The following is a 55,735-nucleotide window of genomic DNA, read 5'->3' on the forward strand; positions in this document are numbered from 1 at the left end:
ATGACGTAGGGCTGGGATGACGTAGGGCCGGGATGACGTAGGGCCGGGATGACGTGAGAGGGCGGCCGCCCAGGCGACCGCCCCCAGCCACAGCCCGCAGTGGGAGACCCCGGCTCAGCCCCCCGGCGCGTCAGGCCACCGCGACCGCCCCCACCGCCGGAGTCCGCAGCACCCGCCGTGCCGTCATCAGGCTCGTGCCCAGTGTCGCCGTCGCCGCGATCGCGATCATCCCGGTGCCGATGCCGAACACCTCGCCCGGCAGCACCTCGTCGGAGCGGACCATGGTGAAGGGGACGATGCCCGCAAGGGCCGCCACCACGCCGAACGCCACCCCGGTCAGCGTGAGGATCAGGCCCTCGGCGCCCACCACACCCAGCACCTGACCGGGCGTCGCCCCCGCCAGCCGCTGCTGGCCGAACTCCCGGACCCGGTAAGTCGTGGCCGCGAACAGCGAGTTGACCAGCATCACGCAGACGAACACCACGATGATGCCGACCACGGTGAAGTTGAGCGTCTCCAGGTTCTTCGCGTCGACCGACTTCACCGCACCCGAGGCCTCCAAGGCGCCGCTCTCCACTGCCTGCATGGTGAGCGTGGCCGTCGACACGGCCGTGAACAGGATCAGCGACATCATGATCCCGGCCATGTCACCGACCCGCTGCCGCAGGTTCCGCACCGCCAGCCAGCCGCTCGCGTTGTCGAGCGCCAGCCGGTCCAGCACGCCCCCGAGCAGCCGCGGCGCCATCAGCGCGAACCCCACGGACAGCAGGATCGCCCCGTACGCCGGCGGCGCCATCAGCGCCTCGTCCGTAGCCGAGAAGGCGAAGGTCGAGCAGACCGACAGACCGCCGACCGCGAGCGCCCCGTACGTGAGCCACGTCCGCCCTCGCCCGTGCCGCCGCGTCCCGCGCGTCGCCCGCCGTACGGCGAGGAAGGCGGCGCCCGCCGACGCGAGCAGCGTGATGGCGACGCCCGTCATCAGCGCGACCGGGCCGAAGGAGTGGCCGACGGAGTCCGCCACCTGGCCGCTGTCCTGGAAGACGTCCAGCAGCGCCCGCCCGCCGAGCATCGCCGGGCCGATCGCCAGCGCCGCGCCCACCAGGGCCACCGCCACCGCCTCACCCACGACCATCCGCCTGAGCTGCGCCGGGGTCGCCCCCGAGCAGCGCAGGAGCTCCAGCTCGGCCGCCCGCTGCCGGACGTTGACCGTGAGCGTGGAGGCCACGGCGAAGAACACCAGCAGGGTGCCGTAGCCGCCGACGACGCTCGCGGCCGTGGTCAGCGTCTCCGCGCTGGTGGAGTCGACGCCGTCCTGTGCCGCCGTGTCGTGCAGCGAGTTGAACGTCATGATGATCGCCGCGCCCAGGAACGCGGCCAGCGAAGTCGCAAGGAACCGCCCGGGCCGTTGCCGGATCGACCGCATCGCCAGCAGGAACATCGCTCAGACCTCCGTCGCCACGGCGTCGCCCAGGTGCGCGAGGCGCTCGGCCACCGCGTCCGGGGTCGGCGCGTCCATCCGGCCCGCGAGCCGGCCGTCCGCCAGGAAGAGCACGGAGTCGGCGTAGGAGGCGGCGACCGGGTCGTGCGTCACCATCACCACGGTCCGGCCGTGGACCCGCACCGCCTGCTGGAGCAGCCGCAGCACCTCACGGGCGCTGCGCGTGTCCAGCGCCCCGGTCGGCTCGTCCGCGAAGATCACCCGGGGCTCGGTCACCAGCGCCCGGGCGATGGCCACACGCTGGCGCTGACCGCCGGAGAGCTGGTGCGGACGGTGCCCGAGCCGGTCGCCGAGCCCGACCGAGGTCAGCACCTCCCGGGCCCGCCCTCGGTCGACCCGGCGCCCGGCGAGCTTGAGCGGCAGCACCGTGTTCTGCGCGACGGTCAGCGTCTCCAGCAGGTTGTACTGCTGGAACACGAACCCGATCCGGCCGCGCCGGAACTTCGTCAGCGCCGTCTCGTCGCCGTCCGTCAGCTCGGTGCCGTCCACCCGTACGATCCCGCTGTCGGGCCGGTCCAGACCCGCCGCGCAGTGCAGCAGCGTGGTCTTGCCGGAGCCCGAAGGACCCATCACCGCGGTGAAGGTGCCGCTGCCGAGCCCCAGCGTGACCTCGCGCAGAGCCGCCACCGCGCTGTCGCCCGTGCCGTAGGACTTGGTGACCTTGACCAGCCGCAGCGCCTCGGCGGCGGGTCCCGTGTCGTGCGTGCGTGAGCCTGTGCGAAACATCGTCATCACTCCCCGGTGCCATCGGATTTCCGCTGACCACGAAGCTACGGAGACGGCGAGCGCGGCACATTGGGCGCAGAGCCCGTATCGAGAGGTGTACTCAGTGACACCCCGGACGGGTCACCACAACGAGCACGGCCGGGGGCCCACCCGATGCAATGGAGCGGTGACCGCGCCTCCCGACGACTGCCTCGCGCGCAACGAGTGGATCTGCGGCGAGTACCTGAGCACCCGCCGCGACATCCTCTGGGACGCGGTGCTCCAGCATCTGCAGCTGGCCGCGCTCTCCGTGCTCCTCGGCCTCGTCCTCGCCCTGCCGCTGGCCGTGCTGGCGCGCCGCTGGGGCTGGGCCGCGCCACCCGTCCTCGCCGTCACCACGATCCTCTACACGATCCCGTCGCTGGCGATGTTCTCGCTCCTGCTGCCCGTCTACGGCCTCTCCGAGAGCCTGGTCGTCGCGGGGCTGGTGCTGTACTCGCTCACCCTGCTGGTGCGCAACATCCTGGCCGGGCTGCGCGCCGTCCCCGAGGAGACCCGGCAGGCCGCGCGCGGCATGGGCTACGGCCCGATCCGGCTGCTCGTCACCGTCGAACTGCCGCTCGCCCTGCCCGCCGCGATGGCCGGGCTGCGCATCGCCACGGTCTCGGCGGTCTCCCTGGTCGCGGTCGGCGCGATCGTCGGCTTCGGCGGGCTCGGCAACCTCATCTACGCGGGCATGAACACCTATTTCAAGGCACAGGTGCTCACGGCGTCCGTGCTGTGCGTGGTGATCGCGATCGTCGCCGACGTGCTGCTCCTCGGGGTGCAGCGGCTGATCACCCCCTGGACGCGGGCGGTGCGCGCGTGAACACCGTCACGGGCGCCTGGGACTGGCTCACCGACTCCGCGCACTGGTCCGGGACGGACGGTGTGTGGCACCGGCTGCTGGAGCACCTCGTCCTCACCGTGGTCTGTCTGCTGATCAGCTGCCTGATCGCGCTGCCGGTCGCCGTCGTCCTGGGCCACCTGGGCAAGGGCGGCGCGCTCGCCGTCAACATCTCCAACATCGGGCGGGCGGTGCCCACCTTCGCCGTACTGGTGCTCCTGCTGCTGACCCCGGTGGGGCGGTGGGGCGAGGGGCCCACCGTCGTCGCGCTGGTGCTGTTCGCCGTGCCGCCGCTGCTCACCAACGCCTATGTCGGCATGCGCGAGGTCGACCGCAGTGTCGTCCGGGCCGCGCGGGGCATGGGGATGACCGGCCGGCAGGTCATGTTCCGCGTGGAACTGCCCCTCGCACTGCCCCTGCTCCTCACCGGGGTCCGGATCGCGGCGGTCCAGCTCGTCGCGACCGCCACCATCGCGGCCCTGGCCGGTGGGGGAGGGCTCGGGCGGATCATCACGGCGGGGTTCAATCTGGCCAGTACGGCGCAGGTGGTGGCCGGGGCGGTGCTGGTGGCCGCCTTCGCACTGGTCGTCGAGGGCGTGTTCGAGGTCGCCGAGCGACTGTCGCCGCGGTGGGCGAGGGGGGCGTCGTGAGGGGGCTGCGACGGTCGCGGTGGGGCGTCCTGCGACGGAGTCACCTCCTGGCGGCCCTGCTGCTCCTCACCGGCTGTTCCACCGGCCCCTCCCTGGAGACCCAGGACGAGGTCACCGCGCCGCCCGGCGACAGCCGCGGCCTGACCATCGGCTCCGCCGGCTTCACCGAGAGCGATCTGCTCGCCCAGATGTACGCCCTGCTGCTGAACGAGGCCGGCTACCGGACCTCGATGCTCACCGTCGCCAACCGCGAACTCTACGAACCGGCCCTGGAGTCCGGTCAGATCGACGTCGTGCCCGAGTACGCGGCCACCTTCGCCGACTGGCTCAACGCCAAGGCCAACGGCGCCGACGCGGATCCGGTCGGCTCACCCGACCTCGGTGAGACGATGACCGCCCTACGTGGACTGGCCGCCCCCCGCGGCCTCACCGTCCTGGAGCCCGGCCGGGCCGTCGACCAGAACGCCTTCGCGGTGAGCACCGACTACGCCCGCGAGCACGACCTCAAGACGCTCAGCGACCTCGGCGCCTCGGGCCTGGAGGTGCGTCTCGCGGCGGGCGACGAGTGCGTGCAACGGCCTTACTGCGCACCGGGGTTGAGGGAGACCTACGGCATCGACGTCACGGGCGTCGACCCCAAGGGCGTCGGCACCACGCAGGCCAAGCGGGCGGTGCAGAGCGGCCGGAACCAGATGATGCTGACCACCACGACCGACGCCACCCTCGAGGAATTCGGGCTCGTCCTGCTCGCCGACGACAAGAAGCTCCAGAACGCCGACTACGTGGTCCCCGTCGTCAATCGCGCCCGCGCCGGGAGCGACCGGGTGGCGAAGGCCCTCGGCCGCCTCAACGACGTCCTCACGACGGCCGACCTCGCCTCGCTGAACCAACAGGTCGACAGCTGGCGGAGGCTGGCCACCGACGTCGCCCGGAGCTACCTCCAGGACAAGGGCCTGCTGAAGTGACACGCCCGTGACAACGGTCACCGTACTGGTGCGGCGCGCCGTCTTTCCGGCCGTCGCGCGCGAGGGTAGAGGTACCTCATGACGGTCGACGGGGGACGCCTCCACACTTCGTGGTGGCAGGGACTGCGCGAGTCGGTCGAGGGGGCGGACACCGATCTGCGTCCCGAGGGACTGACCCACATCGTGCCGACCGGACTCGGTCCGGTCTACCGCAAGTTCGGGGACGCCTATCCCGAACAGCAGCTACAGCTGCAGCTCTTGTACGGCGCCTCGCAGCGCGCCTTCGAGCGCAGTACCCGAGTCGCGGCGCGCGTCACCGTGCGGCGCGTCCTTCTCAACGCGTTGAGCGATCCCCGGATCGACGACGTGAAACCGAGCGAGCACCTCATGGAGTACCTCGACGAGGAGATAGCCGACCTGCGCGGACGGCTCGCGCAGGACAGCGCGACCGCCGTCAGCAGGGGCCTGAACGCGGGCCTGTTGCTGGGCTCCGCCGCCAGCCTGGTGCTGCTGGTGGTGCCGCTGCTGTGGGGTGCCGGTCTGCTCCAGGCGCTGGGCGTCACGCTCAACTGCACCAACCGCTGGCATCTGCTGGGCGCGTTCGTGTGCGGCGGGGTCGGCGCGTTCGGCGCGGTGCTCAGTGTGCTGGTCCGACTGCGGGGCAACACCGAGCAGTTGACGAAGCGGCAGAACAGCGCGTGGGACGGTCTGATCGTGCCCGGGCAGATGGCCCGCAGCATGCGCCACGAGGGCGTGTACCGAGTGTTCGTCGGGTGGATCCTCGCGCTGGCGGTGTACTTCCTGCTCAGCGGCGGCCTCGTGCCCGTCTTCGAGGTACCGGCCACCGCCGCGGAGATCTGCCCCTCCGCCGCCGGCCCCGGATCGTCCGTCAAGGGCACGGACTTCTGGGGGTTCTGGTGCGCCATCGGGTTCGTCGCCGGCTTCAACGAGCGGTGGGCCTTCGGCATCCTGGGGCGCGAGTCGACGCGTAAGCCCAAGGCCGCGTAACCCGGAGACACCGGCCACCGCGTCGCCCGCTCACGCGTCCGCCACCGCGTCCCCCGCTCACGCGTCCGCCACCGAGTCGAACCGCACCTGCCCCCGGGACACGCCGAGCGCGTCCGCGTCCACCGAGCGGCGCAGCGCCTCGTGCAGCTTCGCCGGGGTCAGGACGCCCAGGAAACGCGCGCCCTCCAGCACGGCGACCCATCCGGCGTCGTGCTGGAGCATCACGCCGAACGCCTGCTTCAGCGGGGCGCCCACCGGCACCCAGGCGTTCATCCGGTGGGCGTGGTCACCGACGAGCCCGCCCGAGGCGAGGTCGTCCAGCCCGGCCCAGCCGTGGAGTTCGCCCTCGTCGTCGAGGACCACGACCCACCGGCCGCCCTCCGCGCGCAGCCGTTCGGCCACGGCGGGCGCGAGTTCGTCCGGACGGGCGACCGGCGGCTGTTCCAGGTCGTCGGCCTCGATCTCGGTCACCGACAACCGCTTCAACCCCCGGTCCGCCCCCACGAACTCCGCGACGTACGGCGTCGCCGGCGTCCCGAGCACCGCCCCGGGCGTGTCGTACTGCTCGATGCGCCCCTGTCCGTACACCGCGATCCGGTCACCGAGGCGTACGGCCTCCTCGATGTCGTGCGTGACCATCAGCACCGTCTTGCGCACGGCGGCCTGCATCCGCAGGAACTCGTCCTGCAGTTGCTCGCGCACCACCGGGTCCACCGCCCCGAACGGCTCGTCCATCAGCAGCACCGGCGGATCCGCGGCCAGGGCCCGCGCCACCCCGACCCGTTGCCGCTGTCCGCCGGAGAGCTGGTCGGGGTAGCGCGGTCCGTACGTCTTCGGATCCAGCCCCACGAGATCGAGCAGTTCCTCCGCGCGGGCCCGGGCCTTGGCGCGCTTCCAGCCCACCAGCGTCGGCACGGTCGCGGTGTTGTCGAGGATCGTGCGGTGCGGGAAGAGCCCGACCTGCTGGATGACGTACCCGATCCGCCGCCGCAGCCGTACCGGGTCGACCGTCATGACGTCCTCGCCGTCCACGAAGATCTGTCCGGAGGTCGGCTCGATCAGCCGGTTGACCATCATCATGGTCGTGGTCTTGCCGCAGCCGGACGGCCCCACGAGGGTCACGAGCTCCCCCTCGCGGACCTCGAAACTGAGCCCGTCCACGGCCGTCGTCCCGTCCGGATACCGCTTGCTGACCTGCTCGAACCGGATCATGCCCACACGCTAACGGCGCCGCCCGCAGGGGACCCGCCAGCGCTGCCGAATGGTGGACTCCGTTTTTGAACGGTTTCAATCATACCTCGTCACTCGATCGGTTCTGTGGGAATCTGCGGGATTCTCGCACTGCTCAAGCTGTGGACATGGTGCACCACTGCTACTAGCTTCAACCGCCGAACGAGCTGAATCGATACAACTCGGAGCGAGCCGAAGGGACAACGGCATGACCGACGGAGTCGACAGCACGAGCGGCGGCAACGGCAGCACGGTGCGCCGCAGAACAGTTCTCACCACCGCCCTGGGCGCCGTGCCCGTCGCCCTGGCGGGCGGAATCGGGACGGCGGCGCCCGCTGTGGCCGGTCCCGCGCCCGCGGCACCCACCGCACGGCGTACCGGCGTCACCGGCCTGACGGTCGAGCACCGGACCGACCCGCTGGGCGTGGACGCGCCGCACCCCAGATTCGGCTGGCGCACGGAATCCCCGGTGCGCGGCCGGCGGCAGACGGCGTACCGGATCCTGGTCGCCTCCACCCCCGCGCGGCTGGCGAGCGGCCGCGCCGACGTCTGGGACAGCGGACACGTCACCTCTGCCGACTCGGTCGCCGTCCGCTACGACGGCCGGCCGCTGCGACCCTCCACCCGCTACCACTGGACGGTCCGCGTCCGGGACGAGAACGGCCGTACGATCACCGGCCCCACCGCCCACTTCGAGACCGGCCTGCTCAGCACCGACGGAGTCGCCGGCTGGGACGGTGCCCGCTGGATCGCCATGGCGGGCAAGGAGCCGAACACCCCCGGCGCACCCCTGCTGCGGCGGCAGACGGCGCTCAAGGGCCGGAACGTCAGCGAGGCCCGCCTCTACATCTCCGCCCTCGGCGTGTACGACGCTTTCGTCAACGGCCGGCGCGTGACCGTGCCGCACGGCGACGGCAGCACGCCCGAACTGCTCACCCCGGGCTGGACCAACTACGACCGCACCGTCAGCTACCTCACCTACGACGTGACGCGGCTGGTCGCCGGGGAGCGGCACGTCACCCTCGCGGCGGTGCTGGGCAACGGCTGGTACAACGGCCGGATCTCCGACAACAGCGCCTACTACGCCGAGGACGGCAACCGCCTCGCCCTCAAGGCCAAACTCCTCGTCCGCTACGCCGACGGCTCCACCCAGACCGTCGTCACCACCCCCGGCGACGACTGGCGGGCCACGGACACCGGCCCCTACCGCGCCGACGACATCTACGACGGGCAGACCTACGACGCCCGCAAGGACCTCCCGGGCTGGACGGCGAACGGCTTCGACGTCTCCGCCTGGGCGGCCGTCGAGGAGCACGACTTCGCCACCCGCTTCCCCGGCTCCCGGCTGGTCGCCTACCCCGGCGAGAGCGCCCGCCTGACCCCGGAGTGGGACCGCCGCCCCCGCTCGGTCGCCGTCCACACGGGAGTCACCGGCGAGGCGACCAGCGCGCACGGCAAGGGCCGCGTCGTCGTGGACTCCGGGCGCACCACCGTCGACGACGTCACCCTGCGCCCCGGCGAGACCGCGGTGTTCGACCTCGGCCAGAACATGGTCGGCGTACCCCGCTACACCCTGCGCGGACCCGAGGGCGCCGAAGTCACCTTCCGCTTCGGCGAGATGCTCAACGACGACAGCGAGGGCGCCGACGGCCCCGCGGGCTCCGTCTACCGCGCCAACCTGCGCAGCGCCAAGGCCACCAGCACGTACGTCCTCAAGGGCGACCCCGACGGTGAGACCCACCAGGACTCGCTGACCTTCTACGGCTTCCGCTACGCCTCCGTCACCACGACGGCCACCGTCACCCTCACCGAACTCACCGGCCGGGTGGCCACCTCCGCGCTCACGGACATCGGCGCCGTCGACACCGACGACGCGGACGTCAACCAGCTGATCAGCAACGTCCGTTGGGGCCAGCGCGGCAACTACCTCTGGATACCGACCGACTGCCCCCAGCGCGACGAACGCTGCGGCTGGACCGGCGACACCCAGCTCTTCTCCAACACCGGCCTCTACAACGCCGACGCGGTCAACTTCCTCAGCCACTTCCAGGACATGCTGATCGACTCGCAGCGCGGCTACGGCGCCGACAAGGCGCAGTTCACCTGGATCGCCCCCGGCGCCCGCTACAACGCTCCGATCCCCGCCAGCGGTTGGGCGGACTGCGGGGTGGTCGTGCCGTGGACGGTGTGGCAGATGTCGGGCGACACCACGGTCGTGGACCGCAATTGGGACGCGATGACGGCCTACATGGACTGGATCCGGGCCCGCACCGGCGACACCTACGCCGGTCAGGGCGCGATCTTCGGCGACTGGCTGGCCTTCCAGGACACCAGTACCCAGCTCATGAGCGACGTCTATTACGGCTACAGCGCCCGCCTCATGGCCGACATGGCCCGTGCCACCGGCCGCACCGCCGAGGGCCGCTCCTACGACGACCTTTTCTCCCGTATCAAGCGGGCGTTCCTCGCCAAGTACGTCGTCACCGACCCGGACACCGGCCGCCTCACCGTCCGCTCCAGCCTCGGCGACCCGCCGCCCACACCCGGTGACAGCCCCCGCAAGACGGAGGACGACAGCCAGACCGCCCTGCTGTGGGTCCTCAAACTCGGCTTCTACGACACCGAGGCCCAGCGCCGCCAGCTGGTCACCATGCTCGCCGAGAACATCGGCAACGATGCCGCCTACAAGGCCGCCCACCCCGACAGCACCCGCGTGCACTACGCCGAGAACACCCTCGCCGTCGGCTTCCTCGGCGTGAACGTCATCGCCCCGGTCCTCACCGACGAGGGCCGCGCGGACCTGGCGTACGAGCTGCTCCACCAGGACGCGATGCCCTCCTGGCTGTACTCCGTGCGCAACGGCGCCACCACCATCTGGGAGCGCTGGAACTCCTACTCCAAGGAGGACGGCTTCGGTCCGGTCGACATGAACTCGTTCAACCACTACTCCTACGGCGCGATCATGGAGTGGATGTACGAGAGCATGGCCGGCATCGCCAAGGACCCGGCCCACCCCGGCTTCCGGCACTTCTTCCTGCGGCCGCACCTCGACCCGACCGGCAAGGTCACGCGGGTGGCCGGCTCGCACCGTTCGCCGTACGGCGAGATCGTCAGCGAGTGGCGGGCGGACGGCCGCAAGTTGACCTACCGCGCCGCGGTCCCCGCGAACACGACCGCGACCCTCCGCATCCCCACCACCGATCCGTCGACCGTCCGCGAAGGCCGCACCCCGCTCGCCAGGGTCGAGGGCGTCGAGTACCTCGGCTTCGAGGACGGCACCGCGTCCTACCGACTGCCCTCCGGGCGCTACGAGTTGACGTCCGCGCTCGCCTGACCGCTCACCAGCACCACCTCCAGGGTGCGCGGACCGTGCACCCCCTCGACCCGGTCCAGCTCGATGTCGCTGGTCGCCGAAGGGCCGGAGATCCAGGTCAACGGCCGGACCGGGTCGAGGCGTTCGAGCGCTTGCGGTACGGAGGAGACGACCTGGTCGGGGACGCGTACGACGCAGATGTGGTGGTCGGGCACAAGGGTGATCCGGCGCCTGCCCTGGTCGGGGGAGCCGTCCAGGACGATGGTGCCGGTCTCGGCGATGGCGACGGCACAGGCGGTGATCACGCTGTCCACGCGGTCGAGTTCATGCGGGGTGCTGTCCGCGCGGTCGGGCACACGGGTCGCGTCCACGGCCCCGAGCCACTCGGAGGGCAGCTCCGCAGGCACGACCACGCTCTCGGAACCCCGCTCCGCCAGCAGTCGCGTCAGCAGCTCGGGAAGCTCCTCCTGCGCGCACCGGTGCACCACCGCCCGGTAGTCCGCGAGGTTCTCCGCCAGCAGATCCACGGTCTGCTCGACACTCCGCTCGCCGTGCTCCCGCAGATACGCGCGCTCGATCGGCGCTTCCTCACCGGGTACGTCGGCCAGCGCGCGCCGCACCCGGCCCAGGATCCGTTCCCTGCTGCTCACTTGGCGCCGTCCTTTCCACCGTGCGTGCGCTTCCACCAGTCCCGGAACGGCTCGGGCGGCACCGCCGGGAGTTCCCGGGTCCCGCTCCACGCCTTGCCGGGGCCGGGCAGACTGCGCGGATGCAGCCGGCGCGTCCGGGAGGCCAGCCGCTGCCCGGTGCGCAGGGCGGCCGGACGGCCGAACGCCCAGCCTGCCGCTCGCATGGCCGCACGCTCGGCCGCGTGGCCCTTCGCGGGCTTGAGCACGACCTTGTTCCCGCCCTGGACGACCGGCCCGCCCTGGACGACCCGCTCCCGCAGGTGCACCAGCACCTCGGGGATGTCGATGGCGACGGGACAGACCTCGTAACAGGCGCCGCACAGGGAGGAGGCGTACGGCAGTGAGGCGTCGATGTCGCTTCCGGTGCCGCGCAGTTGGGGGCTGAGGATCGCGCCGATCGGGCCCGGGTAGACCGAGCCGTAGGCGTGGCCGCCCGCCCGTTCGTACACCGGGCAGACGTTGAGGCAGGCCGAGCAGCGGATGCAGCGCAGGGCCTGGCGGCCGACCTCGTCGGCGAGCGTGTCGGTGCGGCCGTTGTCGAGGAGGACCAGATGGAAGTTCTGGGGCCCGTCCTCGTCCGTCGTACCGGTCCACGTGCTGGTGTACGGGTTCATGCGCTCGGCGGTGGAGGAGCGGGGCAGGGTCTGCAGGAAGACTTCCAGGTCCTGCCAGGTCGGCACCACCTTCTCGATGCCGACGACCGAGATCAGCGTCTCGGGCAGGGTCAGGCACATCCGGCCGTTGCCCTCGGACTCCACGACGACCAGGGTGCCGGTCTCGGCGACCATGAAGTTGGCGCCGGAGACACCGACCTTGGCGCGCAGGAACTTCTCCCGCAGGTGGAGCCGGGCCGCCTCGGCCAGTTCGGCGGGCGTGTCCGTCAGACCGTCCGGGGCCGGACGGCCCCACTCGCTCATCTCGCGGGCGAAGATGTCCCGGATCTCGCCCCGGTTGCGGTGGATGGCGGGGACGAGGATGTGCGAGGGCCGGTCCTTGCCCAACTGCACGATGAGCTCGGCGAGATCCGTCTCGTAGGCCCGGATTCCCTCGGCCTCCAGTGCCTCGTTCAGCCCGATCTCCTGCGTGGCCATGGACTTGACCTTGACGACCTCCGACTCCCCGGTCGCCTTGACCAGGTCGGCGACGATCCGGTTGGCCTCGTCGGCGTCGACCGCCCAGTGGACGGTGCCGCCCGCCGCGGTCACCGACTCCTCCAACTGGACCAGGTAGCGGTCGAGGTGGAGGAGCGTCCGGTCCTTGATACGGGCCCCCGCGTCCCGCAGTGCGTCCCAGTCCGACATCTCCGCGACGGCCTTGGCCCGCTTGCCGCGGATGGTGTGCGTCGCGTGGCGCAGATTGCCGCGCAGGGTCTGGTCGTGCACGGCCTCGTGCGCGGCCTTGGGGAAGGCCGGCATCCCTACGAACGTCCCGCTCATGCGGCCGGTTCCTCCTCCGTGCTCGCCAGGATCTCCGCGATGTGCACCGGCCGCATCCCGGTCCTGAGCCGGGCCATCGTCCCACCGATGTGCATCAGACAGGAGTTGTCGGCCGAGCACAGCACCTCCGCGCCCGTCGACTCGGCGTTGCGCACCTTGTCGGCGCCCATCGCAGCCGAGACATCGGAGTTCTTCACCGCGAAGGTGCCACCGAAGCCGCAGCACTCGTCCGCACCGGGCAGCTCGACCAGCTCGATCCCCTTCACCGCGTGGAGCAGCCGCTGCGGCCGGTCGGCGAGCCCCAGCCCGCGCAGGCCGTGACAGGCCGGGTGGTAGGTCACCCTGTGCGGGTAGTACGCCCCGACGTCCGTCACACCCAGCACGTCCACCAGGAACTCGGTCAGCTCGTACGTCTTCGGCACCACGGGCGCCAGGGTGGCCGCGAGGGAGTCCCCGCGGCCCTCCGCCCGCGCCCGCTCGCCCATCCGCGGATACAGCTCCCGCACCATCGCCCCGCACGACCCCGAGGGGGTGACGATCGCCTCGTACTCCCCGAAGACATCGGAGAAATGCCGGGCCAGTGGCTCCGCCCCATGCCGGTATCCGGTGTTGTAGTGCGCCTGCCCGCAGCAGGTCTGCGCCATCGGGAAGTCGACCTCGACACCCAGCCTGGTCAGCAGCTTCACCACGGCGCGCCCGGTGTCCGGATAGAGCGTGTCGTTGACACAGGTCAGGAACAGAGCGACACGCATCGCGGCTCCTTGTCGTCGATCATCGGATGAGTGCAGGGTAGTGCCGGGTCACGGGCCGGGGGAGACCCTCTCAGGCCCGGCGAGCCGGTCCTCGGCCGCCTGCCAGCGGGCGGCCTCGCCGCGCGGCTCGTAGCGGGTGAGCGGCTGGGTTCGGGTGAGCAGTCGACGCCCGTCGGCGAGGTCTCGGACCAGTCCGTGCGAGCGCGCCTGGACCAGGACGTTGCCGAGCGCGGCGGCCTCCGTCGGGCCCGCCACCACCGGCAGCCCGCAGGCGTCGGCGGTGAGCTGGCACAGCAGCGCGTTACGGGTGCCGCCGCCGACGATGTACACCACCTCGACGGGCCGGTCGGCCAGCCGCTGGGCCTGCGCGACGGCCTTGCGGTGGGCCAGGGCGAGCGAGTCGAGGATGCACCGCGTGATCTCGGCGGGCGACTTGGGCACCGGCTGCCCCGAGGCCCGGCAGGCCTCGGCGATCCGCTCCGGCATCCGGCCGGGCGCGAGGAAGGCGGCGTCCCCCGCGTCCACGACCGACCGCAGCGCCGGCGCCTTGGCCGCCTGGAGCAGCAGCCCGCCCAGATCCGGCTCGCCCCAGGCGCGCAGGCACTCCTGGAGCAGCCACAAGCCCATGATGTTGCGCAGATAGCGGACCGTGCCGTCGAGACCCAGCTCATTGGTGAAGTTGGCGGCCCGGCTCTCCTCGGTCAGCACCGGCGCGTCCAGTTCGAGCCCCACCAGCGACCAGGTGCCGGTACAGATGTACGCGAACCGCTCACGGGCCCCGGCCGGAACCGCGGCGACGGCGGAGGCGGTGTCGTGCGAACCGACGGCGGTCACCGGCACGGGCCCGGTCAGTCCCGTCTCCTCCAGCACCTCGCTCCGGAGGAGCCCCGCGGGATCCCCTGGGTGCCGCAGGGACGCGAACAACTCCAGGTCGACACCGACCCGTTGGGCGATGTCGTACGACCATGTCCGCGTCCGCGGGTCGATCAGCTGGGTGGTCGAGGCGTTGGTCAGCTCGGTGCCCTGCTCGCCGGTGAGCCAGTACGTCAGCAGGTCGGGGACCAGCAACAGCCGTCGTGCACCTGTGAGTTGCTCGGCCTTGAGCTGGTACAGCGTGTTGAAGGGGGCGTACTGCAAGCCGGTCGCGGCGTACAGCTCCTCGGCGGGCACGGTCGCCCACACCTTCTCCGCGACTCCGTCCGTACGGGAGTCCCGGTAGTGCACGGGATTGCCGAGCAGCCTCCCGTCGGCGTCCAGCAGGCCGTAGTCCACGGCCCAGCTGTCGATGCCGACGGAGTCGACCTGTCCCGCCGCCCGCAGCCCGTCCAGCACCCCCGCGTACAGCCCGAGGATGTCCCACCGCAGCCCCTCCGGCAGGCGCACCGGCCGGTTCACGAACCGGTGCGCCTCGGCCAGTTCCAGACTGTCCGGGCCGACGCGGCCGACCATGACGCGCCCGCTGGACGCGCCGAGGTCGACCGCCGCGTACGACTTCACGGAGCCGCTCACCGCAGGAAGGCGGCGGCGACGCCGGCGTCGACCGGGACGTGCAGGCCCGTCGTGTGCGTCAGCTCCCCGCCGGTCAGCGCGAAGACGGCGTTCGCGACATGCTCGGGCAGCACCTCCCGCTTGAGGATGGTCCGCTGCGCGTAGAACTCGCCCAGCTTCTCCTCCTCGACCCCGTACACCGCGGCCCGCTGGGCACCCCATCCAGCGGCGAAGATCCCGGAGCCGCGCACGACGCCGTCGGGGTTGACGCCGTTGACGCGGATGCCGTGCTCGCCCAACTCGGCTGCCAGCAGCCGCACTTGATGTGCCTGGTCGGCCTTGGTGGCGGAGTACGCGATGTTGTTGGGGCCCGCGAAGACGGCGTTCTTGGAGGCGATGTACACGATGTCACCGCCGAGTCCCTGCGCGATCATCACCCGGGCGGCCTCCCTCGACACGAGGAAGGAACCGCGGGCCATGATGTCGTGCTGGAGGTCCCAGTCCCGGGCCGAAGTCTCCAGCAGCGGCTTGGAGATGGAGATCCCGGCGTTGTTCACGACCAGGTCGACCCCGCCGAAGGCGAGCGCGCCGGCCTGGAACGCGGCGGCGATCTGCTCCTCGTCCGTCACGTCGACCGTGACGGCGACGGCCTTGTCCGGCCCGCCCAGCTCTTCGGCCACGGCGGAGGCGTTGTCGCCGTTGAGATCGGCGACGACGACACACGCCCCCTCGGCCACGAGCCGACGCGCGATCGCCTTGCCGATCCCGCTGCCGGCCCCGGTCACCAGAGCGACCCGCGTGGCCAGCGGCTTCGGCTTGGGCATCCGCTGGAGCTTGGCCTCCTCAAGAGCCCAGTACTCGATGCGGAACTTCTCGGACTCCTCGATCGGCGCGTACGTGGACACGGCCTCCGCGCCCCGCATGACATTGATGGCGTTGACGTAGAACTCGCCCGCGACCCGGGCGGTCTGCTTGTCCTTGCCGAAGGAGAACATGCCCACGCCGGGGATCAGCACGATCGCCGGGTCCGCTCCGCGCATCGCGGGGGAGTCGGGCAGGGCGTGCCGCTCGTAGTAGGCGGCGTACTCCGCGCGGTACTCGGCGTGCAGCTCCTTCAACCGCGCCACGACTTCGTCCAGCGGAGCGGTCGGCGGCAGATCGAGGACGAGCGGCCGCACCTTGGTGCGCAGGAAGTGGTCCGGGCAGGAGGTGCCGAGCGCGGCGAGCCGGGGGTGCTCGGCGCGGGCGAGGAAGTCGAGGACGACGTCGGAATCGGTGAAGTGTCCGACCTGAGCCCTGTCCTGGGAGGCGACGGCACGGACGTACGGCGCCAGAGCCGCCGCCCGCTCCCCGCGCTCACCCTCACCGAGAGCCTCGTACCCCTCGATGACGGGACCGAAGGGCTCGGCCTTGCCCTTCTCCTCCAGGAAGGCCTCGGCGGTCCGGATGATGTGCAGCGAGTTCCGCTCGCACTCCTCGGAGGTGTCCCCCCAGGCGGTGATCCCGTGCCCGCCGAGCACACACCCGATGGCCTGCGGGTTCGCGGCCTTCACGGCGGCGATGTCGAGCCCGAGCTGGAACCCCGGCCGCCGCCAGGGCACCCACACGACGCTGTCCCCGAAGCACTCGGCGGTCAGCTTCTCGCCGTCGGCGGCACAGGCGAGCGCGATACCGGAGTCCGGATGCAGGTGATCGACATGAGCGGCCTCGACCAGACCGTGCATGGCGGTGTCGATGGAGGGAGCGGCACCCCCCTTGCCGTGCAGGCAGTAGTCGAAGGCGGCGACCATCTCGTCCTCGCGCTCGACACCGGGATAGACCTCGACGAGCGCGCGCATACGGTCCAGCCGCAACACGGCGAGCCCACCCTCGGTGAGCGTCCCGAGGTCCCCACCGGACCCCTTGACCCACATCAGCTCCACATCACCCCCCGTCACGGGATCGGTGTCGATGCCCTTGGCGGAGGCATTGCCCCCGGCGTAGTTGGTGTTACGGGGATCGGAGCCCAGCCGGTGGGAACGAGCGAGGAGGGCAGCGGCTTCGGGATGGGTAGCCATGACTTTCGGGTCCTATCTGAAAGAGGGTCGGAGGGTTTCCTAGGGGCGCGGGGAACTGCGCGACCGGCCACATACGGCCCGCAGTCCGAAGATCACAGATCCCGGCAGACGCTTACGCGCCCCATCCGGCCTGCTCCCCTCCGACCCGCTCGGCCACGATCCTCGAAGCCCACCCGGACCGCGCATACGCCCCCATGGGATCCGCGTCCAACCCCATCTCCCCCCGAACCTCCGCGAGCAGCGGCCGCACGTCCGTGTTGTACGCATCCATCAGCACCGCGTTCGCCGCGAGCACATCCCCACCGGCCTGCGCCGAAGCCAGCGCCTCCCGGTCGACGAGGAGCGCCTTCGCCGTCGCTTCCTGCACGTTCATCACGGACCGGATGATCGCCGGGATCTTGGCCTCGATGTTGTGGCACTGGTCGAGCATGAAGGCGACGTCGGCGGAGAACCCCCCGCCCCGGACCACCTCGAACATGATCCGGAACAACTGGAACGGATCGGCCGCCCCCACCATGAGGTCGTCATCCGCGTAGAACCGGGAGTTGAAGTCGAACCCGCCGAGCTTCCGCTCACGCAGCAGCGTGGCGACGATGAACTCGATATTGGTCCCCGGCGCGTGATGCCCGGTGTCGACGACGACCTGCGCCTTCGGCCCCAGCTTCAGACAGTGGGCGTACGCCGTACCCCAGTCCGGCACATCCGTCGTGTAGAACGCCGGCTCGAAGAACTTGTACTCCAGCAGCATCCGCTGCCCGTCCCCAAGCCGCTCGTACACCTCGGCGAGCCCTTCGGCCAGCCGGTCCTGCCGCCCGCGGATGTCGTCCTGGCCGGGATAGTTCGTTCCGTCGGCGAACCACAGCTTCAGATCCCGGGACCCGGTCGCGTCCATGATGTCGACGCACTCGAGCAGATGATCAACGGCCTTCCGTCGCACGGCGGCGTCCGGATGACAGATGCTCCCCAGCTTGTAGTCGTCGTCCTGGAACGTGTTCGAGTTGATCGCGCCCAACCGCACGCCCCGAGCCTCGGCGAACTTCGCCAGCTCTGCGTAACCATCGGAGCCCTCGACCTTGTCCCACGGGATGTGCAGCGCCACCGTCGGCGCCACTCCCGTGAACGCGTGGACCTGCGCCGCGTCCTCCAGCTTCTCCTGCGGCGTCCGCGGCACCCCCGCTTGGGCGAACACCTTGAACCGGGTCCCCGAGTTCCCGTACGCCCACGACGGCGTCTCGACGGCCTGGGTCTTGAGCGCGGCCTTCACCGCGGCGAGGTCGGTCACTTCGGGCTCCTGTGACATCGGGTCGGAAAGTCTTCAGAAAACGCGGCACGGTGAAACGTCAGAAGTGCAGCGCGGTGAAACGATTCAAGACGGGAAGCTATGAGCCTCCCGAAGGGGTGTCAAGCCCCAGGCCCGAGCCGGTTGCTCGTGACTCCGCCGTGACCTTCATTCATCGAAAGTTTTTCGATACGAACCCATTGACGTGACATGCACGGCGTGCCTAACGTCCCGGCAACCAAGTTGAAACCTTTCACGACGTCGCGAGAGCCGTCCCGCCGACGTCGTCGAGGAGCCCCCATGACCCACCCGTCCACCACGGGTCCGGCCCCGGTCCTGGCGCTGAGGGACGTTTCGAAGTCCTTCGGCGCGGTCCGCGCCCTGCGGGACGTCTCCCTGGAGCTGCTGCCCGGGGAGGTGCACGCCCTCGCCGGAGAGAACGGCGCGGGCAAGTCGACCCTCATCAAGACGCTCGCCGGAGTGCACCGGCCCGACGCCGGCCAGGTACTGCTCGACGGCACGCCCGTCGCCTTCCACGGCCCCGGCGACGCCCGGGACGCGGGCATCGCCGTGATCTACCAGGAGCCGACGCTCTTCCCCGACCTGTCGATCGCCGAGAACATCTTCATGGGCCGCCAGCCGCGCCGCGCCCTCGGCCGCATCGACCACAAGGCCACCCACGCGGCCACCCTGGCCCTGATGCAGCGCCTCGGCGTCGAACTCGACCCCGAGCGCCCCGCGCGCGGCCTGTCCATCGCCGACCAGCAGATCGTGGAGATCGCCAAGGCCCTCTCCTTCGACGCCCGGGTCCTGATCATGGACGAGCCGACCGCCGCCCTCACCGGCAGCGAGGTCGCCCGCCTCTTCGGCGTCGTCCGCACCCTGCGCGAACAGGGCGCGGCCGTGCTGTTCATCTCGCACCGCCTCGAGGAGATCTTCGAGATCTGCCAGCGCGTGACGACCCTGCGCGACGGCGCCTGGATCGCCAGCGAGCCGGTGGCGGGCATGACCGAGGACGATCTCGTACGGCGGATGGTCGGCCGCGACCTGGACGAGCTGTACCCCAAGCAGGACGTCGAGCCCGGCGAGGTCGCGCTCAGCGTGCGCCGGCTGACCCGCGAGGGCGTCTTCACCGACGTCTCCTTCGAGGTCCGGCGCGGCGAGATCGTGGGCCTGGCCGGACTGGTCGGCGCGGGCCGCACCGAGGTCGCCCGGGCCGTCTTCGGCATCGACCGCTGGGACGCCGGCGAGGTCAGCGTCGGGGGTAAGAACCTCGTCAACGGCGCCCCCTCCACCGCCATGGCCTCCGGCCTCGCCCTCGTCCCCGAGGACCGGCGCGCCCAGGGCCTGGTGATGGACATGTCCATCGAGCGCAACATCGGCCTCACCGGACTGCGTACGACCGTGAAGGCCGGCCTGATGGACCGAGGCGCCGAACGCAGCCGCTCGCTGGACTGGGCCGTCAAGCTCCAGGTGAGGTACGCCCGGATCGCCGACGCCGTCTCCACCCTGTCCGGCGGCAACCAGCAGAAGGTCGTCCTCGCCAAGTGGCTGGCCACCGGCCCCAAGGTGCTCATCGTCGACGAACCGACCCGGGGCATCGACGTCGGCACCAAGGCCGAGGTCCACCGGCTGCTCTCCGAACTGGCCGCCGACGGGGTCGCCGTCCTGATGATCTCCTCCGACCTGCCCGAGATCCTCGGCATGGCCGACCGCGTGCTGGTGATGCACGAGGGCCGCCTCACCGCCGAGATCCCCCGCTCCGAAGCCTCCGAGGAAACCGTGATGGCCGCAGCCACGGGGAGGGCCGCCGCATGACGGTGACCACTCCTGAGCAAGCCCCCGTCGCCGAGGTGCCCAAGGCGGGCGCGACCCGGCTGGTCGACCGTGTCTTCAAGATGCGCGAACTGGCCATCCTGGTCGTCTTCCTGGTGATGATCGCCGTCACCCAGGCCGGCAACAGCGAGTTCCTGACCGAGCAGGGCATCAAGGACCTGCTGCTCAACGCGACGATCCTGGTGCTGGTCGCCGTCGGCCAGTCGCTGGTCGTCATCACCCGCAACGTCGACCTCTCCGTCGGCTCCACGCTCGGCATCAGCGCCTTCGCCGCCGGTACGTATCTCCAGGGCGGCGGGAACCCGGTCGTCGCCGTGCTGCTCGCGGTGCTCATGGGCATCGGCTTCGGTCTGCTCAACGGCCTGCTGGTCAGCCTCGGCCAGGTGCCCGCTCTCGTCGTCACCCTCGGCACCCTGTACATCATCCGCGGCATCGACTCGATCTGGGTCGGCTCCCGGCAGATCACGGCGGCCGACCTCCCGGACAGCTTCGTCGACTTCGGCTCCGGCGGCCTCTCCGCCGTGCCGTATCTCGCGCTCATCGCGCTCGCCGTCCTGATCGCCACCGCCTACTACCTCAAGCACTTCGGCAGCGGGCGCGAGCTGTACGCCCTCGGCTCCAACCCGGAGGCCGCGCGCCTCGCCGGAATCCCGGTGCGCAAGCGGATCCTGGCCGCGTACACCTTCTGCGGCGCGCTGGCCGGCCTCGCGGGCGCGATGTACCTCGCCCGGTTCGGCAACGTCGACTCCGGCACCGGCAACGGCTACGAACTCACCGTCGTCAGCGCCGTCGTGGTCGGCGGCGTCGTCTTCACCGGCGGCTCCGGCAGCGTGTACGGCGCCGCCCTCGGCGCGCTGCTGCTGACCTCCATCAACAGCGTGCTGCCCGCGCTCGGTGTCAGCTCCGTCTGGGTGCTCGCCATCAACGGCATCCTGCTCATCCTCGCCATCGCGGTCGACCGGGTCGTCGCGCTGCGCGTGGCCTCGGCCCTGAAGAAGAGGAACGCCCGCCATGCCTGACTCCCTCACGCGCGCGATCCGCTGGGACACGGTGGTCGGCGCACTCCTGATCGTCGTGCTCCTGCTGTCCTTCGGGTTCGTCGACGGGTTCAGCAATTCGCTCAATCTGTCCTTCTTGATCGGGAACACGCTTCCGATCGCTCTGATCGCGCTGCCGATGACCCTGTTGGTCGTCTCCGGTGAGATCGATCTCTCGGTCGCTTCGACGGCGGGGCTGTCGGGGGCGGTCATGGGCGCCCTGTGGAACCAGGGCATGACGATCGAGACGATCATTCCGATCTGCCTGCTGATCGGTGGGGTGTGCGGATTGATCAACGGCCTGCTGGTGACCAGGCTGGGGCTGCCGTCGCTCGCGGTGACCATCGGAACGCTCGCCGCCTACCGGGGTATCGCGCAGATCGTGCTCGGCTCCGACGCGGTCACCGACTTCCCCACGCCGTACCTGGACTTCGCTTCCGGCCGGATCGGCGACACGTTCATCCCGTACGCTCTGCTGCCCTTCCTGGTGTTGCTCGCGATCGCTGTGATCGTCCTGCACGCCATGCCCTTCGGGCGGTCGCTGTTCGCGATCGGGGCGAGCGAGGAGGCGGCCCGGTTCGCCGGGGTCCGGGTCAAGCGGCAGAAGCTCATCCTGTTCACGGTGACCGGGTTCATGGCCTCGCTCACCGGGATCTTCTGGGCGCTGCATTACGCGTCCGCTCGGTATGACAATGCCACCGGGCTCGAGCTGTCCGTGGTTGCTGCCGTGTTGCTCGGCGGGATCGACTTCGACGGGGGCAAGGGCACGTTGGGTGGGGCGATCGCCGGGGTGTTCCTGCTCGGTGCGCTGCAGAACGTGATGAGCCTTCAGGACGTTTCCGCTCAGACGCAGATCCTGGTCACCGGTGTGCTGCTTGTTCTTTCCGTGCTCGGGCCCCGGGTGGCTCGGCAGATCGCCGTCGTGCGTGCGCAATCGTCCGGCTGACACGTCGTTCGTGGCTGGTCGCGCAGTTCCCCGCGCCCCTGACGGGGCGCTCTCGCTCACCTCTTCTCGCAAAGGAACCCTCCATGCGTAAGTCATCCCTCCGGCGTGTCTCCGTCGCCCTCGCCTTCGTGACCAGCCTCTCCCTCGCCGCCACCGCCTGTGGCGGTACGACCAAGGAGGACGTCGCCAACGAGGACGCCTCCGCCGCGACCGCCGGCAAGGCCGATCCGAACGCCGAGCTGAAGAAGGGGCTGACCGTCGGGTTCCTGCCCAAGCAGGTCAACAACCCCTACTTCACCTCCGCGGACAAGGGCGGCGAGGCGGCGCTCAAGGAGCTGGGGAACAGCTACAAGGAGGTCGGACCGTCCAGCGCCACCGACACCGCGGGACAGGTGAGCTACGTCAACACGCTCACCCAGCAGCAGGTCGACGCGATGGCCGTCTCCGCGCAGGACCCCGGCGCCCTGTGCACCGCGCTCAAGCAGGCCATGAAGAACGACATCAAGGTCGTCACCTACGACTCCGACACCAAGGCCGACTGCCGCAACGCCTTCGTCTCGCAGGCCTCCGCGGAGGACCTCGGCCGTACCGAGGTGCAGCTGCTCGCCGAACAGATCGACTACAAGGGCGAGATCGCGATCCTGTCCGCCGCGCAGACCGCGACCAACCAGAACACCTGGATCGAGTTCATGAAGGACGAGCTCAAGGATCCCAAGTACAAGGACATGAAGCTGGTCAAGGTCGCGTACGGCAACGACGACGCGCAGGCGTCCTTCCAGCAGACCCAGGGCCTGCTCCAGGAGTACCCGAACCTGAAGGGGATCATCTCCCCGACCACCGTCGGCATCAAGGCCGCCGCCCAGTACCTGTCGGGCTCGAAGTACAAGGGCAAGGTCAAGCTGACCGGCCTCGGCACCCCGAACGACATGCGCAAGTACGTCAAGAACGGCACCGTCGAGGCGTTCGAGCTGTGGGACCCGGCCAAGCTGGGCGAGCTGGCCGCCCGTACCGCCGTCGCGCTGGTGTCCGGGCAGATCACCGGCAAGGAGGGCGAGACCTTCACCGCCGGTGACATGGGCGAGTACACGATCGGCAAGGACGGCGTGATCAGCCTGGGCAAGCCGACCGTGTTCGACGCCAAGAACATCGACCAGTTCAACTTCTGAGTTCCAAGGGGCTGTTGATGCAACGCGTGTGCTTTCTGCTGAAGGTCCGGGCGGACCGCCTCGACGAGTACCGCGAGCGGCACGCCGCCGTATGGCCGGAGATGCTGGACGCGCTCTCGGCCACCGGCTGGCACAACTACTCGCTCTTCCTGCGCGAAGACGGCCTGCTGGTCGGCTACTTGGAGACCGAGGACTTCGCCGCCGCCCGGGCCGGCATGGAGGCCACCGAGGTCAACGCCCGCTGGCAGGCGGAGATGGCGCCGTTCTTCGAGTCGCTGGACGGCGCCCGACCCGACGAATCGATGAAACCCCTCACCGAAGTCTTCCATCTAGCCTGAGCCGGAGCTGAGTTCATGAGAAGACGTACTGTGCTGGCGACCGCGCTGCTGGCCGCCGTGGCCGCCCCGGGCACGGCGCGGGCCGCCGACCCCGGGCCCTCCGTCACCCTCACCGGCACCACCACGCTCGACTCCCAGGCCATCTTCTTCGTCTCCTACGACGGCCTGGTCAACAACAACGCCTTCCAGAAGAACGGCCTGCTGACCTACAAGGGCCACCAGTACGCGGCCTGGTACACCGCAGACCGCAACGCCGTCGTCGGCCGCCGTGCCCTCGGCGCCACCGCCTGGTCCACGGTCAGGGTCGGGCACACGCTCCGCTACAACGACTCCCACAACGTCATCTCCATGGGCGTCTCGCGGACCGACGGCCGACTGCACCTCAACATGGACTCGCACAGCGACGGCTTCACCTACGTCAAGTCGGTCGCCGGACTGCTGGACAACCCGGCCGGGCTGTCGTGGACCGCGAGCCGCTTCGGCGCGCCCCAGTCCACCCTTGACGGCCTGACCCTGACGAGCCAGTTCACCTACCCCCAGTTCATCGCCACCCCCGAGGGCCGCCTCCAGCTCAGCTACCGGACCGGCGTCTCCGGCAACGGCCGCAACGCCCTCGCGGAGTACGACGGTTCGACGTGGACCGCGCTGGGGGAGTGGACGTCGTCCACCGGGACGTACAGCAGCGAGCACGGCTCCTCGACCGTCCGGAACATGTATCTGCACGGCATCGACTACGACCGCGGCGGCAGGCTGCACTCCTTCTTCACCTGGCGCGAGCAGAACGGCGCCGTGATGTGCAACGGCGGCGGCATCACCAACCACGACACCGGCTACGTCTACTCCGACGACCGCGGCCGGACCTGGCGCAACAACGCGGGCACGGTCGTCGGTACCACCGGCGGCTCCGACAAGGTGGCGGTCACCGACAGCGGCCTGGTGATCGACTCGCTCAATCCGGACCACTCGCTCATGAACCAGGAGAGCCAGTTCACGGACTCGACCGGGCTGCCACACGCGATCATCAGTTACGTACCCGGTCGATTCGGTCAGTGCACGACCGACTACGTCGCCGACCGCACCGCCAACGGCCGCGCGTTCCACGTCCGCAAGAACGCCTCGGGCAACTGGCAGAAGACCGAGATCCCGGTCCCGCTGAACTCCAGCCAGCGCACCAAGCTGGTTCTGGACAAGTACGACAACGCCTACGCGATCTTCCCGTTCGGCCGGATCGCCGGCGCCTCCAAGGCGTCCGGGTACACGGACTGGAGGCTGCTGTACGACGGTGTCGCCGCCGGGCTGAACGCCTTCGGCGAGGTCGTGATCGACGAGACCCGGATCGCGCAGGACCACACCCTGTCGGTGATGTACCAGGTGAAGTCCACCGGTACGACCCCCTCGGCGCTCCGCGTCGCCGATTTCCGGCTGCCCGCCTGATCGCCGCCGTGGCCGTTCGACGGATGCCGTCAAAGGGCGGTCCGACGGTAATGTGAAGACCGTCCCGCCCGCCGCCCCTCGTTCCTCTGGAGGTCCCTGCCCGATGGCCCAGTCGGTGGGTATCAAGGACGTCGCACGCGCCGCCGGAGTCTCCGTCGGCACGGTCTCGAACGTCATCAACCGTCCGGACACGGTCGCCACCGAGACCCGGGCACGGGTGCTGTCGGCGATCGACCGGCTGGGCTATGTCCGCAGCGAGTCCGCGCGCCAACTGCGCGCGGGCCGCAGCCGGATCATGGGGCTGCTCGTCCTCGACATGGGCAACCCCTTCTTCGTCGACGTGGCGCGCGGCGCCGAGCGGGCCGCGCGCGAGGCGGGACTCGGCGTGATGGTCTGCAACAGCGCGCAGAACGCCGCGGAGGAGGCCGACTATCTGTCGCTCTTCGCCGAGCAGCGGGTGCGCGGGGTGCTGCTGACCCCGGCGGACGCCACCGGGCGCAACATCGAGACGTTCCGTCGGCACAACATCCCCTTCGTCCTCGTCGACCGGGTCGCCGAGGGCACCACCGAGTGCTCGGTCTCCGTCGACGACGTCGCCGGCGGCGCGCTCGCCGTGCGCCACCTCGTGGACGCCGGGCACCGCTCCATCGCGTACGTCAGCGGCCCGCCCAGCCTGAACCAGGTCCGCGACCGCCGTACCGGCGCGCTGTCGGCGCTCGCCGAGGCCGGGCTCGGCCCCGAGGTGCTGCGCGAGCTGCCCACCGAGCGGCTCGACGTCGCCGCGGGCCGGGACGCGGGTGCCCGTCTGCTCGGCCTCGCCGACCGTCCCACCGCCGTGTTCTGCGCCAACGACCTGCTCGCCCTCGGTGTCCTCCAGGCGATGTACGCGGCCGGTGTCAGCGTCCCCGACGACCTCGCCATCGTCGGCTACGACGACATCGAGTTCGCCGCCGCCGCGGCCGTCCCCCTGACCTCGGTGCGGCAGCCCGCCGTCACCATGGGCGCCCTCGCCGCCGAGCTGCTCCTGGAGGAGACCGAGGGCGAGGGCGGCGCCCGCGGCCACGAGCACCGGCGGGTCGTGCTCCAGCCGGAACTGGTCGTACGCCGCTCCAGCCTCTCGGCGCGCTGAGCGGCCGTTCAGTAGCTGTTCATGATCCCCGGGCTCGGTCGGCGACGGAACATGTGTTGAACTGGGACGCGCTGCCAGCCGTCCGTCCGAACCGGGAGCCTCGTTGACCGTCAGCTACCGCCAGCCCGGCGTCGTCCTCACCGACCGCCACTTCACCGTGCCCCTCGACCACGACGACCCGGCGGGGGAGAGCATCGAGCTCTACGCCCGTGAGGTCGTCGCCGGTGACCGGGTGCACCAGAACCTGCCGTGGCTGGTCTACCTCCAGGGCGGGCCCGGATTCGGGGCGAACCGGTTCGTCGGCAAGCAGGCCTGGCTCGGCCGCGCCCTGAAGGAGTACCGGGTCCTCCTCCTCGACCAGCGCGGCACCGGCCACTCCACGCCGGCCAACCGCCAGACGCTCCCGCTGCGCGGCGGCCCGGCCGCACAGGCCGACTACCTCACGCACTTCCGCGCCGACGCGATCGTCCGGGACTGCGAGGCGATCCGCCCGGCCGTCACCGGCGGCGCCCCGTGGACCGTCCTCGGCCAGAGCTTCGGCGGCTTCTGCACGGTCAACTACCTCTCCACCGCCCCCGAGGGCCTGTCCGCCGCGATCGTCACCGGCGGCCTGCCCTCGCTCGACGCGCACGCGGACGACGTCTACCGCGCGGCCTACCCGCGCATCGAGCGCAAGGTCACCGCGCACTACGCCCGCTATCCGCAGGACGTCGAGCGGGCCCGCCGTATCGCCGACCACCTGCTCGGCCACGACGTCGTGCTCCCCAACGGCTACCGCCTCACGGCGGAGGCCTTCCAGTCCCTCGGCATCCTCCTCGGCGGCGGCGAGGGCAGCCACCGCCTGCACTACCTCCTGGAGCACGCCTTCGTCCGCACCGCCCAGGGCGCGACCCTCTCCGACGCCTTCCAGGAAGAGGTCCAGGGCCTGCTGTCATACGCGGGTCACCCGCTCTACGCCCTCGTCCACGAGGCGATCTACGGCCAGGACGCCCGCCCCACGGCCTGGTCGGCCGAGCGGGTCCGCGCCGAGTTCCCGCAGTTCGACGCGGCCAAGGCCCTGGCGGGCGACGGCCCGCTGCTGTTCACCGGCGAGACCATCCACCCCTGGATGTTCGACTGCGACCCGGCCCTGCGCCCCCTGCGCGAGACGGCCGAACTCCTCGCCACCCGCACCGACTGGACACCGCTGTACGACCCCACGCGCCTCGCCGCCAACGAGGTCCCGGCCGCCGCCGCGATCTACCACGACGACATGTACGTCGACACGACCCACTCCCTCGCCACGGCCCGCACGATCCGCGGCCTGCGCACCTGGGTCACCGACGAGTTCGAACACGACGGCGTACGCGCGGGCGGGCCGCGGGTGCTGGACCGGCTGCTGGCCCTGACGCGCGACGAATTGTGAGGTCTGCGCGGTGTGCCGCGGGCTAGTCTGCGGGCATGACCGAGCCGATGATCACTCAGCTCCGGCCCATGCCCGAGGACTGGCAGCGGGCCCTCGCCGTCGTGGCGCACCCGGACGACCTGGAGTACGGCTGCTCGGCGGCCGTCGCCGCGTGGACCGATCAGGGCCGGGAGGTCGCCTATGTGCTGGCCACCCGGGGCGAGGCCGGGATCGACACGATGGAGCCCGCGGTGTGCGGTCCGCTGCGGGAGCGTGAGCAGCGGGCCAGCGCGGCGGTGGTCGGGGTGTCGGCGGTGGAGTTCCTCGACCACCAGGACGGTGTGATCGAGTACGGCACCGGCCTGCGCCGGGACATCGCCGCCGAGATCCGCCGCCACCGTCCCGAGCTGGTGATCACCCTCAACCACCGGGACACCTGGGGCGGAGTCGCCTGGAACACCCCGGACCATGTGGCCGTGGGCCGGGCCACCCTCGACGCGGCCGGTGACGCCGGCAACCGGTGGATCTTCCCCGAACTCGTCGAGCAGGGGCTCGAACCCTGGAACGGCGTGCGCTGGGTCGCCGTCGCCGGGTCCAGCACGCCCACGCACGCCGTGGACGCCACACCCGGTCTGGAGCGGGCGGTGCGGTCGCTGCTCGAACACCGCGCCTACATCGAGGCGTTGACGGACGAGGATCCCGAGACGTACGTCCGGGGCTTCCTCACCCAGCACGCCACGGCGACGGGCGAGCGGTTCGGCGGCAAGCCCGCGGTGGCCTTCGAGGTGTTCGCCCGGTGACGGCCGGAACGGGGGCCGAGGCGCAGGCCGAGCGGTTCGAGGAACACCGGGACCATCTCAACGCCGTCGCCTACCGGATGCTGGGATCGCTCACCGAGGCCGAGGACGCGGTTCAGGAGGCGTGGCTCAGGCTCAGCCGCAGCGACGGCGAGGACATCCGCAATCTCGGCGGCTGGCTGACCACCGTGGTCGGCCGGATCTGCCTGGACATGCTGCGCTCGCGCACCACGCGCCGCGAGGACCCGCTCGACGACACCTTCGTCCCCGACCCCGTGATCCGGCCGCTGTCCCAGGCCGACCCGGAACAGGAAGTGGTCCGGGCCGACACGGTCGGCCTCGCCCTGCTGGTCGTGCTGGAGACGCTGGAGCCCGCCGAGCGGCTGGCGTTCGTACTGCACGACATGTTCGCCGTGCCCTTCGACGACATCGCGCGGATCGTGGAACGCACCCCGGCCGCCACCCGGCAGCTCGCCAGCCGGGCCCGGCGCCGGGTCCAGGGAGCCACCCCGTCCGCCGAGCCCGACCTCGCCCAACAGCGCAAGGTCCTCGACGCGTTCATGGCTGCCTGCCGCGCCGGGGACTTCGACGCGCTGCTCGAAGTCCTCGACCCCGAGATCGTGCTGCGCGCCGACTCCGGGGCCCTGGTCGGCGGGGTGGCGGCCTCGAAGCTCGTGCGCGGGGCGCGTCCGGTGGCCGAACAGGCCATGCTGTTCAGCGAGTTCGCGCAGCACGCCCGGTTCGTGCTGGTCAACGGCGAACTCGGCATGCTGAACGCGCCCGACGGCAAGCTGATGTCGGTCACCGGCCTCACCGTCGCCGACGGCCGGATCACGGGCATGTACATCCTGGCCGATCCCGCGCGGCTGGACCGGCTGGAGCTGCCTGACCTGCCTGACCTGGGGGAGTGAGCGGCTGACGGGCGCCCGTAGGCTGGTCGGTATGCGAGACCTCTCCCTCGAACCGGCCGGCCTGCGCGGCGACTGCGCGAACTGCTTCGGGCTGTGCTGCGTCGCCCTGCCGTTCGCCGCCTCGGCCGACTTCGCGGTCGACAAGAAGGCCGGGACGCCCTGCCGCAACCTCCAGGACGACCACCGCTGCGGCATCCACGCGCGGCTGCGGCAGCAGGGCTTCACCGGCTGCACGGTCTACGACTGCTTCGGCGCCGGACAGCGGGTCTCGCAGGTCACCTTCGGCGGGCGGGACTGGCGCACCGAGCCCGCCGAGGACGCGCGGCGCATGTTCGACGCGTTCCCGGTCGTGCGCCAGCTGCACGAGCTGCTCTGGTACCTCACCGAGGCGCTGACCCTGCCCGCCGCCCGCCCGGTCCACGCCGATCTGCGCCGGCTGCTGGAGAAGACCGAGGAACTGGCCGGGGGCACCCCCGACGAACTGGCCCGGCTGGACGTGGGCGCGCACCGGCAGGAGGTGGGCGGGCTCCTGACCCGGGCCAGCGAGCTGACGCGGGCGGGTTCGCGCGGCCGGAGGAAGGACCGCCGGGGCGCCGACCTGATGGGTGCCCGCCTGAAGGGCGCCGACCTGCGCGGCATCAGCCTCCGCGGCGCCTACCTCATCGCCGCCGACCTCACCGGCGCCGACCTGCGCGGAGCGGACCTCCTGGGCGCCGACCTACGAGACACCGACCTCACGGACGCCGACCTGACCGACGCCTTCTTCCTGACCCAGCCGCAACTCAACGCGGCACGGGGGAGTACGGAAACGAAGCTGCCGACCTCCCTGACGCGCCCGGCGCATTGGACGGCGGGGGGCTGAGCGTGGCGGGGTGCGGCGGGGGTCAGGCTCACGAGGTCTGGCGCTGGCGCTTCCTGTTGCCCGCCCGCCGCCCGGCTCACCGCCGACGCCCGCCCCGCTCACTGCTCACGCGCCCGCTCCCGGCTCACTCGCCCGGCGTGCCCGCCCCCGCCTCCCTGCCCGCGCGCCCGCCCCGGCTCACTGCGCCTCGCCCGCCCGGCAGTGCTCCTCCGTGTCCGCCCCTGCCGGCACCCGACGCTCCACCCCCATGCGGAGCCCCTCCGGCATGAGGGTCAGGCGTTCTGTGACGCGGAGTCGGTAGGTCGGGTCCGGGTGGAAGTCGTAGCGGCGCAGTAGGAGGCCGAGGATCAGGGTGGCCTCGTGGAGGGCGAACTGGCGGCCGATGCAGGCGCGGGCGCCGGTGCCCCAGGGCTTGAAGGTGTGCGGGGGCCGGGAGCGTACCGCCTTGGGGTCGAAGCGGTCCGGGTCGAAGCGTTCGGCGTCGGCGCCCCACACCTCCGGGTCGCGGTGCAGCATCGGCGTGAGGACCAGGGCCCAGGCGCCCCGGCGCATGGGGTGCTCCCCGGCCAGGACCGTGTCCTCGCGGGCCTCCCGCGCGAAGGCGGGGGCGGTCGGCCACAGCCGTAGCGACTCGTCCAGGACCCGGCGCAGGTACCGCAGCTTGGCCACCTGGTCGTAGCCGGGCAGGTCCGTTTCGCCCCAGACCTGGTCCACCTCCGCGCGGGCGCGGGCGGCGACGTCCGGGAGCCGGGCGAGGTAGTGGAGGGCGAAGGACAGCGCTCCCGAGGTGGTCTCGTGGCCGGCCACCAGGAAGGTGATGACCTGGCGGCGGACGTTCTCGGGCGAGAGCCGCTCGCCGGTCTCGGGGTGGGCCGTCTCCAGCATCCGGTCGAGCAGATCGCCGTCCCCGCTCGTCATGCGGCGGGCCCGGACCAGGTCGTCGACCGTGCGGTTGAGATAGGCGATGTCGGCGTCGTTGCGGCGCGCGGACCGCCGTAGGAGGAAGGCCGCGGGGACGGTGTTCAGACGCTGGGCGTGGGCGAGGGTGCCGATCATCGCCGTCACGAAGGGGTGCGGGCGGGAGCGTTCGAAGGATCCGAAGTCGTGGCCGAATCCGGTGCGCGCGATGGTCTCCAGGGTCAGTTTGGTCATGTCGCCGGGCACGTCCACCGTGCGGCCGGCCAGGGCGGCGCGGTCCCAGTGGCCGGTGAGCCGCCCGGCCACGTCCAGCATCATCGCGTGGTAGCCCTCCATGGCCTCCCGGCTGAAGCCGGGTGCCAGGACGTCGTGCGCGAGCTGCCAGTTGGGTTCGTGGTTGTACGCCGTGAACAGCGCGTCCCCGACGACGGGCCGGAGGTTGGCGATGCCGAGCCCCACATGCTTGGCGAACCGTGTCTCGTCCGCGAGGTCGGCGGCGAGACCGGCGCCCCACACGAACACGAACTCCTTGCCGAACGCCTTGCGCCGGAAGATCGGCCCCAGCCGGCGGGCGTGGCGCATCGAGTCCTGCAACGGCCTGGTCCGGCTCGCGCCGAGGACGTCCCCGAGGAGCGGGACCCGGCCGGGCGGGTGCGGAATGCGGTGCAACTCGGGCCAGCCCTGCTCCGCGCTGCGGAACCCCTTGGGCAGCGCGGACCTGGTCGTCGTCTCCGCCATGACGCGATCTCCCTTGATCCTGCGGCAGGTTGAGCGTGTTGTACGTCGGTTCAATAACGCCGTTTCAGTGTGGTCCGGTTGTTGAACCGGCGTCAAGTAAGGTGCGGGCATGAGCGCGAACCAGGGCGAGCGCACCCGGCGCCGGCTCAGCACCGAGGAGCGCAGGGAGCAACTGCTCGCCGTCGGGGCGCGGTTGTTCTCGGAGAGCCCGTACGACGAGGTGTGGATCGAGCAGGTGGCCGAGATCGCCGGTGTCTCGCGCGGGCTGCTGTACCACTACTTCCCGACCAAGCGGGACTTCTTCGCGGCCGTCGTGGACCGCGAGAGCGCGCGCATGCTGCGCATGACGGCCGCCGACCCCGGCGTCCCGGTGCGCGAGCAGCTGACCGACACCCTCGACACCTACCTGGCGTACGTCGAGGAGCACGCGCACGGCTTCCGGGCCTTCCACCGTGCCGAGGCCTCCGGTGACCGGGCCGTCCGCAAGGTCTACCGGCGGGCCCTGGCCGCCCAGGAGAAGCAGATCCTGGCGGCGATGGCCGCCGACCCCGAGTTCGGTCCGGTCCTCGAACGACGGCCCCACGCCAGGTACGCCGTGCGCGGCTGGCTGGCGTTCACCACGGCCGTCTGCCTGGAGTGGCTGCGGGGCTCGGAGGAGCTGACCCGCGACGAGGTGCGCGACCTGTGCGCCCGCGCCCTGTTGGGCGTCATCGCACCCTGAGGGCGCCTCGAACCGTCCAGTGACTCCGCGCACGATCGCGCGCCATGGTTGGCGTGCGCCTCGATCTTCGATAGGTTAGGCAAGGCTTACCTAAGGAGGTACGGGAATGGGTGACAGCCAGAGCTGGACGGCCACGCCTGCCGCGGCGGAACGCGCCCGGTCGGTGCTGGCCACCGCGTGGTCCTGCGCGGTGACCGCGGAGGGCAGCCGGGAGGAGTTCGTCGGCGCGCACACCGTGGCCGAGGACGGCCGGGTGCTCCTGCACGTGCCCGAGGACAGCGCGCTGGTGACGGCCGCGATCTGCGCGCCGCGCGGAGAGCCGTCCGCCGTGCTGGAGTTCGCGGACGTCTCGCCCGTCCCCGTGCGCAACCGTATCCGGGCTCGGCTGTGGCTCGCGGGCTGGTTCGCGGCGGAGGAGGGTCATCTCGCCTTCCAGCCCACGCGCGTGGTGCTGCGTGAGCCCAGCGGCGCCGTCGTCGTCGACCTCGAGGAGTTCGCCACCGCCGCCCCCGATCCGCTGGCCACCGCCGAGGCCCGGCTGCTGACCCACCTCGCCGACTGCCACTCCGACGCGGTCGAACGGCTCACCCGCCTCGTCGAGCCCGACAGCCTGCACGGCGCGGTCCGTGTGCAGCCCCTCGCCGTAGACCGGCACGGGCTGACCCTGCGCATCGAGCGCACCCGCGCCCACGGCGACGTACGCCTGCCCTTCCACCGGCCCGCCGACGACGTCGCCCAGCTCACCGAGCGCATGCACGTGCTGCTCGGACAGGCGAGCGCGGCCTCCTGCCCGCGGCCCCTACAGCGGCAGCGCACAAACGGCGACGGGTGAGGCGAACGGCTCGCCCGCGAGCCGCAGTTCACCGCTGTCGTCGTCGACGCGGAAGACGCTCACGGTGCTCGACCGCTGGTTCGCCGCGAACAGCAGCCCGCCGTCCGGCGAGAGGGCGATCTGGCGCGGGAAGTCCCCGGCCACCGGCACCGTGCCGAGCAGTCTGAGCCGGGCCCCGTCCGCCTCCACCGCGTACCGGGTGAGGCTGTTGTGGCCCCGGTTGGCGAGGAAGGCGTACCGCCCGTTCGACGTCACCAGGATCTGCGCCGGGTAGCTGGTGCCCGAGCCGGTTCCTGTGGGCTGCGAGTCGCCGATGGTGATACGGCCGCTCGTGGCGTCGTAGGCGCAGACCGCGACGGTGTTGTCGACCTCGTTGGCGAGATAGGCGTACCGCCCGCCCGGATGGAAGGTGAGATGGCGCGGCCCCGCACCGGGCCGGGCCCGGGCGCGGGAGACCTCGGTGAGCGTGCCCTTCCGCTCGTCGAGGCGGTAGGTGTACACCGTGTCCGTGCCCAGGTCGACGGCGAGGACATGGCCGCCGTCGGGGCTGGTCACGATCTGGTGGGCGTGCGGACCGTCCTGGCCGGGGCCCGGCGCCGGGCTGGAGTGCGTGACCAGATCGGTGCGCTCGCCGAGCGCGCCCGAGCCGTCGACGGGGTGCACGGCCACACTGCCGGTGCCGTAGTTCGCGCTCAGCAGCCAGCGCCCGCCCGGATGCACCGACAGATGACACGGCGCGGCACCGCCGGTGCTCCGGCTGCCCAGGACCTTGCGGTCGGCGAGCCGGACGGCGGTCACGGCACCGTCCTCGCGCTCGTTCACGGCGTACAGCGTGCGGCCGTCCGGGTGGAGCGCGAGATACGACGGGTCGGCGACGTCCTTGACCGTGCCCGCGCCGATGACGCGGCCCGTGGCGGCGTGGTACGAGGCGATGCCGATGCCCCGCCCGCCGCCTTCGGCCGAGGTGTACGTGCCGAGGTACAGCGGCCGGGGTCCCGTGGGCCGCGCGGCCTCGCGGGAGGGGCTCGGCTCAGGGGACGCCGTGCCAGTCCCGGTCCCCGTGTCCGTAGCCGGTGCCGACGCCTCGTCGCAGGCCGGGAGGGCCGCCGCGGCGGCGGTTCCCGCGAGGGCGCCGACGAACCGGCGCCTGCTCACGCCACCACTGCCCATGTGCCCACCTTCGGGTCGTCCGTCGTCGGGACAGCCACCCTCGCGCGGAGCACGCGGACGGTGCAAGCTCGCGAGTCACCGCGGAGCCCGCAGCCGGTCAAGCAGCCAGCTCACCACTCCCCGTCTTGCACCGGCTCTCCCTTCAGCTGCTTCACCTGGCCCGGCGACGGCTGCGCCCACGGCTCGTGGTCGTCGCCGAGCCAGTCGCCCACCGGCTTCACCGCCCCCAGGGTGTCCGTGGGGGCGAGGTCCTGCGCCTGGTCGTCGTAGTAGTCGAACCAGGGCAGGCCCGCCCGGGTGTACGCGGCGCGGTCCACGGGCGACGGCGGCGGCTCCTCACCGGTGATGGCGCGCCACTGCGGGGGCGTGACCAGGTGGACGAAGACCCGGCCGGCCGGTTCCTCGGACCAGTCCGCGGCCGGGCGGTCGTCCCGGTAGACCTCCTGGCGCATCGAACCGCCGACGCCCAGGCCCATCGCCGGGGCGGACCGGGGAGCGCCCGCCGGAGCGGCCCCGGGTGCGGCGCCCGGGGCGGGCGGCGCCGCCATCGCCATCGGCATCGCGGCGCCGTAACCCCCGGTCGCGGTGAACGCCCGCGCCTGCTCGGCCCGGCGCCGCTCCTCCTCGCGCCAGCGCGTCAGCGCCGCCTCCCCGAGCGGGAACGACTGGAACTGGACCCCGCCCCAGACCTCCTCGCCGGTCACCTGTCCCTCCACGGTGGCCCCGAGCCCCAGCGGTACGGCGACGAACTGGCGGACCGTGCCCTTGCCGGAGTTGATCCCGTCCAGCCACGGCTGCCGGGGGAGCACGACGTAGTTCTGCGGATCCCGGGTCAGTCGGTCGCTCCACGGTTTGCCGGAGACCGCGCACACCTTGCCGACCCCGACCTGGAGGGCGGCGGGCTCGGTGGTGCCGGCGAAGCTCAGCCACATCGCCTCGCGCAGGTACATCGGCAGCATCACTCCGCCGCGCGCCCGCCACGCCTCCGGCACGGTGTCGGGGTAGTCCGCCACCCGCCGCAACGGGAACTCGCCGAGGCCCGGCGGCAGCGGGTGCGTGCCGGTCTCGGGCAGCCGCAGCGTGCGGACGAACCGCACCGCCACCCCGCCCGGCAGCCTCAGTGTGTTCCCGTCGATCCGTACGCCGCTCATCCGCTCGCCCCTCGCCCCTTCAGGTGACTTCGTCACCTAGAACGACGTACGACCGCCAGTCGGTTCCGGCCGGTCCGCACGGTCTCCCGCAGCCGGGTCAGCCGGGGCATGCGCTCACGCTGCTCGCTCGAGACCCGGTCCAGTTCCTCCAGCAGCCGGCGGGTGCGGTGCTCGGTGTCCATCTCGTCGAGGATGCGGTTGACCTCGGTCAGCACGGCGCCGTGCAGCTGCCACTGGCGGGCGTCGCGCTGGACCTCCTCCAGCAGCAGCTGGGCGAGCTTGTCGCGGGTGGCGGCGGCGTGCCGCAGTTCGTTGGCGAGGCGTTCCTCCGCCGACTCGGCGTTCTCGCTGACATGGGCGGTGACCAGCACCGCGAAACTCACCACGGCGTCCGCGATCTCCGACAGCAACTGCTCCACCGCGGCACCGATCTGTGGTGCGAACAGGGGTTCGGGGTCGCGTTCCTTGGCCAGGTCGGTGAGGGTGCGGGCGAGCACGCGCAGGACGACCGTACAGATCTCCAGGGTGTCCAGGCCGGTACGCAGCACCACCCGGTGCAGCAGGCCCTCGCGCACGCGCGGATTGAGCCGCAGGCTGTCCTCGGCCTGCCTCAGGGCCGCGTCCACCTCGACGATGTCGTGGTCCAGGCGGCGCGCCTCGTGCAGCCGGGCGGCGGCGCGCTCGAAGGGCGTACGGCCCGCCGCCTCCTCGCCCATGCTCAGCATCAACTGCCGGACCCGGCGGGACAGCCCCTCGATGGACTCGCCCGCCTCGCCCACCCACACCGGCGGCGCGAGCAGCACGTTGCAGGCGAGGCCGACCACCGCGCCGATCAGCGTCTCCAGGATCCGCGCCCACGCGGTGTCCCCGACGGTCGTCACACCGAGCACGAGCATCGCGCTGATCGCGACCTCGGGAACGTACTCGTCGACCCGGACCAGATGACCGACGGCCAGCGACGCCAGGATCAGCAGGGCCAGACTCCACCAGGTCAGACCCACCAGAAGGCTGAAGGCGATGGCGACGAGGACGCCGGCCACCACGGAGTTCACCCGGCGCACGCCGTTGGTGAGCGTCGCGTACAAGGTGACCTGGACGACCAGCAGCGCCGTGAGCGGCGCCGTCAGCGGCGCCTTCTCGGGACTCAGGTGCAGCGCGATGACGTACGCGACCGTCGCCGCGGCGGTCGAGCGCAGCATCTGGACGACCACGGGGTCCCGGCGCAGCTTCATCAGCCGCTCCCGCGACACCCGCCACTGCCGTACGTCTAGCATCCCTGCGCTGGTCCCTCTCCTGGAGCAACAACGAACGTGATCACGGTTCCCCATGAAGCGGACTGCAACACTCCGGTAGGAGGCCGAGTTGATCGACTCGGGGTCACCTGACAAGAGGCGCGCGGGAGGATCCGGGCGGGAGGACCGGGGGCATCCCCCGACCTGTGATCATGAAACGGCGGTGGACCGCGTGGGTCCTGACCCTGTTCATCATCCCCGGCGGCGCGGCGTCCGTCCTCTCGGCCGCCGCCGGATCAGGCGTACAGCTTGTCCAGGAAGGCCGCCAGGTTGCCCTCGGTCCGCGCGATCTGCTGCTCCAGGGTGAGGCTCTCCTCGATGCGCATGCCCGAGTCCGGGGTCTTCCGGCCGCGCAGGTAGAGCGAGCAGGCGAGGTCGGTGCACATGTAGAGGCCGACGGAGTTGCCCTCGCGGCCGGCCTGGCCCGCCTTGCGCGCGGTCATCAGGGAGACGCCGCCGCCCCGGTGCGTCGTCAGGCACAGGGAGCACATGCTGCGGTGCAGGAATCCGCGCTGCTGGGCAGGAAAGCGCAGAGTGACCCCGACGAGCCGGCCGTCCCGCTCGGTGACGAGATAACTCCGGTCGGGCGCGCCCGGATCTCGCCAGCCCAGGAAGTCCAGATCGCCCCAGGGGAGTTGGTCCAGTTCCCGGGGCACACTCAGCCGTTTGGCCTCGCCCTTCGAGCAGTTCACAAATGAGTTGCGGATCTCCGGCTCGGTGAGTGGTCTCATGGGGGGCTCCTGGGGGGCTCTTGGGGTTGCTGCCTGCTGCTTGCCTAAGACATGTGCACAGTGCCTAGGGTTTCTAGTTTTCTGCCTAAGGTTAAGCGGCTCGCTCCGGGAGGGTCCAGTGAATATCAACTTCCACCCCGATCGGCACGCCCTGCTGAGTGCGCTGCTCAGCGACGGCGCCTACCACGCGCAGTTCGTCACCGGCACCGGCGACGGCGGCCTCACGCCGCCGACCGCGGCGAGGAGTACGCCGGCCGGTACGCCCTCCAGGACCTGAGGATGGTCCGGCACACCCTCGCCCGCTTCGGCGCGGACGTTTCGTACGCTGTACCGCGAGCACACGCCGGGCGGTCGGAGGACGCCGGCCGGCCGAGGGGGAAGGGGCGGGGGGCGTGGTGGCGGAATCCTGGGAGCGGGCCCGGCGGATCCTGGAGTCGGCGGGGCTTGATCCCGACGCGCTCACCCGCGTCCGCCCGTTGACCGGCGGGACCTACAACACCGTGGAGGAACTGCTGCTCGGCGACGGCAGTCGGTACGTGCTGAAGGTGCCGCCCGTGGCGGACGTGCCGGGGATGCGGCATGAGCGGGAACTCCTCGTCGCCGAGGCGGAGTTCTATCGGGCCGCTGCCACCGTCGGCGTCGCCGCTCCGCGCGTCGTTGCCGCCACCGCGCGGGAGTTGTTGATGACGGCCTGTCCCGGGGAGCCGTGGGGCGAATCACTGGGTGAGGCCGAACAGCAGGCGCTGCGGCGTGAGTTGGGGCGTCAGATGGCCCGGCTGCACCGCGTCAGCGGGCCGGGGTTCGGTTATCCGTCCGGTGCCCTCGGGCCGCTCGCCGCCGACTGGCGGACCGCCTTCACCGGCATGCTCGACGCCGTCCTCGACGACGCCCGCCGCTACCGCCCCTGGCTGCCCCGGTCCGTCGAGGAGACCGCCGGGACGCTGCGGAGCGCCTGCTCCTGCCTCGACGACGTGACCGTCCCGTCCCTGGTCCACTTCGACCTCTGGCCGGGCAACATCCTGGTGGACCGTTCCACCGGCACGCCCCGGATCGGCGGGCTCATCGACGGGGAGCGCATGTTCTGGGGCGACCCCGTCGCCGACTTCGTCTCGCCGGCCCTGCTCGGGGACATCGAGAAGGACACGGCGTTCCTCGGCGGCTACCGGGAGGCGGGCGGGCTGATCGAGTTCGACGGGCCCACCCGGCTCCGGCTCGCCCTCTACCGCGCCTACCTCTACCTGATCATGCTCACCGAGACGGTCCCCCGCGCGGTCGACGAGGGGCAGCTGCGCTGGACACGAGAGATGGTGGGACCGGAGCTGGTGGCCGCGCTGGACGAGATCGCGGGCTTCGGCCGCTGACCCGGTATCTTCCAGGACGTCCAGGTCGGACGGCGTGTTGACAGGGGGAGCCAGATGGTGGGGCGGAACAGGCGCACGGTACGCGATCTCCGGCGGGCCAACCGCTCGGCCGTTCTGCAGCGCCTCTACTTCGACGGCCCCCTCAGCCGCTTCGAGCTCGGCCCGGCCACGGGGCTCAGCTCCGGCTCGGTCAGCAACGTCGTCGCCGACCTGCTCGCCGACGGCGTGCTGGAGGAGGCGGGCAACGTCGACTCCGACGGCGGCCGCCCCCGCACCCTCCTCCGGGTGGCACCCGCCAGCGGCCACATGATCGGCGTGGACGTGGGGGAGACCCGGGTGCGCGTGGAGCTGTTCGACCTCGCGCTGACCGAACTCGCCCGCGCGGAGCGGTTGCTGGGCGTCAACGGCTACGAGGTCGACGTCGTCGTCGGGCACATCCGTGACGCCGTCGCCGAGGTGCTCGGCGCCGCCGAACTCGCTCCGGACCGGCTGCTCGGGGTCGGCATCGGCGTCCCCGGGATCGTCGAGCACACCGACGACCGTGGCGCCGTGGTGCACGGACAGACCATCGGCTGGGACGCCGTGGCGCTGGAGTCACTGCTCCGGGAGCGCTGCGAACTGCCCGCGAGCGTGCCCTGCTTCATCGACAACGGAGCCCGGACCCTCGGCCAGGCGGAGATGTGGTTCGGGGCGGGACGCGGCGCGCACAGCGCGATCGTCGTGCTGTTCGGGTCGGGCGTCGGCGCGTGCGTCGTGACTCCGGAGGCGGAGGACGGGCGGGCGGTCGAAGGGGGGCATCTGACCGTACGGGTCGGGGGGCGCCGGTGCCGGTGCGGTGCCCTCGGCTGCCTGGAGGCGTACGCCGGAGCGGAGGCCCTGCTGGAGCGGTGGCGCGAGGCGGGCGGGCGTCCGCCGGAGGGTGCCGATCAGGAGAGCGCCCTGACCGCGCTGGTCGCCGCGGCGTACCCGGCCGACGGTGCCGAGGCCGAGCCCGCGGCGCGGGCTCTCCTCGACGAGACCGCCGAGTACATCGGGGCCGGGCTGTCCGACCTGGTCAATCTCTTCCAGCCCGAGCGCATCCTGATCGGCGGGTGGGCGGGGCTGCGGCTCGGGCCCGCGCTGCTGGCGGACGTACGGCGGCACGCGGGCGCTTACGCGCTGCGGCATCCGGCGGAGCGGGTCGCGATCGACCTCGGTGGGCTCGGGCCCGACGCGGTGACCGTCGGGGCGGCGATCCTTCCGCTGGCCGACTTCTTCGCCCACGGGGGGCGTCGTGCCGAGCCGGCGCCCGAGGAGCCGCAGCCGGCCTGGCGGGCGGCGCTGGAGGAACGGGCGCCGCGGTGACGTTTCGCGTGGGGGGCGGGAGGTACTCGCGTGAGGTTTCCGGTGACGCGAGGGAAGGAGGATGCCATGACCGATCAGAACAGTGATCCCATCCCCAGGGACCTGCCGGATCAGCAGGCCGGTGAGGGTGAGGACCCATGGGATGTGGATGTGGATCCTGAGCCCTCGGAAGAGGAGCGGGGTGACATCGTGCCGGACGCCGATGAGGCGGGTTCGGCCCGGAAGGGGTCCCCTGAGGGGGCGAATGTGCATCCGGAGCATCCGACGCCGGAGGAGCCTTCGGCTTGACGCCGGCCTTGACGCTCGCGGGGGCCGGAGTGTGTGCAGGCCGGGAGGGCCGGTCAGCTCGCCTTCCGGCCCCGCAGAGGTTGCGTCTCAGCTCCCGCGCCCTCCTGGAGGCCCCGCACGAACTCCTCCAGGATCTCGGGGGCCGTGTGGCGGGGGTGCCAGTTCAGTTCCGTGTGGGCCCGGGAGCAGTCCATCAGCGGAAGGCCCAGGACCGCGTCGAACAGGTGCGGGGAGGCCGGGAGCAGGTGCAGGCCCCAGGCAGCGGCGATCGCCGAGCGGGCCGCCGTACGGGGAAGGCGCACCGGGCGGGCGTCGTACATCTGGGCGAGCAGCGCCGCGTCCACCGGAGGGTCGGCCGCCAGGTTGAACGCGCCCTTCACGTCCGCGGTGATCGCGAGCCGGTACGCCTCGGCCGCGTCGTCGGTGTGCAGCGCCTGGACCCTCAGTCCGGGGATGTCGGGCAGGAACGGCAGCAGTTCCGGGCGGGCCAGCGGCCCCGGCAGGAAGCGGCCGCCGAAGATCCTGCGCTGCTCGCTCGCCGACTCCCGCTTGAACAGGAACGCCGGCCGCATCCGCACCACGCGGACCTTCCGGTGCTGTCGCTCGTAGGTGTCCAGGGTCCGCTCCAGGTAGGCCTTCTCCCGGCAGTACGCGGCGTCCGGCCAGCCGTGGGTGGGCCAGGACTCGTCCACCGTCTCGTCCTTCGGCCCCGGTGAGTAGGCGCCGACCGACGAGGCGTGCACCAGCGTGTGCACCTTGGCCGCGGCCACCGCGTCGAAGACCCGGATCGAGCCCAGGACGTTCGTGCGCCAGGTCGTCGCCGGATCGTGCGTCGGCTGGAACGCCCAGGCCAGATGGACGACGGCGGTGGCGCCCGCGAATTCCTCGGCCAGGTCCGTGTCCTCGGAGGCCAGGTCGACCGCCGACCACTCGGTCTTCGGCGGCCACCACTCGGGGAGCCTGCGGGCCAGGCCCAGCACCGACTCGACCCCGGGATCCTCGGAGAGGAGACGCACCAAGCTCGTGCCGACGTTCCCGGTGGCCCCGGTGACGACGATCCTGCTGCCCTGTGTACTGCTCACCGCCGGCTCCTCTCCACGGAGGTGGGGAGTGCCCGAGTACCCAGGGCCGGCAAAGAAGAAGCCCCGACCGCGACGGGGGAATCACGGCCGGGGCGGCCCGAAGGGTGGGCACGGATGGCGGTCGCCTCTCGGCGAAAGGCTCCACAGGGCTTCAGCCGAACGATCGTCCCTGTGGGCAAAAGGTGAGGCCCGGGGACACTGTCCCATCCGTACCCACGCCTTGTTCAACGGGCAACCACCCCGGGCTGTTCCACGGCTACGGGTGATGCGTGTCACCCGTCGGTCGACCCCTGCGCTCCGCTCACCCTTCCGCTGCCAGCGGGCTCTTCGCGAGCTCGGACAGCAGGTGCGCCGGATCGTCGTAGACCGTCTCCGCGCCCGCCTCCTCCAGGTCGGCCCGCGGAATGCCCCCGCACAGCAGGGCGACACACCGCACCCCCGCCCGGGTGCCCGCGCGCATGTCCCACACCGTGTCCCCGACGAACACCGAGCGCTCGGCGGGCTCCCCGGCCAGCTCCAGCGCGTGCTCCACGGGCTCGGGCGCCGGTTTGCCCTGCTCGACGTCGTCGGCGCTCGCCGTCGCCGTGATGGCGTCGTCCGCGTCGATCGCCCGCCGCAGCGCCCCCAGTTCCGCGCCGCCCGCGGAGGTGGCCAGGACCACCGTCCAGCCGTCGTGGTGCAGCCGCCGCAGCAGCCGTCCGGCGTCCGCCAGCGCGGGCAGCCGGTCGAAGTACTGCCCGTACAGCGTCTTGTGCGCGGCGCTCAGCTCCTCGTCGCCGTCCTTGTCCCGGTCGTCCCCGAGCAGATGGGCGATCAGGTCGTCCGAGCCGAGGCCGACCGCGCGGTGGATGGCGTGCATCGGGACCTGGTGGCCCGCCTGCCGGAACGCCTCCCACCAGGTGACCGCGTGCAGATGGTTGGTGTCGACGAGCGTGCCGTCGACGTCGAACACGGCCGCGCGTCCCATACGCCCGTCCTTTCGCCGTCCTGGTGTCCTTCACGTCATCCGCCCGAGTACCACGTCAGGATCGCCGTACAACGTCAGAATTCCCGGACCACCTCAGGAATCCCGGACCACCTCAGGATTCCCGGACCACCTCACGATCCCCGCGCCACCTCAGGATCCCCCGACCCGCGCGGGCAGGCGCCGCTCCCTCGTCCAGGCCAGCAGCTCCTCCCGGGTCCATGTGGTGACCACGCGGTCCGCCGGCACCCCGCACTCCTCGGCGCGGGCGCAGCCGAGCACCTGCCAGTCCAGCTGGCCTGGTGCGTGGGCGTCGGTGTCGACAGAGAACAGCACGCCCGCCGCCACGGCCCGGCGCAGCAGCCGCCGCGGTGGGTCGAGGCGCTCGGGCCGGCTGTTGATCTCCACGGCCGTGCCGGTCTCGGCGCAGGCGGCGAAGACCTCGTCCGCGTCGAACTGGGACTCCGGCCGGCCCCGGCCGGTGATCAGCCGCCCGGTGCAGTGGCCGAGCACGTCGGAGTGCGGATCGCGGACGGCGGCCACCATGCGCCGGGTCATCGATCGGGCGTCCATGCGCAGCTTGGAGTGCACGGAGACCACCACCACGTCGAGCCGGTCCAGCAGCTCGGGCTCCTGGTCGAGCGAGCCGTCGTCGAGGATGTCGCACTCGATGCCGGTGAGCAGCCGGAACGGCGCCCAGGTCTCGTTGAGCGCCGCCACCACGTCAAGCTGTTCGCGCAGGCGCTCCGGAGAGAGGCCGCGGGCCACCGTGAGCCGGGGGGAGTGGTCGGTGAGCACCGCCCATTCATGCCCGAGCGCCGCCGCCGCCCGCCCCATCTCCTCGATCGGGCTGCCTCCGTCGGACCAGTCGGAATGCAGATGGCAGTCGCCGCGCAGGCGCGCCCGCAGCTCAGCCCCGGCCCCCGTGTGCGGCTTCCCGGCCTCGCCCTCCAGCTTCTCCAGGTAGCCGGGCACCTGTCCGGCCAGCGCCTCACGGGCCACCTGCGCCGTCTTCGGGCCGACCCCGCCGAGCGCCTCCAGCGTCCCGGCCTCGGCCCGCTCCCGCAGCTCCGCCTCCGACAGCGCGCCGAGCGCCCGGGCGGCGTTGCGAAAGGCCCGTACCCGGTAGGTCGGTGCCAGGGACCGCTCCAGCAGGAAGGCGATCCGCTCCAGTGCCTCTACGGGGTCCATGGCCACCTCCCCCTCCAGAGTTCCCCAGCGCCCCGGGGGCCGCACGGCGGCGACCGCCGTTTGTCCGCCGTCCGTCCGGGTACTGCGATGGCCATCCCCGTGAGCGACCAGGAGGAGGCCGGTCATGTCCGTCCCCGCCGATTCCCGTACCAAGGTGGCCGTGATCACCGGCGCCGACTCCGGCATCGGCCGGGCCACGGCGGTCCGCCTCGCCGAGGCGGGGCTGGACATCGGCATCACCTGGCACAGCGACCTGAAGGGCGCCGAGGAGACCGCCGAGGAGGTGCGCGCCCACGGGCGGCGGGCCGCCGTGGCCCGGATGGACCTGACCCGGCTGCCCGGCGCCGCCGACACGGTCGACGAGCTGTGCGAGCGGCTCGGCCGTCTCGACGTCCTGGTCAACAACGCCGGTACGGGCACCATGACGCCCTTCCTCGACCTGGACCTGGACACCGTCCGCGAGGTGATCGACGTCGATCTGATCGGCCCGTTCCTGTGCGGCCAGCGGGCCGCCCGGCACATGATCAGGCAGGGCGGGGGCGGCCGGATCGTCAACGTCACCTCCGTCCACGAGCACCAGCCGAGGGTCGGCGCGGCGCCCTACTGCGCGGCCAAGGGCGGGCTGGGTCTGCTGACCCAGGTGATGGCGCTGGAGCTCGCCGAGCACGGCATCACCGTGAACGCCGTCGCACCCGGTGAGATCGCCACCCCGATGACCGGACAGGAGGACACCGACGTGCGCGCCGAGCCGCGGCCCGGCGTGCCGCTCGGCCGGCCCGGTGACGCGCGCGAGGTGGCCGCCGTCATCGCCTTTCTGGCCGGATCCGATGCCTCCTACGTCACCGGCGCCTCCTGGAGCGTGGACGGCGGCATGCTGCGCATGGGGCCTCAGGCCGGCTCCCACCTGGAGGGCGACGCGTGGCGCCGCCCCTGAGCAGGTCGCCGTCAAACCGGGACAAAGCTCCTGGTTCGCAAACGCCGGATGCGATTTACGCTCTATTGCATGACCGAAATCGCAGCACCGTACATCTCCCATCCACGGATCATGGTGCTCGGGGTCCAGCCCGGCACACCGCCGTTCCGCATCGTGGAGATCGACGGCATTGTGGTCGGTGAGGCGAAAGCCGTCACCGACGTCCTGTCGGCCGCCGCCGCCTTCGGCATCACCGTCCATGACCTGGACGACCCGGACGTGGTGCGCTGGGTCGGCGGCGACAAGTTCACCTGGACCCGTCACTAGAGCGACGGCTCAGCCGACCGTCCACTTCTGGTTGGCGCCGCCCGTGCAGGACCAGATCTGCAGCCGGGTGCCGTTGGCCGAGTTGTTGCCGGTCACGTCCAGGCACTTGTCGGCCTGGGGGGTGACGATGTCGCGCGCCGCGGTGACGGTCCAGCGCTGGGCCGCGGTGCCGTTGCACTCCCACAACTGCACGGGCGTGCCGTCGGCGGTGCCGTTCCCGGTCACGTCCAGACACTTGCCGAGCGCCCGGATCGTGCCGTCCGCGCCGGCCGTCCACCGCTGGGCGGCGGTGCCGTTGCAGTCGTAGAGCTGTACGGGGGTGCCGTTGGCGGGATTCGCCCCGGCGACGTCGACGCACTTGCCGGCCAGGCCCCTGATCGCGCCGCCCGCGGGCGTGTCGCCGGTGGTCACGGTGACGTGGTCCACCACCAGTTGCTGCGGGAAGACCGTGGAGCCGTCGGGGTCGCCGGGCCAGTAGCCGCCGACCGCCAGGTTGAGGATGAGGAAGAACGGCTTGTTGAACACCCAGGTCCGGCCGCCGAGGTCGGCAGGGGTGCGCCGCTGGTAGACGTTGCCGTCCACGGACCAGGTGATGGAGTCGGGCGCCCAGTCGATCGCGAAGGTGTGGAAGGCGTCCGCGAAGGCCTGCCCGCCCGGGAGGGTGTACCCGGCGCCGATGCCGCCCGAGCCGGAGTAGCCGGGGCCGTGCAGGGTGCCGTGGACCGTGGAGGGCTCGAAGCCGACGTTCTCCATGATGTCGATCTCGCCGGAGTCCGGCCAGTTGACCGGGGTGCCGAGCATCCAGAACGCGGGCCACATGCCCTGACCGCGCGGGATCTTCATCCGCGCCTCGATGTGCCCGTACTGCGCGGTGAACTTGCCCGCGGTGTTGAGCCGGGCGGAGGTGTACTGGCAGGTCCCGTACCAGCACTGGTAGTTGGCCGGGTTCTCGCGCCGGGCGGTGATGACCAGATGGCCCTGGCCGTCGAGCGCGGCGTTGCGGTTGCCGGCCGTGTAGTACTGCCGCTCGTGGTTGTTGACGTTGTCGCCGGTCTCGATCTGCCACTTCGAGGAGTCGACGGCCGCTCCGGCGGGTCCGTCGAAGGTGTCCGAGAACGTCACCGCGGTGACGCCGGTGTCCGTCTCCTCCTCGGCCCGGGCGGGGCCGGTCGCGGCGGTCGCGACCAGGGCGGCCGAGAGCGCGGCCAGCAGCCAGGCGCGGAGTCTGCGGGAAGAGGGCACGACTCTCCCTTCCGTCGGTGCCGCGTGGGGTGCGGGCGCCGACCGAGGTGGGGGGTGAAGGTGTCGCCTCTTGATTTAAGGCGTGAGGTAAGGCGGCGTCAATACCTTGGTACGGACCAGGAGTTGCTCGTCCGGTGATCCGGCCTCCGGAAGACAAGTCGCGGCGCGTCCGCGGCGGTTGAGGCGGATGATGTGACGACCTTCACCCTCATGTAGCCGAAAGTGATGAATTCCTTACGCAACAGGCGCGTAAGGGACGGTACGTAGACAACGCGCGACCCTTGGAGGTTTTTCGAGTGCGACCGTTCACCCTCAACTACGCCCACCCCAGCGGGCATACGACCATGGTGACGCCGTACCGCTTCGACGCCGCGCGTCAGCTGAACGTGCTGGCCGACGGCCGCCCGGCGGTCATGGACCGGGAGCTTCTGCTCGCGGCCGGTACGACGACGTCCACCGCCGGTTCCCAGACGCACTTCGACGACTGAGGACCCGCCACCGCATGACCGTACTGATCCTCACGTCCGAGGAGGACGTCACCGCCGACATGGTGGTGGCCAGGCTGCACGGGACCGGAACTCCCGTGCTGCGCCTGAACCCCGCGGACCTGCCGGGCAAGGCAGTGCTGTCCGCCGACTTCGCGCACGGCGACTTCGCCGGCCATCTCTCGGTCAACGGACACGTGCTCAGCATGAGTGGCCTGCGCTCCGTCTGGATGCGCAGGCCCGGCGAACCGGCGGCCCACGCGGCCCACTCCTCGCCGTGGCTGACCGCCGAGACCCGGCAGGCGCTGTACGGCATGCTCTACTCCGCTCCCGCGCGCTGGATGAACCATCCGAGTGACGCGGAACGGGCCCGGCTGAAGCCCTGGCAGCTGCGGGTCGCCCACCTCAGCGGCTTCGCCGTACCGCCGACCGTGTTCACCACCTCGCCGCGGCTGGCGCGGGAGTTCGCCGAGGAGCACCGGGAGGTGGTCGTGAAGTCCGCCTCCGGGCCGCCGCCCGGTGAACCCGGCATGGCCCTGCCCACCACGCTGATCGGCCCCGACGCGGACTTCACCGCCGTCGCGGCCGGTCCCGCGCTGCTCCAGCGGTATGTGCCCAAGCGGGCCGACATCCGGCTGACCTGCGTCGGCGCCCAGTTGTTCGCCGCGCGCAAGCGAGCCGAACCCGGCCAGGTCGACGGACGCTTCGGCGAGACCGGGCACGCCTGGGAGCCGGTCGCCGTGCCCGGACGCATCGCGGGCTCGGTGCGCGAATACGTCGGGCTCTCCTCGCTGGCGTACGCGGCCTTCGACTTCGCCGAGGACGAGGACGGCGTCTGGTGGTTCCTGGAGTGCAACCAGGGCGGCCAGTTCGGGTTCGTCGAACTGGAGACCGGACAGCCGATCTCCGCGGCGGTCGCCCACTGGCTGGCCCACTCCACGACGGACCACCGAGCCGCCGGCGGGCGGCACTAGGCGTCGGGCGGGCCCAGGCAGCTTTGACCATTCCCGCCTGCCCGGCGACGCCTGGCACGCACTCCCCCAGAGGGGGACCTGGACCCCCAGCCCCGCTGCCTGAGCGCCTTGCGATCGCACGCACCAGACGCCGCCGGGCCTGCTCTTCGGGCGGACGACGGGGATGGTCAGACAGACCCTAGGCGCGACGCTCCTTCACGTGCACCGCCCGGCTGATGCGCCGCCCCAGCAGCAGGTACCCGATGAGGGCCCCCGTGGTGTTGAGGATGACGTCGTCGATGTCGAAGGCGCGGCCGGTCACCAGGGCGCCTTGGGCGAACTCCACCAGCAGCATCACCGTCGCCGTCAACAGCAGCACCCGCAGCACCCCGCGCGCCCGTGGGGCGAGGACCGGGGCGAGCACGCCGAAGGGGATGCCCAGCACGATGTTCCCGCCGATCTGCTTGACGGCGTCGCGCAGTTCGGGCTGGTCCAGATAGGCGCGCAGCGACCTTCCCGGGTGCATGTTGGTGTGCGTCAGGGACTCCGAGGCGGGGGAGGGCTGCAGGGTCAGCTTGGCGAGCACCACCGCGAACGCCACCATCAGCGTGAACGCGCAGATCATCGCCATCAGCCGGCCCAGGAACCGCAGGGGGTGGGCGGACCGGCGCTCCTTCTCGGGCTCGGGCGGGGGAGCGGACCTGCGGAAGGGCCGGCGGGCGGACCGGGGTGCCTTCTCGGCCTCGGGCGGCGGCGCGGACCTGCGGGCGCGCGGGCGGAGCACACCGACGCGGGAACGCAATGCTGCACGGGCCATTCGGTCCTCCAGACTTCAACTTCCCCTAGTGAGAGTGCGGTTACCCGCGGAACGCCCGACGATGCGGCCGTCCTCCCGCCCGGGGTCGTTTCCTCGCGCGCTGCCGGGGCACTCCGGCGGGGACCCGCGCGCCGTCACGCCCCGCGCCGGGCACGGTGTTTGGATGGCGCGGAAAGCGGCGTAAACGGACATCTCGCCGCGCCGGTGAGGGAGGTGGCGTATGACGCGCAGGGCGGCTCTGCTCGCCGGGGCCGAGCTGCTGGCCTGGTGGGCCGCGCTCCTCGTGCTGTGGCTGGTCCTCGTCACCGCCGTGGACGCTCTGGAACTCGCGGTCGGAACCGGCGTCGCCGCCCTCGGCGCGCTCGCCGCGACCGCCGCGCGCAGGGCGGTGCGGGCGTCGTGAACGGCTGGCTGGTCACGGCGGGCGTGGTCCTCGGCGGCGGGGGCGCGGCCACGATGTACGGGGTGGCCACCGGACCGCTGCGGCGCCGCGTCGTCGCCCAGAACCTGTTCACCGCCGTCGCCTGCCCCGGCCTGCTGCTCCTCTCCCAGGCCTACGACCGCCCCGCCTACGTCGATCTCGCGCTCGTCCTCGCCCTGCTCGGCCCCGTCGGCACCCTCGTCTTCGCCCGGCTGCTCGCCGACGAACTCGCCGCCGACCCCTCGGGCGCCCGCGGCCTCACCCTCGCGGGGGCCGCCCTGACCGCGGTCGTGGTGCCGGTGCTGTGCGCGGCCGTCGGCCCCGGCCGGGAGATGCTGAAACTGCTGGTCGTCGGAGTGCTGCTGATCGTCGGCAACGTCGTCGCCTCCCGCGCCCTGTCCGGCGGCTTCCCCCAGGAGGCGCGATGATCGCCGTGGCGCTGCTCCTGGTCGCGGCCTGCGCGACCACCGCGGTCCTGGTCCGCGACCCCGTCCGCCAGGCCCTGGTGCTCGCCGTCCTCGGCACCGCGCTCGCCGTGCTGTTCACCGTGGTCCAGGCACCCGACGTCGCGCTGTCCCAGCTCGCCGTCGGCTCCGCCCTGACCCCGCTGCTCATGCTGCTGACCGTCCGCAAGGTCAAACGCCCCCGCCACAAGGGGCGTGAGCGATGAACCGGCGCACCCGGCTCCTGCTCGTCGCCTTCGGCGTCGCGGGACTCGCCGCGCTGCTGGTAGCGGCCTGTCTGGACCTCCCCGAGTTCGGCGGCGACCGCCACCCCTACGGCGACCGCGCCGTGCGGGAGTCCCTCGCCCGGAACACCGCCAACACCATCGCCTCCGTCAACTTCGACCAGCGCGCCTTCGACACCCTCGGCGAGATCAGCATCCTGTTCGCCGCGGTCCTCGGCTGTGTCGTCCTGCTCCGCCAGACCCGCGACGAGCACCGCGCCCGCCCCGCCTCCGCCGTCGTCGCCCGTCCGGTGCGCCGCTACGCCCTCGCGGCCCTGCCCGTGGCCCTGCTCACCGGTTTCTACGTCATCGCCCACGGCCAGCTCAGCCCCGGCGGCGGCTTCCAGGGCGGGATCGTCGCCGCGACCGCCCTGCACCTGCTCTACCTGGGCGCCGACTACCGCGCCCTGGAACGCGTCCGCCCGGTCGGCCTGTTCGAGGTCGGCGACGCCCTCGCCGTCTCCGCCTACCTCGTCACCGGCCTCGCCTGTCTGATCGGCGCCGGCTCCTTCCTCGCCAACACCCTCCTGTCGTACGGCACGTTCAACACGCTGTCCTCCGGCGGCACCGTGCCCCTGCTGAACGCGGCCGTCGGCATGGAGGTCGCCTGCGCCGTCGTCGTACTGCTCGCCCGGTTCCTGGACCAGGCCGTCGAGATCGAGGAGGAGAACGGCACGTGATGGACGTGTTCCCCTACCTGGTCGCCGCGTGGATCTTCCTGATCGGCTGTCACGGCCTCGCCACCAGCCGCAACCTGATCCACGCGGTCGGCTGTCTGAGCGTGTGCCAGTCCGCCACCTACGTCCTGCTGCTGGCCGTCGGCTACCGCGACGACGCCACCGCGCCCGTCTTCTCCGACATCGAGCCCGGCAGCCGGCCGGTCGTCGACCCGGTCGTCCAGGCGCTCACCCTCACCGACGTCGTCGTCGGCGCCACCGTCACCGCCCTGCTGCTCGCCCTCGTCGTGCAGATCGCCAAGCGGCACGGCACGATCGACCCCGACGAGCTCTCCGAGCTGCGCGGCTGATGGGCGACCTGCTGCCGCTGCTGGTCGCCCTCCCGCTGCTGGGCGCCGCCCTGCTGGTCGCGGGCGGGCGCCTGCTGCCCCGGGTGGCCGCCGAGACCGTGGGCTGCCTCGTCTCGGCCGGTACGGCGGGACTCGCGCTGGTGCTGCTGCTGAACTCCTCACCGCCGTACGTCGAATGGGTCGGCGGCTGGACGCCCGTCGACGGCCGCAGCGTCGGCATCGTGCTGGTCGGCGACGGGGCGGGGCTCGGCATGGCCGCGCTCGCCTCGCTGCTGACGCTGGCGGCCCTGACGTACTCCTGGCGCTATTTCGAGGAACCGCCGCGCCGGCACGCCGGGTCCTTCCCCGCGCTGATGCTGCTGCTCCAGGCGGGCATGTGCGGCTTCGCCGTCGCGGGCGACCTGTTCAACGCCTTCGTCTGGTTCGAGCTGATGAGCGTCGTCGCCTACGCCCTGACCGGCCACCGGGTCGAGGAGGCCAAGGCCGTCCAGGGCGCCCTGACCTTCGCCGTCGTCACCTCGCTCGGCGCGTACGCCATGCTCATGGGCATCGCCCTGCTGTACGCCCGGACCGGCGAACTCGCCCTGAGCCAGATCGGACGCGGACTCGACGCCCACGGTCCGCCGGACGCGCTGGTCCTCGCCGCGTTCGTCCTCGTCCTGACCGGACTCCTGGTCAAGTCGGCCGCCGTCCCCTTCCACTTCTGGCTCCCCGACGCCCACGCCGTCGCCCCCACCCCCGTGTGCATGCTGCTCTCGGGCGTCATGGTCGAACTCGGCGTGTACGGCGTCTGGCGGATGTACGGCACCGTCTTCGCCGGACCCGGCGGCGTCCCGCCCGCCGACTTCGAACGGGTGCTGGTCACGCTCGGCGCGCTCACCGCGGCGATCGGCGCCGTCATGTGCTGGTACCAGCGGCACATCAAACGCCTCCTCGCCTACTCCACCGTCGCCCACACCGGGCTCTTCCTGATCGGCATCGGCGTGCTGACCCCCGAGGCCGACGACGGCGTCGCGCTGTACGTCATCGGCCACGCCGGAGTGAAGGCCGCCCTGTTCGCCTGCGCGGGCATCCTGCTGGACCGGTACGGCGACGTCGACGAGCACGCCCTGCACGGCAAGGCCCGTGAACTGCGCGGAGTCGCCGTCCTGTTCACCGTCGGCGCGCTCGCCCTCGCCGGGCTGCCGCCCTTCGGCACCGGCCTCGGCAAGGCCCTCACCGAGGAAGCCGTCGGCAAACCGCTCACCGTCCTGTACGTCGCGGCGACCGCGCTGACCGCCGGGGCGGTACTGCGGGTCGCCGCGCGCGTGTTCTACGGACTCGGCCCCGAACCGGAGGACACGAGCGCGTACGAGACGACCGGCTCCGGCGAGGAGCCCGAGACCCGGCGGCGGCTCAGCCGGGTCCCGGACTCCATGACGGCGGTCCCCGCGCTGCTGCTCGCCGCCGCGCTCGCGGTCGGCGTCGCCCCCGGCTTCGCCGACGTCGTCGCGCACGCGGTGAACGAGGCAGGTTCGGCCGGCGCCGTCGTCCCGTCCCTGCACTGGACCCCGGCCGGCGTGCTGCTGGACCTGTTGTCGACCCTGCTGGCCGCGGGGCTCGCGGCCCTCGCCGTGGCCCGTCCGGCCTGGCTCGCCGCACCGGCCTGGGCGGACCCGCTCCGGCGCCTGCAGTCAGGCCACGTCGGGGACTATGTGGCCTGGCTGCTGGTCGGCGCCGTGGTGCTGGGCGCGCTCGCCCTGCCCGGGGTCCTGACCGCCTGAATCAGGCGGCCGGGTAGACGACCTTCACCTCCTTGAAGCCGAGCGAGTGCAGCAGTCCCTTGAGCATCGCGGTGGTGTTGCTCTCGGCGCGCTTGGTCAGCGCGCTCTCCTTCGCGGCCGCGCCGATGTGCTTCGCGGCGAGCTGCTGCACGGCCTGCTCACTGTTGGGGTTGTCCGAGAAGAGATCGCCGATCCGGTCGAACAGCCCGCGCTGCTTGGAGACGGCGTAGGAGCGGTCGGGGTCGAGCGCGGGCTTCCCGAGCGCCGCGTGCGGCAGCTTCAGCGTGGCGGACGTACGGTCCTCGTTGACCGTCACGTCGTCCTCACCCACCTTGCCGAGATCGACGTAGGCATCCACGGTGCCCGCGCCGACGTACAGCGTGCGGGTGCCGCGGATGGCGTCGGGCAGGTACTTGGCGTCTTTCTCCAGGTCCACGACAACCTGGAAGTTGCCGGAGGCGGCGTCGTAGCGGCTGATGTCCTGGATGGACTGGAGCAGCGCGGGACCCGACCGGTCGTGGGTCTCCGTGCCGAACAGGTCCTTCAGGCCCGGGATCACACTCAGCCCGATCCCGGCGAACAGTACGGCGAGCACCAGCACGACGGCGCTCACGGCCTTCGCCCAGCCGGGCATGCGCCTGGGTAGGCGTCTGATGGGAGTCGTCATGGCGACGGCCCTCCTTCCTACTGTGCGGATGCCCCCCAATCGCCGTGCGAGACGGGTCGATTGGCCGGTTGGTGCCCCTGACGGAGGCGGGTGGGGCACATTGGCGTGAGAGGACGCCCTCACCGAAGCGCTCGCGGCCCCTCGGCCAGGAGACCCGGATGAACCAGGACAGCACCCTTCCTGCTCACCTGAGCCGATCCGCACGGCGAGGTGCTCCGTGCGCTCAGTAGCATGAGGCCGGCAGCCGGAATGATCATGCGAGGAGCGGATTTCGTGCGAGACATCGCCGTGTTCAGCGGTAGCGCCCACCCCGACCTGGCGGCGGAGGTCTGCGCGCATCTGGGGGTGCCGCTGAGCCCGACCCGGGTCAGCCGGTTCGCCAACGACTGCCTGGAGGTGCAGCTTCAGGCCAACTGCCGGGAGCGGGACGTCTTCCTCGTCCAGCCGCTGGTCGCCCCGGTCCAGGAGAACCTCGTCGAGCTGCTGCTGATGTGCGACGCGGCACGCGGGGCCTCCGCCGGGCGGATCACCGTCGTCATGCCGCACTACTCCTACGCCCGCTCCGACAAGAAGGACCAGCCCCGCATCTCGCTCGGCGGACGCCTGGTCGCCGACCTGATGGTGGCGGCGGGCGCGAGCCGGGTCCTCGCCATGACCCTGCACTCGCCCCAGGTGCACGGCTTCTTCTCGGTCCCGGTCGACCACCTGCACGCGCTGCGCGAACTGGCCACCCACTTCCGCCAGTACGACCTGACCCGCACCACCGTCGTCTCGCCCGACCTCGGCAACGCCAAGGAGGCCGCCGCCTTCGCCCGGATGCTCGGCGCCCAGGTGGCCGCGGGCGCCAAGCAGCGGTTCGCGGACGACCGGGTCAGCATCAACTCCGTCATCGGCGAGGTCGCCGACCGCGATGTCATCGTGCTGGACGACGAGATCGCCAAGGGCAGCACCGTCCTCGAACTCCTCGACCGGCTACGGGAGCTGGGGCCGCGCTCGATCCGGGTGGCCTGCACCCACGGTCTGTTCACCTCCGGCGCCCTCAAGCGGATCGGCGAGCAGCCGGACGTCCTGGAGATCGTGTGCACCAACACCGTGCCGGTGCCCGAGGAGGAGCGCACCGACAAGCTGCGGGTGCTCACCGTCGCCCCCCAGCTCGCCGAAGCCGTACGCCGCATTCACAACGGTGAGTCCGTCAGCGCCCTGTTCGACGCGCCGCGCAGCGAATAGACAGGAGGTAGCCGGGCAAGGCCCGGCCTCACTCCCGTGGCGAGGAGGGCCCGCAGTGGCGAAGGCGAAGTTCCGACGGACCAAGCCGCACGTGAACATCGGCACCATCGGTCACATCGACCACGGCAAGACCACGCTCACGGCGGCCATCACCAAGGTGCTGCACGACCGCTTCCCCGACCTGAACCCGTACACGCCGTTCGACCAGATCGACAAGGCGCCCGAGGAGCGGCAGCGCGGCATCACCATCTCGATCGCCCACGTCGAGTACCAGACGGAACACCGGCACTACGCGCACGTCGACTGCCCCGGCCACGCCGACTACATCAAGAACATGATCACCGGCGCGGCCCAGATGGACGGCGCGATCCTCGTCGTCGCGGCGACCGACGGGCCGATGCCGCAGACCAAGGAACATGTGCTGCTCGCCCGCCAGGTGGGCGTGCCGTACATCGTCGTGGCGCTGAACAAGACCGACATGGTCGACGACGAGGAGATCCTGGAACTGGTCGAGCTGGAGGTGCGCGAGCTGCTCACCGAGTACGAGTTCCCCGGCGACGAGGTACCGGTCGTCAAGGTGTCCGCGCTGCGGGCGCTGGAGGGGGACGAGCGGTGGACCCGGTCGGTGCTCGACCTCCTGGACGCCGTCGACGCGGCGGTGCCGGAACCGCGGCGGGACGTGGACAAGCCGTTCCTGATGCCGATCGAGGACGTGTTCACCATCACCGGCCGGGGCACCGTGGTCACCGGCCGGATCGAGCGCGGCACGCTGCACGTCCACAGCGAGGTCGAGATCATCGGCATCCACGAGCAGAAGACGAAGACGACCGTCACCGGTGTCGAGATGTTCCGCAAGCTGCTCGACGAGGGCCGGGCCGGGGAGAACGTCGGCCTGCTGCTGCGCGGGGTGAAGCGGGAGGACGTCGAGCGCGGGCAGGTCGTCGTCAAGCCCGGTTCGGTCACTCCGCACAAGGAGTTCGAGGCGCGGGCGTACATCCTGTCCAAGGACGAGGGCGGCCGGCACACGCCGTTCTTCGACAACTACCGCCCCCAGTTCTACTTCCGCACGACCGACGTCACGGGTGTGGTGACGCTGCCCCAGGGCACCGAGATGGTCATGCCGGGCGACAACACGACGATGTACGTCCAGCTGATCCAGCCGGTCGCGATGGAGGAGGGGCTGAAGTTCGCGATCCGGGAGGGCGGGCGGACCGTCGGCGCGGGCCAGGTCACCAGGATCGTGAAGTAGGGACGTCGCTCACACCGAGCCGGACGTGGCCTCGGGCTGGCCCAGGGCCGCGTCCAGCGTCGGATGCGGGGGCAGCAGCCGGGCCAGGCCGGTCAGCCGCAGCACCCGCAGGGTGAGCGGATGGACGCAGACCAGCTGGAGCTGTCCGCCGTGGTCCAGGACCCGGGTGCGGGCCCGGTACAGCAGCCGCAGTCCGGAGCAGTCGAAGAACTCCACCGGCCGCAGGTCGATGACGATCCGGGCGTGCGGGCGGGCCGTCATCCGGTCCAGTAAGGGGAGGAGTTCGACCGCCGCGGCGAGGTCGATCTCGCCGTGGAACTCCAGCACCGTATGGCCCC

55 protein-coding genes (1 of these 55 only partly in view) are annotated in these 55,735 nt (G+C 71.5%); 34 read left to right on the plus strand and 21 right to left on the minus strand.

From position 1 onward, the window contains the following. Positions 1-130: 130 nt before the first annotated feature. Both AC068Z_RS32665 and AC068Z_RS32670 read right to left on the minus strand, forming a co-directional pair. The gene (locus AC068Z_RS32665) at positions 131-1,438 is read right to left on the minus strand and encodes an FtsX-like permease family protein (RefSeq protein ID WP_478563836.1); all 1,308 of its coding nucleotides are present in this window, start codon (positions 1,436-1,438) and stop codon (positions 131-133) included. Positions 1,439-1,441: 3 nt separating this feature from the next. After that, positions 1,442-2,224 carry an ABC transporter ATP-binding protein gene (locus AC068Z_RS32670; protein ID WP_478564352.1) on the minus strand — a complete coding sequence of 261 codons (783 nt, stop codon included), beginning with the start codon at positions 2,222-2,224 and terminating at the stop codon, positions 1,442-1,444. Positions 2,225-2,390: 166 nt separating this feature from the next. Here AC068Z_RS32670 and AC068Z_RS32675 point away from each other — a divergent pair, with 166 nt between their 5' ends. The 4 genes from AC068Z_RS32675 (at position 2,391) to AC068Z_RS32690 (ending at position 5,712) form a co-directional block, all read left to right on the plus strand. Then, on the plus strand, positions 2,391-3,071 hold the full coding sequence (locus tag AC068Z_RS32675) for an ABC transporter permease (RefSeq protein ID WP_478563839.1): 681 nt from the start codon (positions 2,391-2,393) through the stop codon (positions 3,069-3,071). Next, positions 3,068-3,739: an ABC transporter permease gene (locus AC068Z_RS32680; protein ID WP_478563842.1), complete on the plus strand. Its 672-nt coding sequence runs from the start codon at positions 3,068-3,070 to the stop codon at positions 3,737-3,739. The genes AC068Z_RS32675 and AC068Z_RS32680 overlap by 4 nt, the downstream gene beginning before the upstream one ends. Then, entirely contained in the window at positions 3,736-4,704 is a 969-nt protein-coding gene (locus AC068Z_RS32685) for an ABC transporter substrate-binding protein (RefSeq protein WP_478563845.1), read from the plus strand. Before AC068Z_RS32680 ends, AC068Z_RS32685 begins: the two co-directional genes overlap by 4 nt. Before the next feature lie 78 nt (positions 4,705-4,782). Beyond that, positions 4,783-5,712 (plus strand): hypothetical protein, encoded by a 930-nt coding sequence (locus AC068Z_RS32690; protein ID WP_478563848.1) that lies wholly within the window; start codon positions 4,783-4,785, stop codon positions 5,710-5,712. 57 nt (positions 5,713-5,769) lie between these two features. On the opposite strand, the gene AC068Z_RS32695 is transcribed toward AC068Z_RS32690, so the two are convergent. Then, positions 5,770-6,924, minus strand: coding sequence for an ABC transporter ATP-binding protein (locus tag AC068Z_RS32695; protein WP_478563851.1), 1,155 nt, complete (start codon positions 6,922-6,924; stop codon positions 5,770-5,772). Positions 6,925-7,150: 226 nt separating this feature from the next. On the opposite strand from AC068Z_RS32695, the gene AC068Z_RS32700 reads away from it, so the two are divergent. Continuing rightward, positions 7,151-10,276 (plus strand): family 78 glycoside hydrolase catalytic domain, encoded by a 3,126-nt coding sequence (locus AC068Z_RS32700; protein WP_478563854.1) that lies wholly within the window; start codon positions 7,151-7,153, stop codon positions 10,274-10,276. On the opposite strand, the gene AC068Z_RS32705 is transcribed toward AC068Z_RS32700, so the two are convergent. The 6 genes from AC068Z_RS32705 to rhaI form a co-directional block, all read right to left on the minus strand. Continuing rightward, positions 10,249-10,905 carry a LutC/YkgG family protein gene (locus tag AC068Z_RS32705; protein ID WP_478563856.1) on the minus strand — a complete coding sequence of 219 codons (657 nt, stop codon included), beginning with the start codon at positions 10,903-10,905 and terminating at the stop codon, positions 10,249-10,251. The genes AC068Z_RS32700 and AC068Z_RS32705 overlap by 28 nt on opposite strands. Next, entirely contained in the window at positions 10,902-12,380 is a 1,479-nt protein-coding gene (locus tag AC068Z_RS32710) for a lactate utilization protein B (RefSeq protein ID WP_478563858.1), read from the minus strand. Before AC068Z_RS32710 ends, AC068Z_RS32705 begins: the two co-directional genes overlap by 4 nt. Then, positions 12,377-13,132, minus strand: coding sequence for a (Fe-S)-binding protein (locus AC068Z_RS32715; RefSeq protein ID WP_478563860.1), 756 nt, complete (start codon positions 13,130-13,132; stop codon positions 12,377-12,379). Before AC068Z_RS32715 ends, AC068Z_RS32710 begins: the two co-directional genes overlap by 4 nt. A gap of 48 nt (positions 13,133-13,180) precedes the next feature. Further along, positions 13,181-14,629 carry a rhamnulokinase gene (locus AC068Z_RS32720; protein WP_478564354.1) on the minus strand — a complete coding sequence of 483 codons (1,449 nt, stop codon included), beginning with the start codon at positions 14,627-14,629 and terminating at the stop codon, positions 13,181-13,183. Positions 14,630-14,637: 8 nt separating this feature from the next. After that, positions 14,638-16,677: a bifunctional aldolase/short-chain dehydrogenase gene (locus tag AC068Z_RS32725; RefSeq protein ID WP_478563862.1), complete on the minus strand. Its 2,040-nt coding sequence runs from the start codon at positions 16,675-16,677 to the stop codon at positions 14,638-14,640. Positions 16,678-16,789: 112 nt separating this feature from the next. Next, on the minus strand, positions 16,790-17,959 hold the full coding sequence (gene rhaI, locus AC068Z_RS32730) for an L-rhamnose isomerase (RefSeq protein ID WP_478563864.1): 1,170 nt from the start codon (positions 17,957-17,959) through the stop codon (positions 16,790-16,792). A 297-nt stretch (positions 17,960-18,256) separates the two neighbouring features. Between rhaI and AC068Z_RS32735 the strand changes: the two genes are divergently transcribed. The 11 genes from AC068Z_RS32735 (at position 18,257) to AC068Z_RS32785 (ending at position 29,796) form a co-directional block, all read left to right on the plus strand. Continuing rightward, on the plus strand, positions 18,257-19,774 hold the full coding sequence (locus tag AC068Z_RS32735) for a sugar ABC transporter ATP-binding protein (protein ID WP_478563866.1): 1,518 nt from the start codon (positions 18,257-18,259) through the stop codon (positions 19,772-19,774). Continuing rightward, positions 19,771-20,811 (plus strand): ABC transporter permease, encoded by a 1,041-nt coding sequence (locus tag AC068Z_RS32740; protein ID WP_478563868.1) that lies wholly within the window; start codon positions 19,771-19,773, stop codon positions 20,809-20,811. Before AC068Z_RS32735 ends, AC068Z_RS32740 begins: the two co-directional genes overlap by 4 nt. Then, positions 20,804-21,775, plus strand: a complete 972-nt coding sequence (locus AC068Z_RS32745; protein WP_478563870.1) for an ABC transporter permease — start codon at positions 20,804-20,806, stop codon at positions 21,773-21,775. The genes AC068Z_RS32740 and AC068Z_RS32745 overlap by 8 nt, the downstream gene beginning before the upstream one ends. An 83-nt stretch (positions 21,776-21,858) precedes the next feature. Beyond that, complete coding sequence (rhaS, locus tag AC068Z_RS32750; protein ID WP_478563872.1) at positions 21,859-22,941, plus strand: rhamnose ABC transporter substrate-binding protein; 1,083 nt, start codon at positions 21,859-21,861, stop codon at positions 22,939-22,941. Positions 22,942-22,958: 17 nt separating this feature from the next. Beyond that, positions 22,959-23,279 (plus strand): L-rhamnose mutarotase, encoded by a 321-nt coding sequence (locus AC068Z_RS32755; RefSeq protein ID WP_365279736.1) that lies wholly within the window; start codon positions 22,959-22,961, stop codon positions 23,277-23,279. A gap of 15 nt (positions 23,280-23,294) precedes the next feature. Then, a complete protein-coding gene (locus AC068Z_RS32760; RefSeq protein ID WP_478563877.1) occupies positions 23,295-24,713 on the plus strand; it encodes a BNR repeat-containing protein in 1,419 nt (472 codons plus the stop codon). A 103-nt stretch (positions 24,714-24,816) separates the two neighbouring features. Continuing rightward, complete coding sequence (locus AC068Z_RS32765; protein ID WP_478563880.1) at positions 24,817-25,842, plus strand: LacI family DNA-binding transcriptional regulator; 1,026 nt, start codon at positions 24,817-24,819, stop codon at positions 25,840-25,842. Between the two features lie 103 nt (positions 25,843-25,945). Further along, positions 25,946-27,247: an alpha/beta fold hydrolase gene (locus tag AC068Z_RS32770; RefSeq protein WP_478563883.1), complete on the plus strand. Its 1,302-nt coding sequence runs from the start codon at positions 25,946-25,948 to the stop codon at positions 27,245-27,247. A gap of 35 nt (positions 27,248-27,282) precedes the next feature. Further along, a complete protein-coding gene (locus AC068Z_RS32775) occupies positions 27,283-28,026 on the plus strand; it encodes a PIG-L deacetylase family protein (protein WP_478563886.1) in 744 nt (247 codons plus the stop codon). Next, positions 28,023-28,934, plus strand: coding sequence for an RNA polymerase sigma factor SigJ (gene sigJ, locus AC068Z_RS32780; protein WP_478563888.1), 912 nt, complete (start codon positions 28,023-28,025; stop codon positions 28,932-28,934). The genes AC068Z_RS32775 and sigJ overlap by 4 nt, the downstream gene beginning before the upstream one ends. A 31-nt stretch (positions 28,935-28,965) precedes the next feature. Continuing rightward, entirely contained in the window at positions 28,966-29,796 is an 831-nt protein-coding gene (locus AC068Z_RS32785; protein WP_478563891.1) for a pentapeptide repeat-containing protein, read from the plus strand. Between the two features lie 177 nt (positions 29,797-29,973). Here AC068Z_RS32785 and AC068Z_RS32790 read toward each other — a convergent pair whose 3' ends face one another. Beyond that, positions 29,974-31,452 carry a cytochrome P450 gene (locus AC068Z_RS32790; protein ID WP_478563894.1) on the minus strand — a complete coding sequence of 493 codons (1,479 nt, stop codon included), beginning with the start codon at positions 31,450-31,452 and terminating at the stop codon, positions 29,974-29,976. 109 nt (positions 31,453-31,561) lie between these two features. On the opposite strand from AC068Z_RS32790, the gene AC068Z_RS32795 reads away from it, so the two are divergent. After that, on the plus strand, positions 31,562-32,173 hold the full coding sequence (locus AC068Z_RS32795; protein WP_478563897.1) for a TetR/AcrR family transcriptional regulator: 612 nt from the start codon (positions 31,562-31,564) through the stop codon (positions 32,171-32,173). A gap of 106 nt (positions 32,174-32,279) precedes the next feature. Next, a complete protein-coding gene (locus AC068Z_RS32800) occupies positions 32,280-33,005 on the plus strand; it encodes a DUF2470 domain-containing protein (protein ID WP_478563899.1) in 726 nt (241 codons plus the stop codon). Here AC068Z_RS32800 and AC068Z_RS32805 read toward each other — a convergent pair. The 4 genes from AC068Z_RS32805 to AC068Z_RS32820 all read right to left on the minus strand — a co-directional run bounded on the left by AC068Z_RS32805 (position 32,973) and on the right by AC068Z_RS32820 (position 37,349). Beyond that, entirely contained in the window at positions 32,973-34,175 is a 1,203-nt protein-coding gene (locus AC068Z_RS32805; RefSeq protein ID WP_478563901.1) for a lactonase family protein, read from the minus strand. The genes AC068Z_RS32800 and AC068Z_RS32805 overlap by 33 nt on opposite strands. A 110-nt stretch (positions 34,176-34,285) precedes the next feature. Continuing rightward, positions 34,286-35,326, minus strand: a complete 1,041-nt coding sequence (locus AC068Z_RS32810) for a hypothetical protein (protein WP_478563904.1) — start codon at positions 35,324-35,326, stop codon at positions 34,286-34,288. A 32-nt stretch (positions 35,327-35,358) separates the two neighbouring features. After that, positions 35,359-36,600 (minus strand): FUSC family protein, encoded by a 1,242-nt coding sequence (locus tag AC068Z_RS32815; RefSeq protein WP_478563906.1) that lies wholly within the window; start codon positions 36,598-36,600, stop codon positions 35,359-35,361. A gap of 254 nt (positions 36,601-36,854) precedes the next feature. Continuing rightward, positions 36,855-37,349, minus strand: coding sequence for an FBP domain-containing protein (locus AC068Z_RS32820; protein WP_478563909.1), 495 nt, complete (start codon positions 37,347-37,349; stop codon positions 36,855-36,857). Between the two features lie 118 nt (positions 37,350-37,467). Here AC068Z_RS32820 and AC068Z_RS32825 point away from each other — a divergent pair, with 118 nt between their 5' ends. From AC068Z_RS32825 to AC068Z_RS32840, 4 genes are all read left to right on the plus strand, one after another. Continuing rightward, a complete protein-coding gene (locus AC068Z_RS32825) occupies positions 37,468-37,626 on the plus strand; it encodes a hypothetical protein (protein WP_478563912.1) in 159 nt (52 codons plus the stop codon). Between the two features lie 118 nt (positions 37,627-37,744). Then, the gene (locus AC068Z_RS32830) at positions 37,745-38,710 is read left to right on the plus strand and encodes a phosphotransferase family protein (protein WP_478564357.1); all 966 of its coding nucleotides are present in this window, start codon (positions 37,745-37,747) and stop codon (positions 38,708-38,710) included. Between the two features lie 54 nt (positions 38,711-38,764). Next, positions 38,765-40,054 (plus strand): ROK family protein, encoded by a 1,290-nt coding sequence (locus AC068Z_RS32835; protein ID WP_478563915.1) that lies wholly within the window; start codon positions 38,765-38,767, stop codon positions 40,052-40,054. A gap of 66 nt (positions 40,055-40,120) precedes the next feature. Then, a complete protein-coding gene (locus AC068Z_RS32840; protein WP_478563918.1) occupies positions 40,121-40,342 on the plus strand; it encodes a hypothetical protein in 222 nt (73 codons plus the stop codon). 53 nt (positions 40,343-40,395) lie between these two features. Here the strand turns inward: AC068Z_RS32840 and AC068Z_RS32845 are convergent, their stop codons facing one another. The 3 genes from AC068Z_RS32845 to AC068Z_RS32855 form a co-directional block, all read right to left on the minus strand. Next, positions 40,396-41,424, minus strand: coding sequence for an SDR family oxidoreductase (locus AC068Z_RS32845; RefSeq protein ID WP_478563921.1), 1,029 nt, complete (start codon positions 41,422-41,424; stop codon positions 40,396-40,398). 301 nt (positions 41,425-41,725) lie between these two features. Continuing rightward, positions 41,726-42,391, minus strand: coding sequence for an HAD family hydrolase (locus AC068Z_RS32850; protein WP_478563924.1), 666 nt, complete (start codon positions 42,389-42,391; stop codon positions 41,726-41,728). A 150-nt stretch (positions 42,392-42,541) separates the two neighbouring features. Then, entirely contained in the window at positions 42,542-43,579 is a 1,038-nt protein-coding gene (locus AC068Z_RS32855; RefSeq protein WP_478563927.1) for a PHP domain-containing protein, read from the minus strand. A gap of 124 nt (positions 43,580-43,703) precedes the next feature. Here AC068Z_RS32855 and AC068Z_RS32860 point away from each other — a divergent pair, with 124 nt between their 5' ends. Beyond that, positions 43,704-44,513, plus strand: a complete 810-nt coding sequence (locus AC068Z_RS32860) for an SDR family oxidoreductase (protein ID WP_478563930.1) — start codon at positions 43,704-43,706, stop codon at positions 44,511-44,513. 69 nt (positions 44,514-44,582) lie between these two features. Beyond that, the gene (locus AC068Z_RS32865; RefSeq protein ID WP_451730512.1) at positions 44,583-44,819 is read left to right on the plus strand and encodes a hypothetical protein; all 237 of its coding nucleotides are present in this window, start codon (positions 44,583-44,585) and stop codon (positions 44,817-44,819) included. Between the two features lie 9 nt (positions 44,820-44,828). Here the strand turns inward: AC068Z_RS32865 and AC068Z_RS32870 are convergent, their stop codons facing one another. Next, positions 44,829-46,061 (minus strand): ricin-type beta-trefoil lectin domain protein, encoded by a 1,233-nt coding sequence (locus AC068Z_RS32870; protein WP_478563934.1) that lies wholly within the window; start codon positions 46,059-46,061, stop codon positions 44,829-44,831. Between the two features lie 296 nt (positions 46,062-46,357). Between AC068Z_RS32870 and tgmA the strand changes: the two genes are divergently transcribed. After that, positions 46,358-46,549: a putative ATP-grasp-modified RiPP gene (tgmA, locus tag AC068Z_RS32875; RefSeq protein ID WP_478563937.1), complete on the plus strand. Its 192-nt coding sequence runs from the start codon at positions 46,358-46,360 to the stop codon at positions 46,547-46,549. A gap of 14 nt (positions 46,550-46,563) precedes the next feature. Then, on the plus strand, positions 46,564-47,520 hold the full coding sequence (tgmB, locus tag AC068Z_RS32880; protein WP_478563940.1) for an ATP-grasp ribosomal peptide maturase: 957 nt from the start codon (positions 46,564-46,566) through the stop codon (positions 47,518-47,520). Positions 47,521-47,698: 178 nt separating this feature from the next. On the opposite strand, the gene AC068Z_RS32885 is transcribed toward tgmB, so the two are convergent. After that, on the minus strand, positions 47,699-48,316 hold the full coding sequence (locus tag AC068Z_RS32885; RefSeq protein ID WP_478563943.1) for a VanZ family protein: 618 nt from the start codon (positions 48,314-48,316) through the stop codon (positions 47,699-47,701). A 220-nt stretch (positions 48,317-48,536) separates the two neighbouring features. Here AC068Z_RS32885 and AC068Z_RS32890 point away from each other — a divergent pair, with 220 nt between their 5' ends. Genes AC068Z_RS32890 through AC068Z_RS32915 form a run of 6 tightly spaced genes read left to right on the plus strand, consistent with a single transcriptional unit; the run spans position 48,537 to position 52,254 of the window. Further along, positions 48,537-48,719, plus strand: coding sequence for a hypothetical protein (locus tag AC068Z_RS32890; protein ID WP_478563946.1), 183 nt, complete (start codon positions 48,537-48,539; stop codon positions 48,717-48,719). After that, complete coding sequence (locus tag AC068Z_RS32895) at positions 48,716-49,165, plus strand: monovalent cation/H+ antiporter complex subunit F (protein ID WP_478563949.1); 450 nt, start codon at positions 48,716-48,718, stop codon at positions 49,163-49,165. The genes AC068Z_RS32890 and AC068Z_RS32895 overlap by 4 nt, the downstream gene beginning before the upstream one ends. Continuing rightward, positions 49,162-49,407 carry a Na(+)/H(+) antiporter subunit B gene (locus tag AC068Z_RS32900; RefSeq protein ID WP_478563952.1) on the plus strand — a complete coding sequence of 82 codons (246 nt, stop codon included), beginning with the start codon at positions 49,162-49,164 and terminating at the stop codon, positions 49,405-49,407. The genes AC068Z_RS32895 and AC068Z_RS32900 overlap by 4 nt, the downstream gene beginning before the upstream one ends. Then, complete coding sequence (mbhE, locus tag AC068Z_RS32905; RefSeq protein ID WP_478563955.1) at positions 49,404-50,144, plus strand: hydrogen gas-evolving membrane-bound hydrogenase subunit E; 741 nt, start codon at positions 49,404-49,406, stop codon at positions 50,142-50,144. The genes AC068Z_RS32900 and mbhE overlap by 4 nt, the downstream gene beginning before the upstream one ends. Then, entirely contained in the window at positions 50,144-50,491 is a 348-nt protein-coding gene (locus tag AC068Z_RS32910) for a sodium:proton antiporter (RefSeq protein WP_478563958.1), read from the plus strand. The genes mbhE and AC068Z_RS32910 overlap by 1 nt, the downstream gene beginning before the upstream one ends. Beyond that, positions 50,491-52,254 carry a complex I subunit 5 family protein gene (locus tag AC068Z_RS32915; RefSeq protein ID WP_478563961.1) on the plus strand — a complete coding sequence of 588 codons (1,764 nt, stop codon included), beginning with the start codon at positions 50,491-50,493 and terminating at the stop codon, positions 52,252-52,254. The genes AC068Z_RS32910 and AC068Z_RS32915 overlap by 1 nt, the downstream gene beginning before the upstream one ends. Position 52,255: 1 nt before the next feature. Here AC068Z_RS32915 and AC068Z_RS32920 read toward each other — a convergent pair whose 3' ends face one another. After that, positions 52,256-52,921: a DUF4230 domain-containing protein gene (locus tag AC068Z_RS32920; protein ID WP_478563964.1), complete on the minus strand. Its 666-nt coding sequence runs from the start codon at positions 52,919-52,921 to the stop codon at positions 52,256-52,258. Between the two features lie 273 nt (positions 52,922-53,194). Between AC068Z_RS32920 and AC068Z_RS32925 the strand changes: the two genes are divergently transcribed. Both AC068Z_RS32925 and tuf read left to right on the plus strand, forming a co-directional pair. Next, on the plus strand, positions 53,195-54,148 hold the full coding sequence (locus tag AC068Z_RS32925; RefSeq protein WP_478563967.1) for a ribose-phosphate diphosphokinase: 954 nt from the start codon (positions 53,195-53,197) through the stop codon (positions 54,146-54,148). Positions 54,149-54,203: 55 nt separating this feature from the next. Next, positions 54,204-55,397, plus strand: coding sequence for an elongation factor Tu (gene tuf / locus AC068Z_RS32930; RefSeq protein ID WP_478563970.1), 1,194 nt, complete (start codon positions 54,204-54,206; stop codon positions 55,395-55,397). Positions 55,398-55,406: 9 nt separating this feature from the next. On the opposite strand, the gene AC068Z_RS32935 is transcribed toward tuf, so the two are convergent. Then, positions 55,407-55,735: the 3' portion of an anti-sigma factor antagonist gene (locus AC068Z_RS32935; RefSeq protein ID WP_478563973.1), read on the minus strand. It continues 52 nt past the right edge of the window; 329 of the gene's 381 nt are visible here — the last part of the coding sequence; its start codon lies beyond the right edge, outside the window — the gene reads right to left on this strand; it ends in the stop codon at positions 55,407-55,409.

Source organism: Streptomyces sp. NPDC043726, from assembly GCF_056436565.1.

What these genes read in the sequence shown, in the direction of transcription:
- AC068Z_RS32850 (WP_478563924.1), bottom strand. Translation starts at nt 42,391, where the DNA reads ATGGGACGCGCGGCCGTGTTCGACGTCGACGGCACGCTCGTCGACACC.
- AC068Z_RS32715 (WP_478563860.1), bottom strand. Translation starts at nt 13,132, where the DNA reads ATGCGTGTCGCTCTGTTCCTGACCTGTGTCAACGACACGCTCTATCCG.
- AC068Z_RS32840 (WP_478563918.1), top strand. Translation starts at nt 40,121, where the DNA reads ATGACCGATCAGAACAGTGATCCCATCCCCAGGGACCTGCCGGATCAG.
- AC068Z_RS32815 (WP_478563906.1), bottom strand. Translation starts at nt 36,600, where the DNA reads ATGCTAGACGTACGGCAGTGGCGGGTGTCGCGGGAGCGGCTGATGAAG.
- AC068Z_RS32665 (WP_478563836.1), bottom strand. Translation starts at nt 1,438, where the DNA reads ATGTTCCTGCTGGCGATGCGGTCGATCCGGCAACGGCCCGGGCGGTTC.
- AC068Z_RS32695 (WP_478563851.1), bottom strand. Translation starts at nt 6,924, where the DNA reads ATGATCCGGTTCGAGCAGGTCAGCAAGCGGTATCCGGACGGGACGACG.
- AC068Z_RS32755 (WP_365279736.1), top strand. Translation starts at nt 22,959, where the DNA reads ATGCAACGCGTGTGCTTTCTGCTGAAGGTCCGGGCGGACCGCCTCGAC.
- AC068Z_RS32810 (WP_478563904.1), bottom strand. Translation starts at nt 35,326, where the DNA reads ATGAGCGGCGTACGGATCGACGGGAACACACTGAGGCTGCCGGGCGGG.
- mbhE (WP_478563955.1), top strand. Translation starts at nt 49,404, where the DNA reads ATGAACCGGCGCACCCGGCTCCTGCTCGTCGCCTTCGGCGTCGCGGGA.
- AC068Z_RS32910 (WP_478563958.1), top strand. Translation starts at nt 50,144, where the DNA reads ATGGACGTGTTCCCCTACCTGGTCGCCGCGTGGATCTTCCTGATCGGC.
- AC068Z_RS32775 (WP_478563886.1), top strand. Translation starts at nt 27,283, where the DNA reads ATGACCGAGCCGATGATCACTCAGCTCCGGCCCATGCCCGAGGACTGG.
- AC068Z_RS32920 (WP_478563964.1), bottom strand. Translation starts at nt 52,921, where the DNA reads ATGACGACTCCCATCAGACGCCTACCCAGGCGCATGCCCGGCTGGGCG.
- AC068Z_RS32865 (WP_451730512.1), top strand. Translation starts at nt 44,583, where the DNA reads ATGACCGAAATCGCAGCACCGTACATCTCCCATCCACGGATCATGGTG.
- AC068Z_RS32790 (WP_478563894.1), bottom strand. Translation starts at nt 31,452, where the DNA reads ATGGCGGAGACGACGACCAGGTCCGCGCTGCCCAAGGGGTTCCGCAGC.
- AC068Z_RS32800 (WP_478563899.1), top strand. Translation starts at nt 32,280, where the DNA reads ATGGGTGACAGCCAGAGCTGGACGGCCACGCCTGCCGCGGCGGAACGC.
- AC068Z_RS32915 (WP_478563961.1), top strand. Translation starts at nt 50,491, where the DNA reads ATGGGCGACCTGCTGCCGCTGCTGGTCGCCCTCCCGCTGCTGGGCGCC.
- AC068Z_RS32785 (WP_478563891.1), top strand. Translation starts at nt 28,966, where the DNA reads ATGCGAGACCTCTCCCTCGAACCGGCCGGCCTGCGCGGCGACTGCGCG.
- AC068Z_RS32690 (WP_478563848.1), top strand. Translation starts at nt 4,783, where the DNA reads ATGACGGTCGACGGGGGACGCCTCCACACTTCGTGGTGGCAGGGACTG.
- AC068Z_RS32805 (WP_478563901.1), bottom strand. Translation starts at nt 34,175, where the DNA reads ATGGGCAGTGGTGGCGTGAGCAGGCGCCGGTTCGTCGGCGCCCTCGCG.
- AC068Z_RS32900 (WP_478563952.1), top strand. Translation starts at nt 49,162, where the DNA reads ATGATCGCCGTGGCGCTGCTCCTGGTCGCGGCCTGCGCGACCACCGCG.
- AC068Z_RS32890 (WP_478563946.1), top strand. Translation starts at nt 48,537, where the DNA reads ATGACGCGCAGGGCGGCTCTGCTCGCCGGGGCCGAGCTGCTGGCCTGG.
- AC068Z_RS32885 (WP_478563943.1), bottom strand. Translation starts at nt 48,316, where the DNA reads ATGGCCCGTGCAGCATTGCGTTCCCGCGTCGGTGTGCTCCGCCCGCGC.
- AC068Z_RS32725 (WP_478563862.1), bottom strand. Translation starts at nt 16,677, where the DNA reads ATGGCTACCCATCCCGAAGCCGCTGCCCTCCTCGCTCGTTCCCACCGG.
- AC068Z_RS32740 (WP_478563868.1), top strand. Translation starts at nt 19,771, where the DNA reads ATGACGGTGACCACTCCTGAGCAAGCCCCCGTCGCCGAGGTGCCCAAG.
- AC068Z_RS32735 (WP_478563866.1), top strand. Translation starts at nt 18,257, where the DNA reads ATGACCCACCCGTCCACCACGGGTCCGGCCCCGGTCCTGGCGCTGAGG.
- AC068Z_RS32820 (WP_478563909.1), bottom strand. Translation starts at nt 37,349, where the DNA reads ATGAGACCACTCACCGAGCCGGAGATCCGCAACTCATTTGTGAACTGC.
- AC068Z_RS32760 (WP_478563877.1), top strand. Translation starts at nt 23,295, where the DNA reads ATGAGAAGACGTACTGTGCTGGCGACCGCGCTGCTGGCCGCCGTGGCC.
- rhaS (WP_478563872.1), top strand. Translation starts at nt 21,859, where the DNA reads ATGCGTAAGTCATCCCTCCGGCGTGTCTCCGTCGCCCTCGCCTTCGTG.
- AC068Z_RS32700 (WP_478563854.1), top strand. Translation starts at nt 7,151, where the DNA reads ATGACCGACGGAGTCGACAGCACGAGCGGCGGCAACGGCAGCACGGTG.
- AC068Z_RS32855 (WP_478563927.1), bottom strand. Translation starts at nt 43,579, where the DNA reads ATGGACCCCGTAGAGGCACTGGAGCGGATCGCCTTCCTGCTGGAGCGG.
- AC068Z_RS32860 (WP_478563930.1), top strand. Translation starts at nt 43,704, where the DNA reads ATGTCCGTCCCCGCCGATTCCCGTACCAAGGTGGCCGTGATCACCGGC.
- AC068Z_RS32745 (WP_478563870.1), top strand. Translation starts at nt 20,804, where the DNA reads ATGCCTGACTCCCTCACGCGCGCGATCCGCTGGGACACGGTGGTCGGC.
- AC068Z_RS32795 (WP_478563897.1), top strand. Translation starts at nt 31,562, where the DNA reads ATGAGCGCGAACCAGGGCGAGCGCACCCGGCGCCGGCTCAGCACCGAG.
- AC068Z_RS32835 (WP_478563915.1), top strand. Translation starts at nt 38,765, where the DNA reads ATGGTGGGGCGGAACAGGCGCACGGTACGCGATCTCCGGCGGGCCAAC.
- tgmB (WP_478563940.1), top strand. Translation starts at nt 46,564, where the DNA reads ATGACCGTACTGATCCTCACGTCCGAGGAGGACGTCACCGCCGACATG.
- AC068Z_RS32670 (WP_478564352.1), bottom strand. Translation starts at nt 2,224, where the DNA reads ATGTTTCGCACAGGCTCACGCACGCACGACACGGGACCCGCCGCCGAG.
- AC068Z_RS32710 (WP_478563858.1), bottom strand. Translation starts at nt 12,380, where the DNA reads ATGAGCGGGACGTTCGTAGGGATGCCGGCCTTCCCCAAGGCCGCGCAC.
- AC068Z_RS32765 (WP_478563880.1), top strand. Translation starts at nt 24,817, where the DNA reads ATGGCCCAGTCGGTGGGTATCAAGGACGTCGCACGCGCCGCCGGAGTC.